We start from the raw sequence: 57,671 nt of genomic DNA on the forward strand, positions 1-57,671 counted from the left end.
TTCAGGAGATAATCTTTCGCCTCTAGATTTAAAGCCTTACGCAGCATAGGATAATCACCGTAGGCTGAGATAAATGTGAACTTGACCTCCGGATCATGCAACTTGATCTGTTCCGCCACTTCCAATCCGTTTTTGCCCGGCATCCGCACATCTAAAAACGCTGCCGAAATATCCTGCTGGCTAAATATCTCCATGGCTTCATTGCCGTCTTGTGCCTGGTAAACCTGGATCCGGTAATTCTCGTCGCATCTTGCGTCACAGGTAATCGTTTCAAAAATCACGGCCCGCTCCAATGCTTCATCATCTGCAACTAATAGTTGGATTGTCTCTGTCATAGTAGACCCTCCTTTTATAAAACCGGGTATTCCCTGCTTAAAGGCGATTTATCCCAACTTGCTCAGATTGATGGGAAAAGTTCCGTATTTATTTAAAGCGTCAATAAAGGCCCGGACATTTTCCACCGGTGAACCTTGGGGAATCGCACAAGGGGCAACCATGCACCCTCCATTGCATGGATACAGCCTTTTGATATATTCCTTAATCCTATTTTCAATTATTTCCGGTGTCCCTTCTTTAAACAGCTCTGTGTGGACTCCTACGATATAAGCCTTATGAAAAGTATTGGCCAGTTCGCGGAAAGTCTTCAGATCCTGGCTTTGACCTTGCTGGGGATCAGGGTCAAGATTTGTCATGACAAATGTTCCTGTGGAAACCTGGCGGGCCAAAAACCGGGTCCAGTCATCACCAAGAAGGCGCAAGCCCCAATAATAGTGAATAAAAGGCAAAGGACTGGCACTTTGAATCATTCTGGCCAGATAGGGCGTGTCGAATTCCCAAAGCTGCTCCGGTCTAAAGTAAGGTACGCTGTTCCAAGCCGCAATAGATGTAATCCCATGGATCCCGGTTTCTTTAAAAGCCTGGACAAACTTTAAACTTGCCTTGGTACAGGCCTCCACCACCCGGTGCATTAAAAGAGGCTTTGTGGTCATCCATTTCACGGCCCGGGGGTACCCCAGGATTTGTACGGCCACCGGAAGAGGCTGCATGGGCGTGGCAATAACGGCATACTTACCTTGGGTCTTTTTCACTAACTGCCTGAACAGTTCCACTCTGACCGGCATACGCCCTTCCGTACGGCCGTCCAATGCCGCTACTTTTTCTTCCAGTTCTTCAACATCTCGTTCACAGGTTATTGCTTCCTTGATAATTTGGGGATTTGAATCTTGGGGTCTCTTTAAAGTACACCCTAAAACTTCAGCCTCAACGACGGTCGTTTCAATCCCGGGAAATACTACGTCATAGTCGAATTCATCAAAAAACTTCACGATCGCATCCGAATGCTTCTCGGGATCTGCGGCCGCTTCACTGCAGGAATAACCATATCGGTTGACGATCCATTCCGTGAACAAAAAACCCGTCGGAATCCTGTCGGCATGCTCCTGGCACACCGTCAGAACGATCCTCTCAATAGGCAGCAGTCTTTCACCTCTATCTCTTTTGGCAATGATGTTTTTAACCAATTCCATTTGCTCTTTACCGGACATTTTAATTATTCACCTCCGAGCAATCTTCTGGCTTCCTGTACGGCTCCATCTGCATCCTCGGCATATCCGTCGCCGCCGATCCGTTTCACATATTGAGGGAATACAGCTACTCCTCCCATCAGCACTTTCACCTTGTCCCGCAGAGATTCTTTGACCAGCAGGTCCATGGTGTCTTCAATCCCTCTTAGGGTGGTGGACATGTATGAACCAAGGCCTAAAATCTCCGGTTGTTCCTTTTTTACCGTTTCAATAAAGGCATCAGGTGTAACATCTACGCCCAGGTCTATTACTTCAAAACCATCTGCCCTTAATAAGGCAGCAACGATGTTTTTACCGATGTCATGGACATCTCCTTCCACACTGCCAATAACTATTTTGCCGATAGATTTAGGTGAAGCATCCCCCGTCATATAAGGAATGAGTAACTGTACGCCGGCATTCATTGCCTCTCCGGCCATCATCAGCTCAGGGAGAAAATATTCTCCTGTCCCAAATTTCCGGCCTGCTTCTCTGGCTCCCGGTGACATCCCGTTGATAATTTCTGTGGGCGTTAATCCTGCTTCAATCCCTTGACTCACCAATTCTTTGGTTAGATCATCATTACCGTTCATCACTGCATCAGTCAGCTGTTCTAAAATCTTTTTGCTCACCACATCCAACTCCTCTCTTTTTTTACTTTCATTGGGTCCTTTTGAAGTGGCCACCTTCAAAAACTTTTCACCGTCCCCAAGGAGTGTTTTGCTCCAGGAAATTAGGTATTGAGATAATAAATTCTAATTTATTTGTCCCGTCCCTCTGGATTAATTTTTGTTGGTCTGGAAAATCGTTTTGAATTTTCCCTTTATTAATCAGTTGATATCTTTTAAAGAGCTTCCTCATTACCGGTAAACAGCGGCATAATTAATGTTGCCTGAGTCCCTTTGATATCCGGCGGCCCCTGTAACTGCAATCCATATGCGTCGCCGAACAACCGTCTCAGCCTTTGGTGAATATTTTCCAGGCTGGAGCCAGGGCAATGGCACCAATGATCCCTTTCGGTAAAACGCTGCGTTTCAATACCGATGCCGTCATCAATAATGTGGACTAACAAACGATTTCCCTGGACGTCCTCATCAACCTTGATCAATAGGCGGCGTTTGCCTGGGGCCGATTCGAACCCATGTTTGAATGCATTGTCCACCAGTGGTTGTAAAGTATAGGGAAGAATCTTTACGTTTAGATGTTCCTTTTTGACGATGATTCTTACGTTAATCCGGTTTCCAAACCTTAACTGCTGGATGCTCAAGTAAGAACTTATATGATCCAATTCCGTTTTCAAAAAGACCATTTCGATATTTCCTTCGATACCATAACGGGCCACATCCGCTAAAGCAAAAACAGCTCTCTCCGTCTCAACCGCTCCTTCCGCAAAGGCCAACCGGGCAATGACATTTAAGGCATTAAAAAGAAAATGGGGGTTCATTTTGGCCTGGAGTTCCCTTAACTCTGCCTGTTTTAGCATCAGCTGGTACTCAGTAATTTCTTTTTCCAGACTGACTGTTTTTTGGATTTCCTGAAGCAGGCGCTCTTGATAGGACATCAATTCTTGTTGATAACGGGAAAGGCTCTCGGAAACTGTAAGATAATTAGCCAAGGTGGAAATTAGTATGGCCACGGCGGTAAACTGATCACCGGAAATTTTAGGGATCGTGCTCAAATTTTTTCGATCATTCTCGTCCGGTCCATCTGTCCCTCCGGGCAAAGACGCCGCTTCCATGAGCTGAACCGGCCCGGTAATCAGACATCCTAAAAGAACATTATCCCGGGCATAGAGAGGAGCCGAAATCAGGGTGAGGCCGCAATGTCCCTGATAGACCTTGGAACGGTCATTGTGATAACTGTTTTTTAAACCTGCCTCAAAGCAGTGCAAACATTGAAAAAAGTACTTTCTATCGGCAAAATGGCTCTGACACCAATTAGGGAAAGACCCTAATGGGGGAGATATGGGTACTGCTCTGTTGTCAACGAAGACAATATTAATCCCCACGACATTAAAAAACATTTTGCTGATCTCTTGCATTGTTTCCGGAGAAATAATCTCAGCCAAGTGGTATGTCCTGTCAATAATGGTACTTATTCTATTCATCGCGATCTTATTGCTTTGCACCGCTACCATGCCCCCTTCTCAATCCTAGTTATATTCTAGCGCATCTTTTAATAAGCTTCTGTACGATACTTTACCAACTATCGTTAATTTGGTGTCACGATAAAAAACCTTCTTTCTGTTATTCAACAAAAAAGCTGTCAGAAAGAGTTCTCACAGCTTAAAAGTCATTCTCTATTTTACTGATCACCGTCAGTTTCCTTCGGTCCGGTCTCTTTGCTTCCCTTTATCGCCCTTAAAGATCACGGGGGTGCTCACACAGAGTACTTTCACCAGTTTATTGGTAAAATTGGCCCATTCATGGGGTACAGATGAAAACATATGAATGCTGTCGCCCGGATTTAACCGGTACTCCTCCTCGCCCATAAAAACCGTTAACACCCCTTCCAACACATAGACAAATTCTTCTCCTTTGTGGGAGTATGGGCTGATTTCTTCCCGGCTCTGGTTGGGTAAGAGATTAATCAGCATCGGCTCCAATACCTTTCCCTCGACATCGCTGGCCAGCCGGTAATAAAACCGGGATTCTTCCACGGAGAATACCTCCTGTTCATAGCTGCGCATGATGTTGGTCTCATGCTTTTGAGGAAGGGTAAAGAAAAAGGCCAGATCCACATCTAAAACCTGGGCAATCTTTTCCAGGGAGGTCACGGCAATGGAGGCCATCCCCCTTTCCACCTGAGAGAGAAAACCGATGGATAAATCGGCCTTTTCACTCAAATCCTTTAAGGTCAATTCCTTGGCCAGGCGCAATTCTTTTATTTTTTGCCCCACTTCTTTTTTCACATTCTCGCCCCATTTCTTTTCATCGCATTTCATGCCTTCTTAGCTTATCCGTTACCATTCCTCACCCTGAGTCCGAAACGGGCCTGCTCTTTCTCTCTATTCCTGTTGTATGCATGCATCACCAGGGCTACGGTCACAGCAGCATAGGAAATAAACACCCGGAAGTACTCTCCCATGGCGGCTACCCCGAACACATTGTTTCCGGCCATCGGCATCACGACGAAAAGGAGATGGAATAATGCGGTGCCGATGAACACGCTGGGAATGCCTGCCTTATTTACCGTTGCGCCTCCGACCAGAAGGGAAGCCGCGGCAAAAAGGGCGATGGTGTCTGCTCCGCTGTATACACTCATTGTACCTATATTTTGCAGGAAGATCAATTGCCCATAGCCGGCCAGTACGGTAGAAATGATCATGGAAACAATCCGGGCCTTTTCCACATTGATTCCGGCCGTACTCGACACGCCCATATCCTGGCCTACCGCACGCATCTCCTGGCCGTACTTGGTTTTACGGAACCAGACCGTGAGCAGACACAATAAACCAATCACCAGCAAGGAAAACACCGGAATGGAGATGCCGCCGATTTCAATGGGCACACCAATCAGCCGGTCCAGCAAGTGATCAAAGCTTCCCTTAATCGTAGGCACCTCAACCGCGCTCCGGATGCCAAATCCCCGGGACAAAACCAGGATGGGACTCTTGATGGGAATCACCGTCCCCATGCCGAACAATACCACGGCCTGATACACCCCCAGCATAAAGAAACCGAGGATATAGGAGGTGATCATCTCCCGGCCCTTCGCCCTGTTTAGCATCGCTCCCCCCATATAGCCTAAAAGAATGGAAATGGGTGTAGAAATAACCATGGCCATAAACATCCCGGGGGCGCCGGAAAGACCCCAGTCCGTGATTAAAATTAAGGCAATCTGGCCCGCATAGGCCCCTAAAGCCAAACCAAAGTTGATCCCCATTCCTGCCATTACAGGGAGAAGGAGGGCCAGAACCAGGAAAGAATCCCTGCCCAGGCGCGTAACAATCTCCTGCACCAGATAACCTCCCGAATACCCGGAAAGAGGGATGCCGATGGCGCTCATCAGAATGAAAAGGATCGGTACCGCATTCTGGGCCAGAATATTCTTCACCGTCAGTCCTTTGCTCATATCTTCCTCTCCTTCCTTGTCAGGGCATACAGGATCATCCCATTGGAAATAATCAGCCTGACCACATCCGCCATGTCACTGATGGCGCTGCCGATCACCATGGGCGCCATGGTAACGATCCCCTGGAATAGAAATGTACCGATGATCACATTTTTGATGGAAGCCTTATTAATGGTGGCCCCCCCGATCAGAACGGCAGCCACCGTGGGAAAGGTAAAATTAAAGGGGGCCTGATATAATTGGATAAAGGTAAAACTTTGCTGATAGACAATAATACCCACCGCGGCCAGGGCCGTGGAAAGAACGACGGAAAGGGTGCGCATTTTGTCCACATTAATCCCGGCGGCCCTGGCATAATCCGGATTTGACCCTACCGCAATCATCGCGGTGCCCGTCTTGGTGCGGAAAAAAGCCCACACAAGCAAACAGCACAAAGCCAGGAAGATGAGCATGCCGGTGGGAAAATAAAAATAAGGTCCAATCTTAAAGGATAAAATATTGCTGATATAACTGGCCCAATAGCCATCCACGCCGATGGTCTGGCGCATGCCGCTGCCCCCATATCCCCAGAGCAGGACGGGATTCGTCACCGGGAGCAGTTTGATCCAGAACAAGCTCATAAAGGCGATCACGGAAAGGCCGGTATAGGTGGCGATGATCATCTCATCGCCTTTCACCATGTTGATCAGCTTTCCATACCCATAGCCAAAAATGATGGCCAATGCAACACCGATGACCATGGCGGCGGAAATGCCCAGGAAACCCTTTAATTCAAACTGCAGGCTGCATACCGCTCCAAAGACGCCGGCCACAATCCCTACCGGAATGCCGAAATTTAAGCCGCAGCCCGACTGGATCATCGGTACCAAAGAGAGGACCAGGATGGCGTTCATGCCAAACCGGCCGATGGTATTGCTTAAGGAAAAGTCCTCCCGGACGCCCACAGCAGGAGCAATAGCAAATAAGAGCAGGAGAAACATGGCAATGATCAGCCTGGGCCACCCGGCCGCCTTAATCATCCTTCCCACACTATGCATGATTGTTCACCTTCTTTCCCTCCGCCTTGACCCCTGCCATTAATAGTCCGAATTCCATCGCATCGACGCTGGGATGTAAAATTCCGGCGATCTTTCCCTCGCAGACAATGGCAATGCGGTCGCAAATCGCGCGCAGCTCTTCCAGCTCCGAGGAAATCATCACAATGGTGGTGTTATTTTCTCTGTTATACCGTTTCAGCGCCTCCAGGACCAGGGATTTGGCTCCGATATCGATACCCCGGGTAGGCTCGGAGACAAAAAGAATGCGGGGATTCAAGTCGAATGCCTTGGCCAGGCAAATTTTCTGCTGATTTCCCCCCGATAACTCCCGTACTTTCTGTTTCTCGCCGGTACACCGGATCTCCAGGGCCCGGATGTATTCCTGGGCGGCCTTTTTCATCTCTTTTTCATCCCGCCATAGGATCAGCCCGCCCAGCACCTTGCGCAGATACTTTTGCTGCACCTGCATGGAAGAAAAGGAGATATTCCAGTAAATCGGCTCATCCAGGAGCAGGCCTACCCCCCGCCGGTCCTCCGAAACAAAAGCCAGGCCCGTATCCAGGGCAAACTTGGCAGAATTCAGAGGCAAATCCGCCCCGTCATAGCGCACCTTTCCTCCGGCCGGGAACAATCCCATGATGCCGTTGGGAATGCCCAGCTTTCCCTGTCCGGCCAGTCCGCCGATCCCTAAGATTTCCCCTCTGCGGATTTTTAAGCTTACATCGTGGACCAGTTCCCCCGGCATATCGACCCACAAATTCTCCACTTCCATGATCAGATCCTGATTATGGTCGATGGCGCTTTCCCTTTTTTCTTTCCGTCCGGAGACTTCCCGGCCCACCATCCATTCCGCGATTTCTTTGATGGAAACTGTCCCCCCGGAAATGTCTTTGATAATCTCCCCGTCCCGCAGCACAATAATCTGGTCGCTGACTTCGATCACTTCCTGCAAGCGGTGGGAGATGAAGATGATAGAGATCCCTTTCGCGGCCAGCCTTTTCATCGCTTTTAAAAGAATTTCCGCTTCCGACTCTGTTAGAACTGCCGTAGGTTCGTCAAGAACCAGCAATTGAACCTGACTCCGATCTATTTCACGGGCGATTTCCACAAATTGCTTATGACCCACAGGCATCTCCGCAATCAGCATATCCGGGGAGATTTTGACGTCCAGAGAGTTGATGGCATTTTCCGCCTCTTTCTGCATCTGGGGCCTGTCTAGAGTACTAAGCTTTTGGCCCAATATTTTCGATAGCACACTGGTTTTGGTGATTTCTCGATTCAGCATGATGTTTTCTGTCGCCGTAAAGCCGGGAATCAGGGAAAACTCCTGATGCACCATGCCGATTCCGGCATTCAGGGCATCCATGGGATTCTGAAAATTGATCTCTTTGCCGTTGAAATAAATTTTCCCCTCATAGCCTCCGGTCTCACTGATTTCCCGCATGCCGAAAAGAATCTTCATCATGGTCGATTTCCCTGCCCCGTTTTCTCCTACCAGACCAAGGATCTTTCCTTTTCCCAGTTTAAAGGTGACATTTTTCAAAACCCGGTTTCCAAAGAATTCTTTGCCTACCCCGTCATAAGACAGCACATGATCTTCGCCTGCCAATCCCTTCACTTCCCTTCCCAGGAAACTCTACCTGCACAATTTGATTATCCCCTCTGAACATCAGAGGGGATAATCCATGTTTTGTTTGTGCTTCAGATACGATCTGTCACCTTATTTAATCGTTAAATACTTTTCAGGCACCGGCTCCTTGATCACGCCGGAATAGCCCTTGCCAAAAATATAGGTATCCTCTAAAACGAGCAAGTGATTTTTTTTCACTTCCTGGGTATTGGCATCCGCATAAAAAGAAGTGGCCCATTCCGCTCCCGGAGTAATTTTCTTAAAGGCTTCGATAATGGCGTTGACGTCATCCTTCTGGGCTTTCCCCTCAATCACGCTCTTGGCAAATTCCCCTAGTCCTACGGAATTGCAGTAACTGAAGGAATAGGCCGGCGTGCCCATTCTGCCGGATTGGTTCTTGGCCAATACGGCTTCTTCAATCTTTTTCACAATGGCCGGCCAGTCTCCCGCCTCTGCCTTCAGATCTACACCCAGGGCGGTAGGATAGCCCATTAAGGGAGAGGGGGTGTCCGGCTCCACAAAGATGGCGCCTAAATTTGCCACTTGCTTGATCAAAGGCTCCGTCTGGGCATCATTGGTACAGAAAAAAGCCGTGTCCTTGCCATACTTCGCTACCAGCTGGGGCATCATTTCATAGACCATCTGCTGGGCCCCGGCCACGCCTACATCTCCTGCCGGATCCGGGGCGGTTTCAAAAGCAAACTTCAGTCCCAGATCCTTGCACGCCTCTTCCATGATCGCCCGTCTCCTGGACAGGAGCTCGATGCTCATGTGGCGCGGGAAGGAGATGTGGACAAAAGTTTTCGCCCCCATGTCCTTGGCGTTTTTGACGATGTAGTATCCCCGGGAAATATTATCCGGGTCGGTAATCACATCTGCCACGCTTTCAATTAAATTAGGGTCTTCCTGAGGCATGGCGGCAATGAGTAAAATATCCGGCCTGGTTTCCTTGATCTTTTTGAATGCGGCAGCAACGCCCCCCACGGCCTGGTTAACGATGATCGCTTTCATTTTAGGGTCGTCGGCCAGTCCGGCAATGATCGATATCACCGTCTCTTGCTCCTGGGCAAAGTTGTCCGGATAGGTTACGTGTTTGATCATGCCGCCGTCTTTCACATCACCGTATTGCTTAATCAGTTGCTCCGCCCCTCTGCTTTCATCTTCACTCTGGGCAAAGGTACTTGTGCAAATGCCGATATGGAACTCAGCTTCATTGGGATTGGTTTCCGATGTGTCCGATGGAGTTTGGTTGCCGCAGGCTGCACCGAAGACGGCAAATACAGCCATAAATGCCAGCAATAAAACTTTTTTCACCATTAATTCCCCCCATTGTTTAATGATTTCCTTCACTTGGACCAGACTTTCCGGTAAAGCCAACTTGCATTTTCTGCCAGTTCTCATCAGAAACAATCAGACAATTGCTCACCAGTTTGGTATTCCGGCACCCCTCCCCCTTGTTTTGATCGCCGCCTTTCATCATATGCTTGATATGTTTTTACCCAAGTGTCACATCCGCCAATGCCTTGGCATAGTCCGTCAGAACCACCGCGCCTTCTTTATTGACCGTCACATCATCCTCAATGCGCACCCCGCCTAATCCGGGGATATAAATACCGGGCTCGATGGTGAAAACCATACCCTCTTCCAGAGCCTGTTCATTTTCCTGGTGCATGGAAGGAGGCTCATGGATCTCCAATCCTAAACCATGGCCCACCCGGGTGGTAAAGTATGCCCCGTACCCTTCTTTTTCAATATGCCGGCGCGCGGCCAGATCCACTTCTTTGATGGCCACGCCCGGTCTTACCGTGTCAATGGCCTTCTGCTGGGCTTCCCAGACCACCCGGTACATTTTTTCAAATTCCGCTTGCGGCTTGCCCACAAAAAAGGTTCTCGTAATGTCCGACCGGTAGTGTTCAAAGGTGACGCCGAAATCAATAATCACCGGATCTCCGGCCTCAATTTTTTTGGGACCGGCGATGCCGTGGGCCAGAGAAGCATGAATGCCGCTGGAAACCTGAATCGGGGAAGCCGGCCCCATCAGGGCTCCCTCCAGAGAAATTTGGCGTAACAGTTCAAATTTAATTTCCTGTTCCATGGCGCCGGGAACCAGTTTCCTTTTCACCTTGTCCAGGATGTCCACCGTGTACCCGGCCGCCTTTGCCATTTTCTCCAATTCCCCGCTGTCTTTATGAAATCTCATTTCCTCCAGGAAATAATCTGCTTCCACCAGGTCGCAAAGAACCCCCGGGCCCGGCTGTTTCTGTTTCAGCAAAGCAGCCAGTTGTTCCAAAATGAATAAGGGCAGTGTTTTTTTCTCCACACCCAGCTTTTCACAGCCTTGTACCAGGTCGGCCGCGATGGCCAGGGCATCTTCATGGTCTTGATAGCCAATTTCCAAAGTGCCCTCTTCCTCACAGTGTCCTTTTTCAAATCCCGGGATAATCAAATGGGATTTCCCCGTTTCCCCGTCCAGCACCAAACCCATAAATCGTTCATAAGGCACGATACTCGCCCCGGTAAGATAAAAAATATTAATGGGATTTGTGACCAGAACCTTGGTGATCCCCTTCTCAGCCATCTTTTCCCCTACTATTTCCTGTCTGACTCGATAAGCATTTTTCAATCCCCTGACACGTCCTTCCTAAAAAATCTTGTTTTCCATTCTAACGTTCAAATTCTCTAATTGGTTAATCATATTCGATATAAGTAAAATTTCTCCTCTTTTTTTACTTAAATTTTCGTCATATTTTTTATACCATCATTTTTCGATCCATAAAAGCCTCATCCATGCACAAAAACATGGGCCCGGCGCGGAGCCTTTTCCGCGCCGGATTTTGTCCGCTTCCGTCAATCGATATTTTGGGGGAGGCCCGGGTTATGGGGATGTTTTCGATAAAGTTAAATCTTTGTCTGTGATGTTGTAGGATACCACATTAAAAGGGGTTGTTGCTCTTATGGTGTATCCTGCCATAGTGGCTTCTATGGTATAGCCCTCTCCCGGGGGAACGTTGGCAATGGTATAGGTGCCGCCTGTTGACCCGTCTGCCGCTAAAGTTTGTACAGGTTCGCCCACAGCTTTGCCGTCCTTATCTTTCAGCTGCACGGTTGCTGCCAATGCGGCAGTTGCCGGCGTAATCCTGCCGCTGATGGTAAAATGGGACGTCAAATTCAAATCGATAGCAGTGTCGGCAAAGATATCGGTCAGACCCGTCCGGTTGTTGCCGTATCCCGGCTTGTATGCGGCGATGGTATACATCCTTCCGGGGGGCACGCCGGTAATGGTATAGGTGCCGTCAGCTTCCGTGGTCACCGGCGCTCCCACATTGGCCGAACCGAAATCTTTTAACTGCACTCTTGCTCCCGGCAAAGGAACAGCATCTCCCGTGATCCTTCCGGTGACCGTGTAGCCTGTTCTCTGCAGCTCGTAGTCTCGGTTCGTTAAGTTATCTGCCACATCAAACTCTGGTGTGGTAAAGTCATCGTAACCATGTCTGCTGATCTTTATTTGATAATCATTTCCGGCCGGAACGCTGGTAATGGTATAGGTACCGTCCCCAGAGGACCGGACCGGTGCACCTAGGCTTTGCCCGCTGCTGTCGGAAAGCTCCAGGGTGGCGTCTATGCCCGCCGACTTCATGCTTCCGGTGATCTTTCCGCTGATGGAGTATGTGGCGTAAGAATTGATGGCAACATCTCCGCCGGTAACGACCACCTTGGTCCCGTCAGCGATCGCTTCTGCGCCTCTAAAGTCCAGAAGACCGGCATCTTGAAATTCGGCATTAATTTTCGTCAAACCGGTATCGTTTAAAGATTTAAATTGCAGGCTGAGGATATTTCCCCCCCTCATTTCATTGTCGTCGGCGCTAACAGCTATCTCCCCGGCGCCGTCATCAGCAATCGTACAGTCTCTGAAAGGGGAAACCCCGTCAACATATGTCACTTTAGCAGGATCATAAGTAACAACCAGGGTATAGCCGGCCACCCCCATCGGTACCGCCAAAGGAGAGCCTTCTCCGACCACCGCAGGGTTCGGCCTGCCGTCGGTAGCATCGACCCCGCGTGTCTTCAGGTGAAAATTCACCGTAAAGTCTTCGTTTTCCGCCACGTCATTGTTGTCAAGCTGCAAATTCCCCTGATAAGGCCGCTTCACATCTCCATTTGACCCGTCTTTACCTTGGCCGGTATAAGTAATCTTGACATCGTCATAGAAGGGGGTAGAATCGACGACTTCAATCCTAATCCCTCTCGCTTTATCTTCCCAGGAATTCTGACTGCTGTAGCCGGAACCGCTGGCAGCGATACAAGAGGTATTGGGGTTCGCGGCAGTGGGAGGAACGCGCATCACCTTAAAGCCGGCGCCCCCATGACCTGTTTCCCAGGTAAGGTTGCTTAACTGGGTGATCAAGACCCCTTTGTTGCCGGGCGTATTCGCGGTATTATTCTCGTCGACGCCGACGGCCCGGCGGCATTCCAGAACATACCCGGTGGGAAAGGTCTTTTCCGCATTCTCCTCACCCCCCAGCCAAACAGGAATGAAATAATCGAGAAAATCAAAGTTGGTCCCGTTTCGGTTTCGGGAAGTATGGAAAGTATCAATGGTTCTCAATTCCGTGGGCAAGAGCACCATTTTAACCCCTGCATAATCCCCTTCATTGCTGCCCAGGGCAGAAAGCCTGACGGTTTTTTCCGTACCCGGCAGCACCGTTTCCACCTGATCATCATCAAACCAGCCGGCCTTAAATTTGTCCCAGGCAAACCAGTCACCGGTCGCGCTTGTCATCGATGAACCCATAATCCCCCAGGGACCGGTAACTCTGCTGCTTTGGGTCCAGCCCTCCGCATGATGGTCTTTGCCGTCATACAGGTAATTGTCGATCAGACCCAGACCATGGGATGTCTCATGGGCAATCACCCGGTACATATAAGAATCGCCCCCATAGCCCCGGGTGTTTTTTGAAACGCTTACGGCGGAACCGATGATGACCCCCTCATGGGTTTTGACACTGGGCTCATGCTCATACTCCGTGCCTTCCAACAGCAGCCATTGATCCTGGAATGAAAAAGCGGTATCAATGCCGTCGCCGCCGGCTAATCCGGACCGGGAGCCTTTGGTATTGATGGGCGGAATGGTGTAAAGAAAATCGATATCGGACAGATTCAAACCCGGCACGTTTTCATAGGCAATATCGATTGCCGCCTGATGCAGGCGGCCTAAGGCACGATAATCCTCCACGCCGGAAGCAAATTGGATGGCATACTCTTTCTGCGCTTTGGGCAGACGGAACCAGGGAATGGATCCGTCCCCATTCGGCACCATGGCATTGACGATAATGGGCCTGATCCCCATTTTCCCATAGGAAATACGCTTGAAATAGTCGACCAAGCCTTCATAGGGGGTGCCGTGATAATCGGGCAAATTTTGGGACCCGTAAAAAAGATTATTCACGAACGTTTCCGGCTTAGAATAATCGTAGACATAGCCTCCTGTCCGGTCGGCGGATGAGGAAAACACGTTCTGCAAATCTCCGTAAGTAGCCGGTTCCGCGCCCACGCAATCCGGAAAGTCAACAAAAATGACATAAGCATTAAGGACCGTTTTTTTAGTATCCCCAAACATATAGCCTTTCCCCCGGCTATCGTCAAAGGATCTTAAAGTGTCTGCGGTAAGGGAGCAATACTCGGCACCCGTAGGATATGTGAACTGATTGGCAATACTCACAGCACTTACAGGCGCTTTGATGGTCACGGTAAAGGTGGCGGTCCTGCCCCAGTAAGTGATGGTCAAAACCTGGTTCTCGGCCGGCGCCCCGCTGTCGAAGCCGGTGACCTGTTCCGGTGCGATGGCCAATACCTGCTCGCTCCCGTCGCTGTAAGTCCCTGTGACCACCAATCCCCTCAGGTCCTGTTCCTCTCCTACAAAATAGGTGGTCTTGGCGGGCAAAGCGGTGACCCTGATCGAAGCCGGCAGGTCGCCAATCGTCTTGATTCCCGCCCAGTGCAAAAGAATCTCCGTGGCATCAGCAGGATACACCTGTCCGTCCCGGTTTGCATCGGCGGCATACTGCTGTTTGATCGTTAATTCCTTGTTTAACCCTGTGTAATATAACAAGCCGTAGGTAGCGTCAACCGGTGTGATTTCCTTATCCCCGTCCACGTCACCCAGAGTGACCTTCCACACGGTGACTGAACCGTCTACGACGGTACAGGGCAGCGCCACCGTATCCGATGCGTCGTTGAGCGCCGTCAGCTCATCCACAGACACCTTCAAGTCGGTGACCAGGTTGTCCGGGGCATCCGCACTAACCTGATATTTGACGGTAAATAGCACATCGTCCCCGGTGAAGTTTTCCGAGCCGGCGTAGCCCACTTTGATCACACCGGGGGCATAGGCCAGGTTGCTGCTGAATAATCCTTCCTCGTCCTCCATCATTTCACTGTTTTTAGTCACAGATACCGGGGTTAAATAGGTTTGGTCATAGAGCAAGTCCATGCCAAAGCTGACGATGCCCGGGTTATTTCTGATGCTGTAGGTGACATCGATTTTATCCCCGGGTCCGGGAATTCTGTCCCCCAGTCCCGGATTGGGCTTAACGCCGAATACCTCGATAGAGTAAACATTTTCCGACACGGATTCTTCCTGCATCAGGGCCGGCACAGGCTCATCTTCCTCAAGCTCATCTTTTTCCGGCAGAGCGGCTTCAGGTTCATCTGCTTCAGAATCACCGGCCGGACCCTGATAAACAGTTTCCGATACCGTGTTTTCAGCGTCTCCTGCCTGTCCCGGGTCGTCACCGGCGGCTGCTAATGAAAAAGTGACCAAAGTTACTGCGGAAAACAACATCAATACCATTACCAAAAGGGTCAGTTTTTTTCTCATGCATCTCCCCTCCTTTTAAACCAATTAAACCAACTATTTCCCGAGAACTTTTCGCATCATATTGTAGAGGAATTGAGCAGCTTCCGCCCTGGTGGCGTTGGAGTCCGGGAAGAGCCTGCCGTCGGCGCCCATCACATATCCCTCCGCAACCAGGCTGTTGATCAGCTCTTTGGCATATTCCGGCACACGAGCGGAATCCGTGAATTTCACCAGGGCATCCCCTGCCCCGTCGGCCTGCAGCATACCGAACTCCACCATCAGCCTTGCCATGATCACAAACATCTCATCCCGGCTGATCAGACCGTCGCCGGCACCGATATTTTCCAAGAGGCCCATTTCGGCGGCAAGGGCCCAAGCCTTGGCATAGTACTCAGGATCCCCGGTGTCCACATCGAAGCCGAATAGCCTCATGGTCATCAGAACATAATCACTCCGGGTAATATTAGCCTTGGGGCTGAAGAGACTATTTCCCGTACCTTTAATCACATCCCTGCTGGCCATGAATTTCACCGCTTCGTCCATCCAGGCCTGGGCGGTATCGGTGAAGGAAACCTCATGATAGATTATCCCGAAGCTGCCCCCCCTGGTGATGCGTGCTTCAATTTTGCCGGTGGCGGGAGAAAAGCTGCTGAAAGGGAGGATGGCGCCGGTTGTCTGATCGCCGATGACATAATAGTCGCTATTTTTGTCCGCTTCACCGCTATGGTCAAAAATCAGCATCATGGGAGATTGGGGATTAGACCATTCATAGCTTGCACCGTTTAGTTTAAAGGAGACTTCCACACCGCCGTCAACAGCGGTGAGGATCACCTCGAAGTTATCGGCATTGCTGATTCCCTCCATACCTGCCGCAAAATTATCGAAAAATTTCACCGATATGCCGGTGCCGGGCAGGGTCACCGTCTTGCTCTCACCCAGGTTCTGTGTGCCCCATAAAGCGTTAATTTTTACAGAAGCCGTAGTTGCCTGGCTGCTGCCTCCACTGCTGCCTCCGTTTCCGCCTCCGCTATCCCCGCTCTTAGGATTAATTGACACCATGCCCTTAGATGCCTCATAGCCAAGGGGGACCGGTTCATGAGGATAGGAATCGCTTAATGTGCAAAGCTGTGCTACGTTCAAAGTGATGTCGGTAGTTGTTTTTTCCGTAATACCTTCTTTGGTTTTAAATGTGACGGTGATGATGTCTCCTGCCTGAGTAATCTTGCCAGAAGAAGAATAACCCAGTCTTATTTCTCCCCTTGTACCGATCCCCACCTGGCACAGGCCATCAAGTATTTTTCCTTTTTCGTGGGATACATAGCTTAACAAGGAATCATCATATTCCAGAATCAGGGCGGCTGTGTTTAATCCTGAGTTTGCGCCGATGCTGACTTTGATTTCGACATCATCGCCCGATTTAGCCGTGGCGTTGCTCACAGTCAAATCTACCCCGCCGTCGCCCGCCGCCCGGGCCATTCCTCCATGGAACAGCACCAGGGCCAGGATCAACATCAGCCGGACCAGTCGTTTTTTTAATCGTGTCATAAGGACCTCATCCCTCCCTTTTAGATCAGATAAAACTTGAATAACTTCCGGTTTGAACCGTCCATCCCTCCTTTTTATTGTTTGAGTCCCCGTCTAGCTGAGAAAAGTCTGGATTAGATATAAATCATAACCATATATGGTATATATTGGTTATTCTGTATATACCAGAATACTCCTCTATTTTTTACTATAATTTATATAATTTTTATTTGTATATGAAATTAAAGCCCTATCCTGGGACATTGACTCTTTTCTCCTATAAAAAAGAAAAAACGGTAAGATAAATTCTTACAGTTAAAAATTCCTTTACGGCATGATCATTTAGTGGGCTTTAACATTATTACCAAAGATCAAAAATTATCTTTAGTCTATTAAATTTGCCTTGCCGCTCTAAATACCTTTGGTAGTACCATCTTCCAAAAAGCATCACGCCATCTGTAAATATATTACTTGTATCATTTTCTGCTCACCTCAAATACTATTATGCGAAGGGAGGTGAGATAGATGAAAAAAGCCTTCAGTCTTATTTTAGCTCTGATCCTGTTTGTCGCCTTCACGTCCGTTGCATTTGCCGGTACTATTTCCGCCAATGCTGATCACGGAAAAAACAGACCGGAGTTAACAATGACTTCTGATCAAAAGGCAAAAATGATTTCTTTGAAGATCCAAATGCTTGAGCTGAAAAAAGAGATCATCAAACAAAACGTGACCAATGGCACCTTAACCCAAGATCAAGCAAAATTAATGGATGAAAGAATCAACGCTAAAATTGCCGCTTTAAAATCAGGCCGGCTAGGCCCTATTCATCCCCATCGCTCTCCCGGAAGTAAAAAGACCCAGGAATAAAAACAGGAGCGGGTTTTAAACCTGCTCCTGTTTTTTTTGCTATATCAGCATTTCTAAGCTATGGGCATCGGCAAGTAAGGTGATATTGATTGTTTTACCCGGAGCCCGGTAACCGGATCCCGAAGTTTTTTTTGCTTATTTAGGAACCACTTGAAGGGGTGAAACATATGATACTAAAGAAGGACAGACCATTGGGGAGGTGAATTTAAAAGATGTGCGGTTGTGGCTGCAACGATTTTGGAACCAGTCTACATAGGATGATGAACGATGGAAACGCCAGGAATCGTTTTTTACGGAGCATGGCTCCTTATTCCAATATGTCCCACCGGGATCTCTTAAGACATATTCGATCCCTTTCCTGTGAAGTTCCCGTCGAGGAGAGGCAGAGGCATCTTGCCTGTCTGGACTCCCTGTGCCGAGACGGAAGATTTCAATCGCAAGAAATGCGGAAAAGGGTTGGCCTGTTAAGGGATACGCTCAATGCCGATCCTCCAGACCCGCCCCGGCGGATACGCAGGCGGAGATTTGGCGGGCTGCTGGGTTCATTAATTCTGTTAGCTTTATTAATTTAACCTGCCCAACGTTTCCGAACCCCTCGTCTGGGGCAAGGAAACGTTTTTTGCAAGGGGACGTTTGGGCATCAAAACGTCCCCTTGTCATTCCGTCGATGGAGCAGCCGGTATCTGGTCGGCGCACATCCTTTCCATTGTTTAAAAATTTGACTGAAATAGCGGGCATCCTGGTAGCCAACCTGTCTGGCAATTTCAGATATTGACATATCTGAATGGGTGAGCAATCTACATGCCTGTGCCAATCGTATTTCGGTAAGGTATTTTCGAAAACCGTATCCTCTTAGTTCTTTAAAAACACGGCTGAAATAACAGGGGCTGTAATAGACCGCCTGTGCTACATCTGTAAGCTTGATGTCTTTCGGGTAGTTTCGTTCCATAAACCGCATGGCCTGTTCCACGACAAATGCATCGGGTACTTTCAGCGCATCCCTGTTCATTAAGCAATGGTATACATTTCACGGCAGTGCTGCCCGACCCATTCCGGATCCACTTGTTTCCCCGCCACGCCGCTCTCAATGGCCGCCTGTGCTACCGCAGCGGCTACCGCCGGCCCTACATCGGGATTGAAGGCCTTGGGAATGACAAATTCGGGGGACAGTTCTTCTGCTTTGACCGCACTAGCGATGGCATAGGCTGCCGCCACTTTCATGGCTTCGTTGATATCACGGGCCTCTACGTCGAGGGCGCCCCGGAATACGCCGGGAAAGGCGAGCACGTTGTTGACCTGGTTGGGGTAATCGGACCGGCCCGTGCACACGACTGCCGCCCCGGCTTTTTTGGCTTCATCGGGCATGATTTCGGGGGTGGGGTTGGACATGGCCATGACGATGGCTTTTGCGTTCATGCTCGCTATCATTTCCGGGGTGACTAGTCCGGGCCCGGAGACGCCGATGAAGACGTCGGCCCCTTGGAAGGCGTCGCCGATGCCTCCTTTTCGTAATTCCCGGTTGGTGATTTGGGCGATTTCTTCTTTGACGGGGTTCATTCCTTTTTGACGCCCTTGATGGATGATGCCGGTGCGGTCGCACATGATGACGTCTTTTACCCCCATGCTCATGAGGAGCTTGATGACGGCAATGCCGGCCGCCCCTGCCCCGACGGTGACGACTTTGATTTGGTCGATTTTTTTGCCGACGATTTTGAGGGCGTTGATTAGTCCGGCCATGCAGACGATGGCGGTGCCGTGCTGGTCGTCATGGAAGATGGCCATGTTGGTTTCTTTTTTGAGCCGTTCTTCGATTTGAAAGCAGCGGGGCGCGGAGATGTCTTCGAGGTTGATGCCGGCGAAGGTGGGCTCTAGGAGCTTGACGAATTGAACGATTTGATCGGGGTCTTTGGTGCCGACGCAGAGGGGAAAGGCGTCTACGCCGCCGAAGGCTTTGAAGAGGACGCATTTCCCTTCCATGACGGGCAGGCCGGCCTGGGGGCCGATGTCACCCAGCCCTAGGACGGCGGTGCCGTCGGAGACGACCGCTACCATGTTCCAGCGCCGGGTGTAGGTGTTGACGGCGCTGATATCGGTGCTGATGACCCGGCAGGGTTCGGCTACGCCGGGGGTGTAGGCCAGGCTGAGTTCTTTTTGATTGGTGACCGGGGCCAGGGGGGCGATCTCTATTTTCCCTTTTTTTTCTTGATGGAGCTGTAGTGATTCTTGGTAGATGTCCATGGTATGTTCCCTCTCTTTTTCTGGTTTTTTCCGGAGGTTTAGTCCAGGCGATATTGTTTGACCCCTTCCTGGTAGAGGTCGCCCCCGTGGATGTCGTTGATGACGGTGAGGGGCAGGTTTTCTACGGTGAGCTTTCTTACGGCTTCGGGGCCGAGTTCGGCATAGAGGATGATTTCCGCGGCTTTGATGCTTTGGGCGATGAGGGCGGCGGCTCCTCCGGTGGCTCCGAAGTATACGGCTTTGTGTTTTTGCATGGCTTGTTTGACTTCTGTGTTGCGCATGCCTTTGCCGATCATGCCTTTGAGTCCTGCTTTTTCCATGAGCAGGGGGGCATAGGCATCCATGCGGTAGCTGGTGGTGGGCCCGGCGGAGCCGATGGGCCGGCCGGGTTTGGCCGGGGAGGGCCCGACGTAGTAGATGACCTGGCCGTTGAGGTCGAGGGGCAGGTTTTGCCCCTGGCGCATGAGGTCGGCCAGTCTTTTGTGGGCCGCATCCCGGCCGGTATAGATGATGCCGTTTAGATAGACCTGGTCCCCGATCCTGAGCTGTTGTAGGTCGGCCTCGGTGAGGGGGGTGGTTAAGTGTATGACGGCCATTTTTTTCTACACCTCCTATAGGATGACTGTTTGGTGCCGGGCGGCATGGCAGTTGATGTTGAGCGCTACGGGGAAGCTGGCGATATGACAGGGATGGTATTCGACGGCAACGTTGAGGGCGGTGATCCGCCCCCCCAGCCCGGCCGGTCCGATGCCTAGTTTGTTGATGTCACTGAGCAGGTCTTTTTCTAGTTCTGCGATCTGGGGTAAGGGGCTGGGCGCGCCGATTTTTCGTAGGAGGGCTTTTTTGGCCAGGAGGGCGCAGTATTCGAAGTTGCCCCCGATCCCTACCCCGACCAGGATGGGGGGACAGGGATTGGACCCGGCCTGGTCGATGCGGTCGATGATGAATTTTTTGAGTCCTTCTACTCCGGCGGAGGGGGGGAGCATGGCGATGGCGCTCATGTTTTCGCTGCCTCCCCCTTTGGGTGCGACGGTGATTTTTAAGTGATCCCCGGGGACGATTTCGGTGTGGATGATGGCCGGCGCATTGGTTCCGGTGTTTTGCCGGGTGAAGGGATCACACATGGATTTTCTGAGGTAGCCGTCGGCATAGCCTTGGATGACCCCTTGGGTGACGGCGTCGGTGAGGCCGCCTCCGGTGACGCTGAGGTCCTGGCCGATTTCTAGGAAGACGACGGCGACCCCGCAGTCCTGGCACATGGGCATTTGTTCGTCCGCGGCGATGCGGGCGTTTTCGATGAGCTGTTGGAAGATGTCTTTGCCTGTGGGGGAGTTTTCGTTTTCCCATCCTTTTTGGAAGGCGTCTTGGACGTCTTTTCCTAAGTAGTAGTTGGCTTCGATGCACAGGCGGGCGACCTGGTCGACGATGGTTTGATAGGCGATGGTTTTCAAGAGGATGACCTCCTTTCGGCAAACGGTTTGTTTTTTCCTACCCTTAGGTGGTGAACCAGCGTTTGAGGGTGTATTTGAGGCTTTGCCGGTTCATGGCCGCGATATGGGTGGTGAGGGGGATTTCTTTGGGACAGACTTGGCGGCAGTTCTGGGCATTGCCGCATTCTTGGATCCCTCCCGCCCCCACCAGGGCCTCGAGCCGTTCTTCTTGGTGCATGGCGCCGATGGGATGGACGTTGAAGAGCCGTACCTGGGCGATGGCCGCGGGGCCGATGAATTGGGATTTGGCGCTGACGTTGGGACAGGCTTCCATGCAGCACCCGCAGGTCATGCACCGGGAGATGATGTAGGCCCAGCGGTGTGCCCGGTCGGTAAATCTGGGCCCCCGGCCGATGGCGAAGCTGCCGTCTACGGGCACCCAGGCTTTGACTTTTTTGAGGTTGTCAAACATGATTTTTCGGTCGACCATGAGGTCCCGGATCACGGGGAATTTGCTTAAGGGCGCTAAGGTGATGGGCGTCCCGAAGCCGGTTTTCTCATAGATTTTGTCGATGAGGGCGGAGCAGGATTGCCTGGGCACGCCGTTGATGAGCATGGTGCACGCGCCGCATACTTCTTCTAGGCAGTTGCATTCCCACACGACGGGGTTGGTGCTTTCTCCCCGGGCATTGACGGGGTTTTTCCGGATTTCCATGAGCACGGAGACGATGTTCATGTTGGGTTTGTAGGGTACCCGGAATTCTTCCCAGTAGGGGCCGGCGCCGGGCTGGTCCTGCCGTTTGATTTTGAGCTGGATCTGTTTATCCATTTTTGGCCGCCTCCTTGTCGACGTTGTAGACCCGTTTCCGGGGCGGTATGTGGGAGGTGTCTACTTCTTCCCATTCGATGACGGGCCCTTTTTCAGTCCACCGGGATTTGGACGTTTTGAGGAATTCTTCGTCGTTTCTTTGGGGATAGGCGGGTTTGTAATGGGAGCCCCGGCTTTCGTTCCGGATTAGGGCGCCCAGGGTGATGGCCCGGGCCATGGCCATCATGTTTTTCAGCTGTTTGGTGAACAGGATGGTCTGGTTGTTGTATTCGTTGTGGTCGACGATGTTGATGTTTTGCCACCGTTGGTTTAGTTCCTGGAGCACCTGGTCGGTTTTTTCGAGAGCCGGGTTGTGCCGGACGATGGCTACGTTCTGGGACATGATTTCCCCCATTTCCTGGTGCAGTTGATAGGGGTTTTCTGGGCCGTGCATTTTTTTGACGCTGTCGTCTATTTCTACCTGGCGCCGGTGTTCTTGGTCCAGGGCTTTTTGATCTTCTGCCCCCAGTTTGTTTAAGCCGGTGACGTATTTGACCGCGGCGGGGCCGGAGACGGTGCCGCTGTAGAGGGCGGATAAGAGGGAGTTGGCTCCTAAACGGTTGGCGCCGTGATACATGTAGTCGCATTCTCCGGAGGCGAAGAGGCCGGGGATGCAGGTCATGTGGTTCCAGGCGACATGGAGGCCGCCCATGAAGTAGTGCACCCCGGGGAAGATTTTCATGGGTACTTTTTTGGGGTCGTCCCCATGGAATTTTTCGTAGATTTCTAGGATGCCTCCTAAGCGCCGGGTGAGGAAGTCGGCGGGCAGGTGGGTGAGGTCGAGATAGACCTGGTTTTGCCCTTCGATGCCTAAGCCCATTTCGACGCAGACCTGGTAGATGGCCCGGGCGGCAATGTCTCTTGGTACCAGGTTGCCGTAAGCGGGATACATTTCTTCCAGGAAGTACCAGGGTTGGCCGTCTTTGTAGGTCCAGATCCTGCCCCCGTCGCCCCGGGCGGATTCGGACATGAGCCGGGTTTTGTCGTCCCCCAGCATGGCGGTGGGATGGATTTGGATGAATTCCATGTTGGCCAGGCAGACCCCTTGCCGGTAGACGGCTCCCGCGGCGCTGCCGGTGCAGATGACGGAGTTGGTGCTTTTGCCGAAGATCAGGCCGCCCCCTCCCGTGGCCAGGATGACGGCGTCGCCGCTAAAGGAGCGGATGTCCAGGGTGGCCAGGTTCTGGGCGATGCACCCCCGGCAGATGCCCTGGTCGTCGATGACGGCGGAGAGGAATTCCCATCCTTCGTATTTGGTGACCAGGCCGGCGGCTTCGTGTTTGCGTACTTGTTCGTCACAGCAGTAGAGCAGCTGCTGTCCGGTGGTGGCCCCGGCAAAGGCGGTGCGTCTTTTTTTGACCCCGCCGAAGAGGCGCAGGTCGAGGAGTCCTTCCGGCGTCCGGCTGAACATGACGCCCATGCGGTCCATGGTGTAGATGAGGCCGGGGGCGGCTTCTACCATGTTTTTGACCGGGGTTTGGTTGGCCAGGAAGTCTCCTCCGTAGATGGTGTCGTCAAAGTGTTCCCAGACGGAATCTCCTTCTCCTTTGGTATCGAGGGCAGCGTTGATGCCGCCCTGGGCACAGACGGAGTGGGACCGTTTGACGGGCACCAGGGAGATGAGATCGACGGGTATCCCTTTTTCGGCGATTTTCATGGTGGCCATGAGGCCGGCCAGGCCGCCCCCCACGACGATGATTTTTGGTTTCTTCAAGGGTTTTCCCTCCCTTACTGGTTTTTCTCTGCATGTCGCTTGGTTCTTTTCTGGCGCAAGGGTTTTTACGCCAGTTTGAGCACTGCCGATGCAGGATTTCTCTAAGACCTTAGAAACGGGCGATCACGCTGAGGATGCTGATGCCGAGGATGCCCAGGGCGGCAAAGACCGCCCCGGAGCACCAGGTGAAGATTCTCTGGGCTTTGTCTCCTTCCGCTATCCCCCAGGAGATGAGAAAGGTGAACAGCCCGTTGGCAAAATGAAAGAGGGCGGATAAGACCCCTACCGCATACAGGATGAAGAAGAGGGGATGATGCAGGCTCCCCGCCAGGCTCTGGATTACGGCGGCCGGCTCATGCTCCAGGAATCTTAAGCTCACTACGTGGGCCAGGAGAAAGACCAGGGTGATCACGGCCGTGATCCTTTGCAGGTAGAAGGCCCAATTCCTCAGGTAAGGGAATTTCAGCACATTGTTTTTCGCTACGTAGACGATCCACAGCCCATATAGGGCATGAAACAAGATGGGGATGCCGATGATCACTACCTCCGCTACCATGATCAGGGGAAGCCCTTTCATCCATTCTACCGTCACCAGGTAGTTGGCGTATCCCCCAAAGAATACCGTGCTGTTTAAACTTAAGTGCACCATGAGAAAGATCCCTACCGGGATGATTCCCAGTAAGGAGTGTACTTTCCGGATCAGATAATTGCTCTTCTCTCCCAATCTTTTTTCCCCTTTCTCTCTGATTTTACCTTCTTTACCACTTCTTTACCTATTTTACCTCTTCTAATGTAATGCCGTTCCCGCACTTAACCCGGCCTGCAAAGCTTTGAGATTGATCTCTTCCGTTCCGGCGGGAATACGATCCAGGACAGCTTCTTTCAGGGCCTCTTCCGAAACCACCTGGGTTACGCCCACAATAGCGCCCAGGGCTACAATATTCGCCGTCATCTCCCGTCCGGTCTCTTTTTTGGCAAGTTCCGTGATAGGAATCCGGTAGATGTTCTGCCCGTTACTTTCCCCCGTATTGCTGACCAGGGTGCTGTCCACAATCAGGATGGCCCCCTCTTTCACAGAAGGAGAATACTTGTCGTAAGCCTGCTGGGACATGGCCAGCAGGATGTCCGCCTCCCCGATTTTGGGGTAATTAATTTCCTGTCGGCTGATAATCACTTCCGCTTTGCTCGCCCCGCCCCGGGCCTCCGGCCCGTAGCTTTGGGACTGTACCGCATTATATCCGTCGATGATGCCGGCCTCGGCCAGGATGATGCCGCCCAGGATCAATCCCTGTCCCCCGGTACCGCTTAACCTGATTTCCCATTTTTCCGTCATGTTATCTCCCTCCTCCTTGCACTCTGGCGATTAGTTTGTCATACTCTTCCGTATACTCGGGAGCTTCCGAATGATGGAGTTCTCCAATCAAGAATTTTCCGTCCAGATCTTCTGCTTTCATTTTTTCCGCTGCCTTCACATTGACGGCATGCTCCTTGAACCAGTTCACCATTTCTAAAGCATTTTTCATTTTGTTTCTTCTCCCGTAGCTTACCGGGCACTGGGATACCGCTTCAATCACGGAGAATCCTTTGTTCTTCGCTCCGGTTACAATCAGGTCGGCCAGCTGTTTGGCATGGTAGGTGGTGCTTCTGGCCACAAAGGTGGCCCCTGCTCCTTTGACCAGGGCACAGAGGTCGAAATTCCTTTCAATCATGCCGTAAGGAGCCGTGGTGGCTTTCTTCCCTGTAGGAGTGAGGGGGGAATATTGGCCTCCCGTCATCCCGTAGATGTTGTTGTTGATAATGATCGCAGTGATGTCAATATTTCGCCGGCAGGCATGAATCAGATGGTTTCCCCCGATCGCCGAAGCGTCTCCGTCTCCCATAAAAACAAACACTTTTAATCTTGGTTCGGCTAATTTAACGCCCGTAGCAAAGGCCAAGGCTCTGCCATGGGTGGTGTGCAGGGTGTTAAAGTCCACATAGGTAGTGGCCCGGGAGGAGCAGCCGATCCCTGATACCACCACCGTTTCATTTTTGTCGATATTCAGTTCTTCCATGGCCCGGGCAAAGGCACCGAGCACGATGCCGTTTCCGCATCCCGGACACCAGATGTGGGGCAGCCGATCACTTCTGAAGTATTTTTCATATGTTGGGTTCATGCTATTTGACCTCCTTGACCGCTTTGACGATTTCTTCGGGAGTGACCAGTTCACCGTCAACTTTGTTTACGCCTATCACTTTGGTTTGTCCTCCCGCCGCCCGTTCCACTTCCAGTTTCAGCTGTCCCAGATTCATTTCCGGTACGACGATCGCTTCCACTTTGGGGGCAATTTTTTTGATTTCTTTTTCCGGAAAAGGCCAGATGCTAATAGGCCGGAAGAGGCCCACTTTGTACCCCAGGGCATTCAGACGGTTCATGGCTTCTTTGGCGGACCTGGCGCTGCCTCCGTAGGCCAGCAGCACAATTTCCGCCTCTTCCATATTTTCCTCTTCCCAGTCCAATATCTCATCCAGGTGGTTCGTTACCTTATTTACGAGCCGGAGATTCATGCGTTCCACGGCTTTCGGCGCCATGGTGGAAAATCCGCTTTCGTCATGGGTCAGTCCCGTGACATGATAGCGATAGCCGGTGCCAAAGGGAGCCAAAGCAGGCACGCCGTCTTCTCCGGCGCCAAAGGGAATATATTCCTCCGGGGCTACCTGCGGTTTTTTCCGGTCCATCACGTCCAGGTCTGCTACTTCGGAAAAATTGAGGGGTTCTCTGAGATGTCCCACTACTTCGTCCATGAGCAGGATCACCGGCATCATATATTTTTCCGCCAGATTGACGGCACGAACCGCTAAGGTATAGCTTTCCTTGATGGATGCGGGGCACAGGGCAATCACGGGATGATCTCCATGGGTCCCCCATTTGGCCTGCATCACATCACCCTGGGCCGGGCTGGTGGGAAGTCCTGTGGAGGGGCCTCCCCTTTGCACATTGACGATGACGCAGGGGATTTCCGTGATACAGGCATAGCCCAGGTTTTCCTGCTTCAGGGAAAAGCCCGGTCCGCTGGTAGCGGTCAACACCTTTTTCCCGGTAAGACTGGCGCCGATGATCGCGGCCATACTGGCAATTTCATCTTCCATTTGGATAAACTTGCCCCCTAATTTGGGCAGTTCTTTCGCCATCACTTCGGCGATTTCCGTGGAGGGAGTAATGGGATATCCGGCAAAAAATCTTACGCCGGCTTTTAATGCCCCTAAGGCACAGGCCTCATTCCCTTGCATCAGCTGAATACTTCTTTTTTTGGCCATTATTTTTCACCTACCTGGAGACAAAAATCGGGACAGTGAAGTTCGCAAATTCTACATCCGGTACATTTGTCTGCATCTTCGACCAGGGCTTTCCCCAAATAATTTTCCTGATACACGCCTTTGGGGCATAATCCGATGCAGATGCCGCAAGCTTTACAATACTTTTCATTGACACTGACGCTGTATTTTTTCATGTCTTGCCTCCTGAATGTTTTGTATGGAAAATAAAATCGTCCTATCGCAGGATTTGATAATTTAAAAAGGTGATGCGATAAATGACTAAATTATTTCCATTCGCTGAAATACCATTAGCAAGAGTCATGCCAGTATTAAGGGAAAAAAATAAAAGCACTGTTGAGGTAAATTAATTACTCAACCAGTGCATATGTAGAGTCAAGTTTTTACCGGTGATCCGAAAAGGGTCAATTAAATGGGTTAATATGGCTGTTATGCCACCCATTACAACCCATTCAACCAATTAGGAATGGGTTTTGATCAGATCTTCCCCTGCGGCGGATATTTTCGTTCCTGCCCGCCCTTTATTTACTTCGATATAGCCCTGGGCCTGCAACTTTTTGAGTCTGCCCCTAATCTCCTGTTCCGTCAAATAAAAGCCATACTTTTTCAGCCTGTCCCCAATGGTCCGGCGTCCGATTTTTTTCTGAAGTTCCTGGGCTTCTTTTAATACGCGCAGGATGAAGACCGACTCTTTCGGAACATCCAATTGGCGGAATTCTTCCGGATATTCTCCCCTATCTGCCAAACCGGGTTTGATTGCTTCCGATATGTACGGGGGCAGGTCGTCCCTGGTAATGTTGTGACTGTGGATATTGATCAAATAATCGATGCAGTTTTCCAGTTCCCGGACATTCCCCGGCCAATTATACTGCTGCAATATTTCCATTAACTCTTGGGAAATATCCTCTTTGATTCCTTTTTTGCGAAAGAAAAATTCCACCAAATAGGGGATATCCACCTTGCGCTCCCGTAAAGGCGGTATTTTGATGGGCAGAATATTAAGCCGGTAAAACAGGTCTCTTCTGAATTTACCTTTGCCCACAAGTTCATGGAGATTTTGATTGGTGGCAGCGATAATTCTGATATCGACCGGGATCACATCCGTGCCGCCTACACGGATCACTTCCTTTTCCTGGATCACGCGCAAGAGCCTGGCCTGGGTGTTAAAGGAGATATCTCCTATTTCATCAAGGAAGATGGTTCCCTTATGGGCCAATTCAAACAGCCCGGGTTTCCCCCCTTTTTTTGCCCCTGTAAAGGCCCCGTCACTATAGCCGAACAGCTCGCTTTCAATCAGGGAATCTGTCAATGAGGCGCAGTTAAAAGCGACAAAAGGCTTATCCTTTCTTAAGGAGGCATTGTGGATGGCATGGGCAAAGAGCTCCTTCCCCGTGCCGCTTTCCCCTTCAATCAGGATCACGGAATCGCTCTTGGCAAATCTTTTCGCCATGGTCACGGTATTGGACAGGCCCTTGCTTTTGCCAATGATATCATTAAATACATATTTGGAAATATGCCCCTTCACCTTGATATCCTGGCGGAATTTAAGTTCCAGCCTTTCTATCTCATTGCATTCTTTGAAAGTAATGACACCGCCGCTATAGACGCCCTTATTGATGAGAGAATACTTGTTTACCACCAGCGAATTGCCGTTAATGGGATAGACCTCATCTTTGATTTCCTTAGCGGTACTGATATGTTTTAAACTTTTATGAGAGAGCAGCTCATCCAGGGGAGTCCCCATCACCCGCCAGGCGCTTTCCTGAAAAATTTGTTCTGCCAGCCTGTTATATAAGGTAATTTTATCCTCTTCATTAAAGGCGATTACTCCTTCATGTACCACATCCAGAAGAAACCCCAGGTGCTGCTTGGTCTCTGCAATCAAGCTCAGGCTTTCCGACAGTCCCGGGCTGCGCGGAATAATTCTGGCGATATGGCTCAGGACAATTTCGCTCGTCTTTTTGTTCAGAAGGTCAAACTTATTTAAAATATCAAAAATCGTCGTAGAATCAACGACCCGGTCGCCGATATTGATCACTCTTTCAATATTCGGCGGCACACATCTTTCTTCATTGGGCGTGACGGCAATATTCACATCCCTGATCGGGTCCAGGCCCGGATAATAGGGGATTAATTCCAGATGTTTGATGCCCAGTTCATACAGGAGGGCCACGGTTTCGATAGTTACTTCCTGATCCCCGTTCACCAGCAAGGCTTTCGTCCTGAGGGGCAGGGTCATCAGTTTATCCCAGCTCTCTCTTTTGATCGTTCTCCTAATCACCAAAATGTCTGTGCCAGGCATCAGGTACTTGGCAATTTGTCCGGCGATGACCAGAGAAGAGACCAGCACCAGGTCGGCACAAACAATAGAATCAATTCCTTCTTCATAGGACAGGGAGTCAAAGCAGATAAACCCGCCCAGAAGATCATTGAGCTGCTCCCTGATCACCCTGGCATTTCTTTTACTTTGTACGATAATGACGACTCTGGGTTTGTCCATGTGAAACGTCCTTTCCATCATGAGTCAAAGGTCGAAAGTTCAAAGCCGAAGGCAGTCCAAAAGTCTTGAAACCTGAAAATATTTTCTGATTTTGCAGTCCAGACAGAATGGCTGCGGAGTAATAAATGACTTTTGACCTTTGACTTTCGACTGAACCGTTACAAGTATTCTCTTTCTCGCATAGATTTCCTTCAAAAGACCGCTAACAAAATAAAAAGAGCCTTCAGGCCCATCCGCATGCGTACCAATCCGCACAGAATCCGCTACTTTGTGCATGTATACCTTTTATAAAGTATGGAAAAATATTAAAATCTAAATAATTCCGCAGAAAGGGACAAAGCAAAGAAAAATACCTTCAAAGGATGATCGCCATGTCTTTATTCAATGACCGGTTGACGAGAGGCTTTGTGGCCGGGCTCATCGGCTGCATCCCCCTCTTCATCTTTAACAACGCTGCATATTATCTCAAAATCTCCCAGCTTCGCTATTTAGACTTTGCTGCCGTGATCATTTATGGTCACAGGGTTACCAATACCATGGAAGTGCTCTTTGCTTTTTTTGCCACTCTCTTTTTCGCTTCCGCATTAGGAGTGGTATTTGCCTGTCTCATCCCTGCCGTCACGCACCGGAATATTTTATTTAAAGGCTTCCTGTTTTCCGGAGGAGTATGGTTTTTCTGTTATGCCCTTACCGTGCTCTTCAAAATCCCGGAAGTATCACACGTGAACGTTTTTACCGCATTCTGCAACTTTATCGGCGCGGTGATCTGGGGGCTGTCTTTAGCCTACGCTCTTCAGTGGATCGACAGAAAAGGCAAACAAATAAGCAGTTAAATGAACCTTTTATTCTTGCCTCTTGATACATAGGAAAACTTTTCGACAACAATACCTTAATTCCTATCGATCTAAAAAAATAAAGAGGCCCTTATCTCCTAAGAGACAATACCTCTTCACATTTCTTATGGGGTATTTGTATTTGCATCCGTATTTGTATTTGTATCTGCACCCTGTTCACCAGGGGCTGGTTGTCTTTTAGGCATTATTTCTCTCATTTGATTAGCCTGGTCTTCCGTAATCAGACCGGCCGTAAGCCACTCCGTCAAAGGGTCGTTTCTTTCTCTTTTCTCAAAATATGCCTTTTCTTCTTCATCCGTCATGCTCTCAACTTTTTCCCTGTCGGCATTTAGATCCTTTCTATGCTCCTCTTGATAGGCGGTAATTTTGTCCGCAGTTTCTTGGGTGATAATACCGGCTGTCACAGAAGCCGTGATTACATTTTCCAAACCGCCGGGCCGATTTCCCGCCCCAGCCTCCGGAGCAGTTTGGGACGGCTTGTCTTCCTGGCCGCCGCACCCTGCTATACTTAGCGCTACTATTAGTACCAACAGTACGCCGGCCATTTTACTAACTTTTTTCATTTCTGCTGTCTCCTTCACCATATCTTTCATGTTGATCATAAAAGAAAAATATCACAATTTCGTTACAGCTTCGTTGAATTTTTGTTAAATTGGTTTGGAGATGGAATGGTTCTGATCCGCTTGCCCGGCCTTATTTCACTGTACAAAAAAAACCATTGATTACAAATGGTTTTTTCTTTACAGCATTTTTTATATTCAATTTTCGTATTACAGCACGCATACCGGTTCTAAAAATCCCCGGAGCCCGATATCATTTATGGGGTGATTGATATGAGTGATAAAATCACATTAAAGGAAGATTTGATTTTCTGGAACCAGATTCTGGGTGACCACTCCCGGTTTATTTTTCATAGCTTGGCTCCCGTCGAGATTACGGTTATTCAGGAGGCCAAAAACTTTATTACCGTTTTCGACAGCTTATGGCAGGAATCCAAAAGCCTTCAGAACCAGAGCCAAATGGACAGAGTACTGGACCATACCATGGCAGCTATGTTGAGGCTGAGAACATTTAAGCTTAGTCTGCTCAGCCTGCACTTGGAGAAAAAGCTGCGTTCTTCCTTGAATCCTACCTTTTATAACCACATGTTAAATGAGCTGGAAAACGCCTATATGTTAATGGCCTGTTATGCAAACAACCGCACACCGGCGGAAGATCCCGTCAGTTTACATCTGCTCTGGATGCTGGATGCCATCGGCCACGCAGATACCCTTTCTTGCGGCGTGGATGCCTCACAGCCGGACATTCAGCGCATCATGCATGACTTTGAGAAAAAGTTTCAAAAATATTATCTTGCCTCCGTGGAGTATGAAGGCTTCAAGAGAGCAATGACCGGTCTTTATCCTGCCCTGGAGCGTTTTGACAAAAAAGCCGCGGAAGATATGCGCGACTTTATGCAGCTTCTGGAAAGCATCACAGAAGAAACATTAACCGCAGGCGTAATCGGCAGTATCCTGCCCCTGATACCGGACCACATGGCCCGGGAAGAGTGTTATTATTTACTGCGCCTCCACCTGGCAGACCCTGCGGTACCGGAAGTCAAATGTGTGCCCTGGCGCGATCGGGTCCGATCATAAAACCGCTTCCATCAATCGCAAGGCTAAATTCTAAAAGAAGGCGGTTCATGAAGATATCCTTTTAAATAATCCCCTTTAAAGAGTTTTTTAACTGCAAAAATTTCATAAATTCTTCCCCGTTTTGGGTTAGGACGCCACGCTTGTTCAGTGCGGTGAAAATTTCCCTTCTAATATTTAGATCTTTTACCCGCACTACTTTCAAGGTACCATTGGTCAATTGATCCATGACAGGCCAGGAAGCAATAAAAGAAAGGCCCAACCCGCATTCAATAGCCACTTTAATGGCCTCCGTACTGTTTAGCTCCATCACTACCTTGAAATCTCTTAAAGTCAATCCTTTCTGCCGTAAGGCATCTTCCAACGCTTTGCGCGTCAGAGAACCTTTCTCTCTGATGATTAAGGGATAGGGTAAAAGGTCTTCTAATGTAATCACATCAAATTCCGCCAGCGGGTGATCTCCCGGCACAATCAAATGCACCTCATATTCTAAAAGCTTAAATGCTTCCAGATCCGGGTGTCTGATCTTTGTGCCTAAAATGGCAATATCCACAGAATTGGTGATTAATTTCCGCAAAGCCTCATCCGAGTTGCAGATCTGCAGTTCGATGCGGCCGTGGTGAGGGTGCTTTTTATTAAATTTGGACACAAGCTGGGGCATGATAAAAACACCGATAGTACTCCCTGTCGCTATCACAATCTGATTAGCATCCCCTTTCCTTTGGCTTTCAATAAATCTGCTAATCTGATTTTCCAGGGCCAACATTTCTTTACCGACCTGATAAGTAAAACGCCCTATCTCCGTCAGTTCCGCTTTATTTTTATTTCTCAGCAGTACTTTTGCGCCCAGTTCCCTTTCCAAAGCCTGGATGCGGAGACTGATGGTAGGCTGGGCCACATGCAAACTTTCCCCCGCTTTATAAAAGTTGCCTTCTTCTACGATAGCGACCAGAGTTTTCAGGTATTCAAGATCCAGCTTTTCCACCTTCTTTAAAACCAATGTTAATCTTACTTTATTTGATCCTTTCCTTAGCGTCAAGAAAAAATAACGCCGGTTTCCCCTATTATTTTAAGATTAACAAAATAAAAGGTGTTAAAATAACCACCAAAATAATTCTGGTTGTATGCACAATCACTACTTTTGTGCCGTCCGCTTTAAGATCATGAGCGAAAATCACCATATCCTGCATGCGCCCGGGTGAACAGGACAACCAGGCCGTGACAAGATCCCAGCCAAATAATTTGTTGATGCCGAAAGCAGCACACAACCCCGTGCATACCAGGGTCAAGGCAATGAATAAAGAAGGACCCAGGATATCGCGAAACAGGGCAAGTTCCGTAATATTTAGATTTGCGCCCAACAAGATTCCGGCAAAAACCTGAAGATAAAAGGAAAAAGATTTTGGCAAAGCAACCGAGGAAGGGGAAATCATATTGAATATTCCCACCGCCGCCATGGATCCCAGGATGATTCCCCCGGGCATATGCGTCAGATGCCCGAGGATCCCGCCGGCAAAAGCCACTGAAAAAGTCTTGATGGTATTTTCGTACCGTCGCCAATCCGGTTTCTTATTTTTCAAAGTCAATCACCTGCTAAATTAAGAATGTTTTCTTTCCCCCCATTTCTCGTGTCTCTTTTCACTTGTTCAGCGCTTTAGCTTGCTTGGCTCCTGCTTTTTTACTAATCAATAGAATCAGCGGGGTAAGAAATACCACGGATAAATGCCTCAATAAATGTACCGTTGCCACTTTGGCCCCGTCCGCCTTCAGACTGCCCGCCAGGACAATCATGTCCTGCATGCGTCCCGGGGAAGAACTTAGCCAGGCTGTAATATAGTCCCACCCAAAAACCCTGTACAAAATCATCATCACGATCAATACGGAAGCCATCACCACTGTCAAGAGGAAAAATACGGGCAGCATCATCTCTTTCATGTCTTTTAAGATGCGCCCGGTTACTTTTTCTCCTACCAAAGCGCCTGCGAGCACCTGCAAGCTTAAGACATAGGCAAAGGGAAGATCGCTTAAGTGGACTCCCTTGGCATTCGCCCATGAAGTAACAACCATTGACCCTAAAAGGACTCCGCCGGGAATTCGGCTATACCTTCCCAGATATCCCCCCAGGAAGCCTGCCGCTATGAGCCAAAGCAATTTTGTTTCCATTCTTCCACACCTGATATCGGCACAAAAATTTTTAAATCGGCTTCTGTCGCTGCGAATAACGCCTGATTACCGGTGGTGCAACCATCGTCAGAACCAACAATACCCATAAAACGATCGCTAAGGGACGGTTAAAAAATACGGCCGGAGAACCCAATCCCATCTTTAGTCCCCGGAAGAGATTGGCTTCAAATAAGGGTCCCAGGATGATCCCTAACAGCATCGCGATGGGCGGATAGTGGTATTTTTTCATGAAATAACCCAGTACACCGAAAATAACCACCAGCCCCATATCAAAGACAAACTGTCTGGGCGCAAAACCGCCAATGAGAGCAAAAATGGCCACTACGGGTACAATCACGCTCATTTTAATAAAGGAGACCCGATAGGCAAAATAGGCTAAAATGGTGCCGATGACGATCATCATAAATGCCGCGACAAACTGGCTCCACAATACCGTGTAAGCAATATCCCCATTCAGGGAAAACAGGCGCGGCCCCAAATAAAGGCCGTGATAACCCATAACAACCATTAATACCGCCATACTGCCGCTCCCGGGAAGGCCCAAGGTTAAAAGAGGAATCAAGCTGCCCCCGACCACCGCGTTATTGGATGCCTCCGCGGCAATTAACCCTTCCGGCCGGCCTTTACCGAACAGTTCCTTAATCTTGGGCGGAGCAAATGAGGCCGATTGCTGGTAGGCCACGAAACTGGCCACGCTTCCCCCCGCTCCGGGGATGGCGCCGATAATTAGCCCGATGAAAGAGGCCCGGATCCATTCCACCGGACGCTTGAGCACATCCCGGAAGCCTTCCGCGATTCCTTTGATGCCGACCACATTTTTATCCGTATTCACTTGTTGTTCATTTTCCCCATGATGCTCAATGATCACAAACAACTCCGATAAAGCCAGCAGTCCCACCAGGGCAGGAACTACAGGCAGTTCATCCACCAGGAATAAGGAGCCGAAAGTGCCCCGGGCCTGGCCGTAGATGGGATCTGTTCCTGTCGTTGCCAGGAGCAATCCGAAAAAGCCGGCGAAAAGGGCCTTCCAAATACCGCCGGAGGACATTTGGGCAATCACCATAATGCCGAATAAAACCACAATACAGATTTCTACCGAGCTGAATTTAAGGGCCACCTTTGCCAGCAGCGGAGCCGAAGTAATGGAAAAGATGGCGCCAAAGACGGCGCCCAAAGTAGACGCCATAATACTGATTCCTAAGGCTCTGCTGGCTTGCCCCTGTTTCGCCAGGGGATAGCCCTCAATGGTAGTAACTGCCGCCCCGGGAGTCCCCGGAATATTTAACAAGATGGCCGGATAAGAATTGCCCACTTCGGCGCCCCCATAAATACTTACCATAAATATTAATCCGGATTCCGGCGGCATGGCAAAAAGAATGGGCAGCATGATGGCCAGTGAATTGCTCGAAGTAAGTCCGGGGATCGCGCCGATCACCATTCCCAAAGCTACGCCCAGGGGAACGATCCAAATATATGAGCTTAAAATTTTTAAACCTTCCAGTATGTCCCCGCTCACAGAAACCACTCCTTCATTTCATAATAAACCCTTTAACAATCCTGCCGGTAAAGGCAATTCCAGCCACAGGCCAAAGACCAGGATCACAAAGACCACCACGCCGGCACTGATCGTCAGGATCTTGGGCACCGAACGAGTGCCCATCAGCCATAAACAGCTGATTAAATAAAGGAAAAAATCAAGAATATAGCCGAAAAAATTAATCAAAAGAACCATGGCTATGGTCAGCACTAAAAATAAGCCTACTGTTAGATAATCCCCGTCAAGGGACTTCTCCTTCTGAACAGGTTGGGCCGAAAAGATCCTGATCAAAATAACACATACGGAAATGGCAATGGGTAAACATAAGTAGATCGTATAATTAATCGTCGCCGTTCTGAAATGATGCATCATCTGATAGCCGACGGTATAAATCATATAACAGACTGCTGCCAAGGGAACGACCAGTTCACCCCAGGGAATTTTCCGAAAGCTAAGCACAGTCAACCACCGCTCCTTTTGTCCCTATTGTCCGGTACAGCGGGGAAGCAATCTTTCCCTTGCTTCCCCACCGGATAGGATTATTTTTGTTGGAAGAACTCTTGATACTTTTCAAAAAGCGTCCAGTGATCTTTAATCATATCGTCAATTTCTTTTTCATCCATATCGATGATTAATTCCGGGATGAGATCAAGTTTGGGCGCCTGCTCGATGAATCGGGGATCCTTTTTGGCCTCTCTCAGGCTCTCTTTTAATTTTTCAAATTCCTCCGGATACTTTTCTTTAAATTCCTTATGGACCATGATCCCCCGGTATGAGGCCACCGGCATGGTTGCCGTCCCCAGGCAGGCGTCGACGGTGGGCGCATCATTCGTTAACTCGGGCACCGGATTATCGGGCATGGAAATCGCCAAATATCTTTTCATATCGCCGATCTTTTCGATTCCGGAAATTTTGCCGAAGCCGCAGTCAACATGCCCGCCAAGAACCTGGGTAATCAGATCGGTGCCGCTGCCAAAAGGAATCATTTCAAATTGGGCGCCGGTCAGCTCCATGATCTGGCACAAAAGCAGCGTTTCCGCACTGGCCCATTGGGAGATAGCAATGGTAAGTTTCTTCTCTTTTGCCGCGTTAATCAAATCATTAAAGGTCTGGTATTTGGAATCTGCTTGGACGAAGATTGCTCCCGGGTCAACAGAAAAGACATCCAAGGGCGCCAAAGTATCCTCCCAGACCCAGTCCGGCTTTTGTTCCGCATACATAATCGCTGCCGTGACCAGATTGGAAGACATAATTACCGATCCGTCTTTCGGCTGCTGCTGAAAAAAATCATACCCGATCCGGTTCCCTGCGCCGTCTTTATTGTTATAGACAAAGTTGGTGTCCAGCTTTTCCTGCCATATTTTTCCCAAAGCCCGGGTCACAACATCATGGTTGCTGCCCACCTCATGGGGAAGCACAATTTCCATCTGGGCCGGCGGCCAGGCGGCGGCTGCTTCTCCTGCATCCGGCTGTTCAGACTGGCTTTCCTTGCACCCTGCCGCCAAGGTTACCAAAAACACCAGCATCACAAAGCCTAAAAGCCTTTGGGAAAATATTTTTTTGAACATTCTCTATCCCTCCCGATCAGCAATTTTATATTACCCTTTGTAAGAAGCAATTAATCCGAATAAGCCTCTCTTGCGGATGCCGCGCCGGCACAATTCTACCATCACTACCTGGTTGCTTTCAATATCCATATTCACTTCTAAGCCGAAATTTTTAATTAACCAGGTATGGGCCCTGTTGTCCTTTGCCTGGAAGACGATCTGATTCAAATCCACTTTTGCCGCCAGCTCATAAAGGGGTTTTTCCTGAATCTCGCTTACCGCTTCCAGCACTCCCTCCCCCTGAACAAGCACTTTATATGCCCCTGCTTGAAATAAAGCGTCTACTTCCTTCAGGATAAAGTTGGGCGCTACCGCCCAACCGTCCACGCCTTTTTTGCCCACTTCGGCAAAAACCTGAAATCCAAAGTCCTTTGCTTTTGTCACCAATAAACATTTTTCTTCCAGGGGCAGATAAACCTGCGCGGTAGCGATTTCAATACCGTCTGCCCCCAAATCTTTTACTTCCTGCAAATACTCGTCCGTCACACCCTGCATAATCGCCATTTCCGTTACGTCTCCGGCGATAAATGCTTTGATGTCATACTGATGGCACAGCTTCACCTTATCGATTAATTGTTGTTTGGTAAAAATTCTCGGTGCGGAAATACCGATTTTTACCCAGTCAATATAAGCCCCCACAAGATTGAACAGATCTTCCATTTGATTGAGTCCCAGCCCTTTGTCGGCCACAATGGTAATCCCGCGTTCCCGGGGCTTTGCCGTCCTTGGCGGGATCTTGATAAAATTAAAGGCCATTTCCTCCAAACCATTCCAACATTCATTTTGTTTCATTGCAGAACATCTCCTTTTAATTTTTTGCTTTTTCCCTCTGCCGCCTGCCCTAAAAAATCTCTAGAAAAATATCACCACCTAAAACTTTAAATTTTGTGCTTGACATAATTCATCAGCCCGCCCTGCAGAAGCAATTCTATCTGCCGCCGGCTAAAGTCGCACCGTGTGTCAAAGAAAAAATCTTGGGTCTTATCGTAAATTCTCACCCGATTGCTCTGAATTTGTTGGGGAAATTCCCCAATATGGAACTCGTCGTGGGGGGATATTTTTTCGTAGTCATCAAAATCCGCAAATGTCAAAGGCACGACCCCGTAATTGATCAGGTTTTGCCGATAGATTCTGGCAAAGGACTTGGCAATCACCAGCTTCATGCCGATGGACATGGGTACCATCACGGCATGTTCCCTGCTGGAGCCCTGACCGAAGTTTTCCCCGGCAATGAGGGCCCATACTTCCGGTAGGCGGTCAATCTTGTCTTTGAATTGAGCATCCAACCTGGAAAAGACATAGGGTACAGAATCCGGAATGTTTGAGCGCAAAGCCAGCATCTTAGCCCCGCCTGGCAAAATATCATCCGTACTGACGTGGTCTTTTACCTTAAGGGCCGCAGAGAAATCCATATGGGGGGGCAAGGGGCTGCCCAAAGGCACCGGTTTAATATTGGGCCCCTTCCATATTTCCCCCTCCCCGGCTCCCCCCCGGGGAGACAAAATCATGTTGCTGCTTTCGGCAAACCTTTCCGGCAAGTCCACTTTCGGGCACTCGCCAAATTTACGGGGATCGGTAATCCGGCCGTATAAAGCAGAAACTGCCGCCGTTTCGGGGCTGGCCAGAAAAACCTGGGCATCGGCGGTGCCGCTTCTGCCCCGGTAATTTCTATTGTAGGTCCTTAAGGAATTGGTTCCGGAGGCGGGAGCCTGTCCGATTCCGTTACAGGGACCGCAGGTAACTTCCAAAATTCTGGCGCCCGCCTCAACCAGGTCCTGTAAGACGCCGGTTTGTGACATCATGGACAAAATCCGCCGTGAACCCGGAGTAATCACCAGGCTGATGTTTTCGGCAATGGTCTTATCTTTTAAAATAGCGGCCACAATCGCCATATCCTTATAGGATGAGTTCGTACAACTGCCGATAGCGATCTGGCCAAGAGGAGTCCCCTCCGCTTCCGTAACCGTCTTGACATGATCCGGGCTATGGGGAAAAGCAATCAAAGGTTCCAGCGTCGTTAAATCGATCGTGATCCGCTCATCATAAGCGGCATCTGCATCGGCCTTTAATTCTGCCCAATCCTGTTCGCGCCGCAAACTTTTCAAATATGCGAACGTATTTTCATCACTGGGAAAAAGGGAACTTGTGGCCCCCATCTCCGCACCCATATTGCAAATGGTAGCCCTTTCATATACCGAAAGGGTTTTTACGCCCTCGCCAAAATACTCGATAACCTTTCCCACACCCCCTTTGACGGTTAATTTTTTCAATAAGTAAAGGATGATGTCCTTAGCGGTAACCCAGGGTTTTAAACAGCCGGTCAATTCCACCCCCAGGACCTGAGGCTTGGCAATATAGTAGGGTTCCCCCGCAATGGCCACGGCTACATCCAAACCGCCGGCCCCCATGCCCAGCATCCCTGCTCCCCCGGCGGTAGGCGTATGGCTATCGGAGCCCAGAAGAATCCCTCCCGGTTTAACAAAGTTCTCTAAATGGACTTGATGGCAAATGCCGTTCCCGGTCCTCGATAATTTTATCCCCAGTTTTGCCGCCATGCTTTGCAGATAGCGATGATCGTCGTGATTTCTAAAATCCACCTGCAGTGTGTTATGATCAATATAACTCACCACATCCGGTTTCGCTTTTTTGATTCCCATCGCTTCCACCTGTAAAAAAACCACTGTCCCGGTAGCATCCTGCGTCAACACCTGGTCCGGAAATACTGCCAGTTCATCTCCTTCACAGCTTACCTCATGGGAGGCAAGGATTTTTTGAAAAACGTTCATTCCCACATCTCACACCCCCGGCATCATTTCATTTCTTTTGCCTGCTCCTTTCGGATAAATCAGAGCGGCATTATGGATCAGATAAGTTTCTGTTTATAGATAAGTCATTCTCTTCCCCTCCGCGTTTACCTCTCCTGCTTCATTTGAATCCTTAATCACCGAAGCCTTCTATTAAAAATATTAATCTTGAGGGGTCTTTTTACCCCTGAGCATGCGGCATAACTCCTTTTACTTAGCAAACAATAAAAAACCAACCTCCTGATAGAGGTTGGTTTCTTGCCTTTACTTGATCCGGGCAAGCGCCATAAATTTGGTAACGCTATTGATTCTTATGTCCAGCAAGCGGGCAATATTAAATTTTGCCTCTATGCCGATCGCCGCCCCGTCAGGGGGCTGCACCCTTCCAATATCCAGGTCTGCTCTCAGCTCTCCCATGACGATGGGATCAGCAAGCTCTGCTCGGGAAATAGCCAATTTTTCTGCCACATATTGTTTGGCCGCATCGATTTTCATGGCTTTTGACAGTTGGACCCGGGCTACCAGATCTCCGGCAGTGCGGATTCCTCCCATCCCTGCAGCCATCTCATGGGTGATTTCCATCCCAAAGGGGTCTCCCACCCCAACCTACAATCCGTCCGCCTTGCCGATTTCTATAATGGCTTTATCCGCTCTCGATACGGCGTCGACCGGCGGCGTCAGGGTGAGCGGCACGCTGCCCACCCCCATCCCTACATTCACGTGCACCGGGATATGCGCCGCCTCCGTACAAGCCTTAACCAGGGTGCACACCCGGGCCACATTCCAGGGAAAGGATTGGCTGCTGTTGGTATTGACCACCGCCCCAAAAATGGTCGCCCCGGCCTGTTCCGCTATTTTTACCTGCTTGTGGGGATATAATCCGGCCAACCGCACACCGTCGAAATAAAGCTGGCCATGCATGCCTAAGATAAATTCTCCCGCCATGCCCAAATTAATAGGCAAATCCGGATGCTTTTCTTTTAAAATCCGGACCGCGTTCAAGGTGGCCAGAACATCTGCGTCACCCGATGCCCCTACCGTATCAAAATTAATGCCGTCCGCTCCGGCTTCATATAGACCGTCGGCACAATAGACCAAATCCTTCACGGCATGTTCCACGGCTTCTTCCTGTGCCGCCCTGGCCTCGGCAATCTTTCCTGCGGGCAGTAACTCAGACCAGTTGTCTACCGGACCATCCGGTTTGGTATAAAGGCCTAAATTGGGCATCGCCCCGTAGAGCAAGGGTACCACTGTATGCATTTGGGCGGTTTCCAGGGCAGATTTTTCTTCATGAAGGATCGCTTTCACCTGTTTATAACTGTAATCTATGTTTCCCATTTCCATGGTGTCGACACAAAATGCCCGTTCATGCACCAGAACAGCCGTACTTCGGTCCATGGGGATACTGCCGTCATAGGGTAATTTGGTAGCTCCGGAGTCCCCGGTGGTGACGATTTCTTTGCCTCTGTCCACACAAACCATTTGCTGAGGCATCGTGCACAGCTCAAAGAGATATTTTTGTTCATCGCCGGTTAACGGCGGTACCTTCGCCCGGTCAGCCGCGTCTAAAGTACCCGCCTCAATATCGGCGCGAATGTCGGCTTCGCTTAACCATACCGCAGCGCCGTCACCCATGCGGGAAAAAAACTTGCCCATTGATCATTACCTCCCTTTTCTATCCCACAGAGCATCTCTACACCAACCCTGCCGGCATCTGTTCAGCGCAGATGCCGGGGAACCTTTGTTTAGTCCTGCAGAGGAACCTGTACTCCCGCTTCCTGGGCAACAGCCGCGAGAGACGCATCAAGAGCCCGGGACCGCTCCGGGTCCAGGGGGCTGCCCGGATGCTGCTTCACCCGTTCCAATTGGGCCTGGGCACGTTTGAAAATACTCTCTTTGCCGGCCGTTTCCCAGGAAGCCCGGTCCTTCCGGTCTATCACCGGTCCCGGCATATAAAGCTCTTTCCTGAACCACTGCCTGGTATGCTTGGTCTGAAGGAAATCCCCTCCCGGGCCTACCTGGCGGAACAGGTCCTGGCAGAGGGTGTCCGGACTGACCTCAATGCCCCGGAGCAGCCTTTTCACCATGCCAATGACCTCCGCATCCATGATTAACTTTTCCAAACTGAATTCTGCCACGAAGTCCAGCCCTCCGGCTCCCGACACCATATTGATGCCGGCTAGAGCAGCGATCATCGCGCTCATGCCGCTTTCATAACCGGCCTGGTAATCGGGAATTTTGGCATCGGACAAAGCGGCATAGGTGTGGGTGGGCAGCCCGTAATATTTGCCCAGTAACGAATAACCGGCTGTCACCATATTGGCCTCCAAGGCGGACATGGGCGTGGTTGTGGTCTTCATGTCAAACAGCACAGGGGCGCCGCCGTATACATAAGGATTCCCCGGCCGGACCACCTGGGTCAGCACCAAGCCGCCCAGTGACTCCGCCGTGTGCTGCACAATCGATCCGGCCAAAGTAACGGGAGAGCACGCCCCCAGCATGGGCACGGAGATCGTCTCCACCGGAAACCCAAAACGGGCGCAGTCAATGATATTCTGGGAGCTAATGTGAGAGTATTTTAAAGGGGCGGAAGCGCAAACGTCAAAAATGGTGTACGGTTTTTCCCGGACAGCCTGCTCCGAGCCAAAAAGGGCCTTTACCATCTCAAAGGTTCTGCGCACGCCGGGGATATCAATGGCGCCGCCGATAATCGGTTTTTTTGTGCCCTTCATCACGGTATAGTAAATATAGGTATCGCCCATTTCCACCGGGATATCGGCGCAGACCACCGAAGTGGAGGCCAGATCTAATTGGGGCAGAAAGTCCACTGCTTTTACCAGCATTTTCAGGTCCTCGCTGGTAGACGCCCGCACAGATTCCCCGTCACTGATCAAGACGTGGGCCGGCGTAGAGACAGGATCAAAATGAACCTTATCTCCCCCGATTTCCGAATAGAAGTTCCCTTCCCGGTCATAAATGTCAAATTTCTCCGGTGCGTCCGCTATCGCTTGAAGCACCAGTTCAGGAGGAAATTTCACAATCTTGGTGCTTTGATCAACCTTACACCCTGATCCGTCCAGAATCTCCAGGGCTTCATGGGAATCAAAATAAATACCCACCTTTTCTAAAAGATCCAGGGCATTTTCATGGACCTGCCTGATTTGGTCATTGGATAAAAGCCTTAATTGCTGCTTAATATTGTCAAAAGAGAATTTTGCCATTTCCGCTCCCCCTTATACGTTTAATAATCTTTTCGCCAGTTCCACGGCTTCACCTGCATTCCGGGCATAGCCGTCAGCACCGATATCTTCTGCCCATTGGGGGGAAATGGGAGCGCCGCCCACCATCACTTTGAATTGTTCCCGGCAGCCGGATTCCCTTAAATTTTCCATGAGCAGCTTTTGTTCCATCATCGTGGTGGTCAGGAGGGCGCTGAGGCCGATAATTTGGGCCTTGTGTTTTTTTGCTTCTGCAATAAAGGTATCTCCGGGCACATTCACCCCCAGGTCGATCACATTAAACCCTGCGGTGCGCAGCATCACGGCCACCAGGTTTTTGCCCAGATTATGCAGGTCCCCGAAAACCGTCCCCAGCACAATCGTGCCCAGCTTTTCCTGATTACCGCCGGCAATTAAGTAGGGTTCCAGATAGCTTGCCGCTTTTTGAAAGATTTGGGCGGCGCCCATGACCTCAGGGAGAAAGATCTCCCCTTGGTTCCAAAGGGTGCCAATTTCGTTCATGGACTGAATGAGGGCGTTTTGCAGAATCGCTTGGGCCGACGCGCCGGTATCCAGCGCTTCTTTTACTAAATCAACTGCCAAATCTTCCTCCCCTTCAATAATCGCCCTTTTAATTTCGTCAATTTTGCTCATCATATGCCTCCTAATTTGATTGGTAATTTGGGGGATTTAAGCCTTTTCCTTTCTTTCCGGCACCAAACGGGGCCGGCCCCTTCTCGGCCAGATTCGATAGATCAGGGCCGGCACAATAAATGCCGGTAAGCCAAAATAGAGGGAAGTACGCATTTCCTGATTAAAAATCACCACCATTAAACAAATGATCTGAATCCCTATGGCAAAATAAGAGAGATAGGGGAAGAAAGGCACGGCGAATTTCAAATCTTCCGCCTGATAACCCGCTTCCCTCAGTTTTTTGCGGAATTTAATCTGGGACCAGCAGATGGAGATCCAGCACACTTCCCCCATGAACCCTGCAATGGCCAGCAGGTAAGTATATAGAATGCTGTCGGCAAACAGAAAATAATAAATAATCACCACCCAGCAGCAGGCAATAGAAAAATAGGTAGCATTGCCTGGAACATGGTACCGGTTTACTTGGGAAAACACGGCCGGGGCCATTCCCTCCCGGGAAAGGGCATAAAGGGTACGCACCGTAGCGTACATACCGCTGTTGGCGCAAGAAACGGCAGCTGTGAGGACCACAAAACTAAAGACTGCGCCGGCCCAGCCTAAACCATAATTCTTCAGGGCCAGGGAAAAAACACTTTCTTCCAGCCCCGCATTCTGCCAGGGAAGAATCAAGACCAGGAGGCAAACCGGGATCACATAAAGCAAGATAATCCGCACGGTAACATTTCTAATCACCAGAGGAATGGCCTTGTCCGGGTTCTTGGTTTCTCCGGCGCTCAGTCCAATGATTTCCGAACCTTGAAAATTAACCAGGGTCATTACCATGGTGAGAAATATCACGCCGGTCCCTTTAGGAAATACTCCCCCATTTTCTCTGATCAGTTTGATCCCGGTAAGCCTGTTTCCCGGTTCAATGATCCCGGCTAAAATCAGCACGGCCAGGACGCAGAATCCGATGATCGCCGATATTTTTATGATCGTCAGCCAGAATTCCATTTCCCCGAAAGCCCGCACGCTGGAAATATTGATCAAAGTAATCATTACCCCAAACAATAAGGCCCACCAAACCGCATCAACTCCGGGAACAAAGTTGTTCATGATAATTCCCCCGGCAATGATTTCCGAAGGAACATAGGCTACCCAGCTGATCCAGTATGACCAGCCTAAGCCGCAGGCCCAAGCAGGGGAAATAAAATCGACGGCATAGGTGACAAAAGAGCCGGAAATAGGGATGGCGGCCGCCAATTCGCCCAGACAGAGCATCACCAGGTAAACAATGAGGCCGCCCAGCATATAGGCAAAGATTACGCCCGGCCCGATTTCCGCTACGGTATATCCAGTCCCCAAAAAGTAACAGGAGCCGATAATTCCGCCCAGGGCAATTAACTGGACATGTCTCATCTGCAAACCTCTGTGCAGCCCTTCCTCCTCCATGCTGCCCCTGACTCCGTCACCGGTCCGCTCTCCGGTATTATTCATCATACGGTCATCCCTCGATACCTGATATAATTCTCACCGGCTGCCGCTTACCGTGTTCTCCGCCGGAAGGCTGCTGCGTTTTTTACCCCTCAGATACATCCCGACACCCACGGCGGCAGTAATCAATATTAGCACCACCAAACTTAGCTCGTATCTGAGAACATCTGTGGTGTCTTCCGGAGGTACAAAAAACATGATACAGGTCAGGAGCATAAATACTTCTCCCAGGAAAACGGTCAGGTATAAGCCAAATTTCCCTCCCGGGATCAGATAGGGACGCTCCAGATCCGGATACTTTTTCCGTAAAATGATCACCCCCGGGAACACCAATAAATAAGGAATGAGAAAGATTAAAGCACTTAAGGCAAAGAGGGTCCAAAAGATTTGGGCGATATTTTCGATGCCGATGTAATTACCCGCAAGCAACAGGGTAGAAACAGCGCCCATGATGTAATAACAGTAATCCGGCGTACCGTATTTTTTGTGCCGGTGACCAAATACTGCCGGAGCAGTTTTGTTGATCCCGGTTTGCCCCATCACACTATTGGCGGCAATCGCCCAGGTAATCACGTTTGCCACAAAAGTAAAAAGTACGGCGGCACTCAGCACTTTAAAGATCCATAAGTACTGCACGCCCAGCATCTGGACAAACATAGTCTGGAAAGCGTCTGTGATCCCTGTGACGATATTGATTTCCCCCTGGGGGATGGCGCAAAGCAGGCCAAAGGTGGCAGACCTGCTACCAGGATCCCGGCCAGAATGATCATGCGGGGAATATCTTTTTTCGGATTACGGAGCTGGCTTCCCACCGTACTGACCAGATCAAATCCCATGAAATTAAAAACGACGATTCCCGCATAAGCCAGAGTTGCTCCCCAGTCCACCCTTAGACCCTGCCAGGTAAAGGCATTGGCAAAACCGTGGCTGATCCCGTAAATCAGGCCGAATCCGCCCAAAATCACCAGAATCAGCATCTTCAGAATGGCTCCCATGTTAGGAATCCATTTGCTGATGTGGAGGTCAAAGATGCCCAGGAACATGGAAACCCAAATTAATACAATGCCCAGGATCATTTGGTGGAATGGAGACATTTCCGGCCAGAAAATACTGGACATGATCCCGCTAAAAAGGACAAAAACCGAGGGAATCCAAAAACAGTTATTGATCCAGAAAAACCAGGAGGTCATATGGGCCAAAAAGTCGCCGTAAGCGTTTTTTACCCAGACGTAAATACCCCCCTCCTGGGGAAAGGAAGACCCCAGTTCGGCACAGATCAGACCGTACGGCAAAAAGAAACAAACGATGCCCAGGGCCCATAAAGTAAAAGAATTAACGCCCATGGCCGCAGAAGCACCAACCGTATCTAATACCACCATCCCGCACACGCTGAAGAGCACCATGTCAAAAATATCCATCTTTTTCGGATCCATTGTTGCCCTCCTCCAATTAAAAATAAATTGTGGGGCTAGCCCTGACTAAATCCATCCTATATCAACCTGCGGCCGCAAGGGTGATATCTCATCAAATCACTTAATTTTGTGCGCTTTTTCCGCATCCTCTACCAAAGATCTTAATGTTCTGGCCACGGAGTCGGCCAGGGGTTGGGGTTTATAGGTTTCCAAAATACCCCGGGCCACTTCGTTTGCCCGGGCAATCATGTCGGTAGACCCTTTTGCTTCCCAAAATTCGCGCATATTGCGGTCCATCAATTTGGGCTGGGATTGATACCCTCTCATATGTTTCAAGGTGTGCTCTTCGGTAAGGAAATTGCCCCGGGCTCCTACCCGGGCAATCACATCTACCGCTAAGTCCTCATCATGAACAGGGATCCCTTCCAGCACCCGCCGGATCATGGCGGCAAACTCATTGTCGGCCACGATCTGGCCGTAACTCAAAGTCATGCCCATTTCCAGCATGCCCAGGCCGTAAATCATATTCGCACCGGCTAAGGCCGGCAACAGGGCGGTGAGGGTTTTTTCATGGCCGGCCTGCAAATCGGAAACTTTGCTGTCCCCCTACCCGCCGGCTACATAACTGGGCAGCTGGTAGAACTGGGCCATCTTGGCCACAGCGGCACTAATCATGGCCAGTTCCGGGCAGCCCACGGTGGCGCTGGCCAGCCGGAGATCCAGAATGGTGGTGGAGCTTCCATAGATCACCGGCGCCCCTTTGGCCGTGAGCTGGGCTAAAACCAAACCGCCCAGTACCTCGGCATTGTGCGTCACCAGCGTTCCGGCCAGGCTTACGGGAGAAGATCCTCCCGCCATGGCCATGGATAAAACATTCATGGGCAATCTGGCCCTGGCATATTCCATAATCCCTTCGCAGCACCCTTCGGATAGAGACAAGGGGCTCTGGGGGCAGGCCGCTCCGGATACGATGGGCCTGTCCCGAAGTTTTTCTTTTCCCCCCGCAACAGCGGCGGCCATTTCGATCAAAACCTGAGCGGATTCTTTATCCTCAGGAGACTGAGGAATATGCTTGGTGGTATTGCTTACGGTAGCTTCATAGGTGTGATAGACGGCCACTTTCGGGTGGACATCCCGGGGCGAAACGGTATATTCCAGCATGTCGTACTGATCCAAAGCGTCCACCAGCAAAGCGACATCCCCAATGTCCTTTTTCGTTGATTTTCGATGCTCCCCGGTATAAGGATCAATGACATGGATGCCTTCGCCAAAGGGGCAAAAATTCACCCGGCCGCTTTCCAAAACTAGATCATTTTGGGGGTCTCTCCCGGCCAGCACGATTTTTTGGGGGGCAGAACGGATGGCTTCGTCAACCAGATAGGCCGGGATTTTCACATTTCTATTTTCCCGGTCCACCAGAGCCCCGTTTTTTTCAAAAATGCTTAAAGCCTCTTGGCTTTGGACAAATATCCCCGTCCTTTCCAATACTTCCAATGTGGCTAAATGGATCATTTCCAGTTCGCTGTCGGTAAAGACCTGTAGACCAAATCCTTGCCAAAGATTTCGGCCCGAAAGCAGATTTCTTCTCATACCCTTCCCTCCTCCAACCTATTGTCAGAAAATGTTTTCACCTGTCCCCTTTTGATGATCGTTCATCCTCCTTTATTAATTCTGCTCATAGGTTTAGACGAAAGTGAGCAAATTACCTGTGAAATTTTCTTTTCTCATGGGTACTTTTGTGGAACAGTTATTGTGTAATTTTGTTAGAAAACCAGAGGGATCCCATCGCCGGGCAACGGTAAAATATTCCTAAAAACAAAAGCGTCACAAATACCGTTCCTAATTGGTACCTGTGACACAGAAAAAAACAGATCGATTCACTTTGTTCTAGCTCTGTACATTGCGCCGGTAATCCTGCGGGCTTACTCCAACTATCTTTTTAAATATCTTGCAGAAATAACTGCGATCCACATAGCCGATGCGCTGCGCAATTTCTCCATTATCCATTTCCGACTGGCGTAAAAGAATTTTGGCCTGATCGATGCGAATTTTGTTGATATATTCAGATAAACTGATCCCCTTGTCTTTCTTAAAGAGATGACTTAAATAGGAAGGCGTAACAAAAACTGCCCCGGCAATCTCTTTGACCGTTAATGCTTCATTGGGGTAGTTTTTTTGGATATACGTAATCGTTTTGCTGATGATCACGGCACTTTCTTTTTGATCTTTTCTGGATAACAAATCAAGGTAGTATTTCCCCACCGTCAAAAGCCAAAGCATGACCTTTTCCACCGTATCCGATTCATTCAGCTCATTAAATTTCAACATACTGAATCGATAAGATTCTTCAAAGTCCACCCCTTTTTCTGTGGAAAGGCGGACTAAAAAACTAATAAACTCGATGCCCAGGGCCTTAATAATCTCAATTTGGCCTTTACTTTGAATAAAAAACTGCAGGGCAATTTTATTTAAAAGCTTTTCCGCCTCCGCCATATTGTCTTTCCTGATTTCACATTTCATCTGATCTTGCAAAAGCATCAGATAATGCCGGCTGTTTTCTTCCTGTTTTTTCTCCAGATTTCCCTGGGCATTGTTTTCTTTCCACAGCCAGGAACTGACCGTTCTTAGTTTCTGCTGGTACCCCAAAGGTTCGATGCCGCCCTGGGCAAAGTAATGGGCGGTAATAAAGAGCATGTCTGACGCCGCCTGTACCTGGGCCGGCGATACCACCTCCAGTTGTTTCACCGCCTCCGTCAGCTTTTCCGGCGCATGTCCCAAATCCCGGGTCAGCTCCCTGATTTCCATACAAAAGTATTGTTTCGGTTCCCACATCAGGATCTGTCCGCAAATAAAGTTACCGATGTGGCTGCTGCCCACCATAATCGGGCAAACCCAGGCCATCAACCCGGCATGGCAGCGAAAAATATAGGGTTCCTTCCATTTCGTCGCCTGTTTGCCCGCCCGGGCATAAACCCCTTTACATCGTTCCAAACCAGTGGAGGTACTTTTCACTAAAGAACAAAAAACACTGTCCCCTTTTTGGGAGCAAAATAAAACATGGCCCAAAGTATCTGTAATCGCTACATGCAGCTTTGTCGCAGTAGAAAATGAATTTAGCAAACGTTCGAGGAGCTGCTTGTCAAAAAGGTGTTCATGAAAGGCTAACGTAGCATCTATCTCTTTAGAAATGGAACCTGACAATATTCATCCCCCCAAACTTAAAATATCAGATTGTGTGCCGGCAATCTGCCCCCGTTTGAAAACAATATTACTGTTTAACCAGCCGGAGCATCCTACCTGTGGTTTTTTATTTAACTTTGTGTAATTTTCTGCACCATCATGTGTACTTTTATGGGCAGATCCATTTAGGCCTTTATTTTTAAGTTGTTTTGGGGTTTAATAATGTTGATCCCTTTTATTGAATCATGATCACTAAATTTCGCGAAGTTCTACCAAAAAAAGAAAGGAAAGTGGCCTTTCGTGCAGAGACAGCTGGAAAATATCTTTCATAAAATTGCTTTATCCGTTTTCTCCGAGGATGAAAATGAAGTCACCGGTTTAATTGAACAAGCATTGCAATTAAATATTAATGCCTTAGACATTTTAAATACCGCCCTGTTACCGTCTACGAAAAAGATTTTTGATAAGTTCCGGGAAGCCGATTTTTTCGTCCCCGATGTTATTTTGGCCTCCCGGGCGATTCAGGCCGGCCTTTTTGTGTTGAAACCCTATATCAAAAAAAGCGCAAAGAAAACAAAGACCATCGTCATGGGTACTGTGGAAGGCGATATTCACGACATCGGCAAAAACGTGGTCATTCTTTTTTTACAATGCCACGGTTTTGAAGTCATAGATCTGGGGGTCGATGTGACTGCGGAAAAATTTGTGGCATCGATAAAAGAATACCGGCCGGACGTCGTTGCCATGTCGTCTTTGCTTACCACCACTATGCAGGAAATGCCCAACGTCATCGAGGCTCTGCGCAAGCATAATCTAAGAAATAGCGTAAAAGTCCTCATTGGCGGGGGGCCGGTCAACCAGGAATTTGCCCTATCCATCGGCGCCGACCTGTATGCCCCTAACGCGCAAGCAACACTACTCGCCCTGAAAAAAATCAGGTAAGGAATCACAGTAACCCAGATCATTTCTATATTCGTCAGCAGGAAGGTATTTCCTTCTATTAACCTGCTCTGATCAATATGCTTCTTTTATATTTCCAGGAACTCCAATAGCTTATATACCAGAACCGCCGGCCAGACCAGCGCTTTTAAAAACCCCAGAACCCCGGCCCAGAAGGTTGCTGCATGCTGGATATAATAGACCAGCGCACCGATAAAAGCCAAACCATAAACACCACCTGAAACACTGTTATTCATTCGTTTTCCTCCTTGATGTTCATACATCCGTAGCACCTTCCTTTTCTTTCGGTTCTTTTTCTTGCTCTTAATTTATACCAATTATTTCCATAAAAAACTCAAAATTCCTCTCTTTAAACAGCTAAAACCGAAAAAATTACCGTTATATTTCTTGAAAAAGACAGCCTGCCGGCTCAAACTTTAACAGCGGTTTCCCGGTTAAAATTTCATATTCGAATACCGTATGGGTAATAATAAATCTACCAAAACACAGGGGGAAGACAAAGTGTTCGGAAAAAGTATTTTCTTCTTTTACAAAGCGCTGTTATTTGGGTTATCGGCTTACTTAGTAATCCCGAGAGCAGAATTTAAAAAATTCTTTATCTTTGGTTTCTTTTTCGGAGGCATTGGTGACATCATCGTGATTGTCATTTTGTCTAATCTGAACTTAATTGCCTATAAAAATATGGGGCCGTTTAGCATCTGGGGGCTATTTTCATTTTGGACGCCCATCGCATGGCTGTTTGCCTTTATGCTCTTCTTTTATTTCTTACCGGTACGGAAAAAGTTTTTCTATCCATATATCTTAGGATTTGCACTTTTTGCGCATATGGTGGGATTGGTGCTGGAGAAATTAGGTCTTTATCAGTATATGGGCACTTATATTTACTATGCTCCTATTGTTTTTATCATTTGGTTTTCTTTAGCGGCTTACGTTTATCTGAAATCCGGACGTATTTCTTTAAATTCTAATTGACATGCTGCAGCCAACCCGGACTGCCTTCAAAATAAAAAAGAGCCCCTTCGTTCCAGGGCCCTTTATCCGTGCGTATAAGTTTCTTTCCTTGGGAGAAACTAATTTTGGTATCTTTTGGCATGGAAAGAGGTACAATTATGAAAGACAGGCTCATTGCCGGTGGACTCGCCGGCATCGCAGGAGCAATTATTCAAATTACTTACGGAATCATCACTGAGGCGCTGGGGATTACCGACAGATCCTTCGACGAGTTCGCGAAAGTACTCATCATGTTTAAGCCATACAAAGGTCTTTTGGCAAGTGTAGTAGGAGCCATCTCGCATATTTGCATAGGCCTTGTCTTCGGGGTCATTTTTGCATACCTAATTTTAATAACCTCCAGCCGGTTTCTCATGATCAAAGGAATTGGGTACGGCGCCGTGCTATGGATGCTGTTATTAGGATTTGGCACAATATTTGAACTTCCGGATTTTAAAGATATTCCCCCTCAACCGGCCTTAAGCATCTTTTTCGGTGCCATAATTTATGGCAGTATCACAGCCTTAACCCTGAAATATCTGGAAAGCCGCACCAAATTATGATTATTCCGCTTGTGGACTGGACCTCTCCTCAGAGGGCAAATTTTTATAAGCTCCGGCTAAAACCGATTGCTTTTTCTACCGACTCCGCCGGGTAAAATTTGTGAAAGATCCGGTAATACATTAATTCTTCCTTATTCCTCAGCTTGCGTCTCCCGGGAATCACCGCCGACCGAACAAATTCGGCATCCGAGATGGTTTCTTCCGCTATCTGGGCTAAAGAACGGAATGAACCGGCACCTTCACTGAATTTACTTTTCCTTCTAAAGACGATTTCGTCCGGAAGCATCCGGGAGAACGCTTCGCGTAAGATCCATTTTTCCTGGCGATCCGGATCCGTTTTCATGGATATGGGGATGCTGAAAGCATAGCGCACCAAATTTACATCTAAAAAAGGAACGCGGGCTTCCAGGCCGTGAGCCATGGACATCCGGTCACAGCGCTGCAGATTGGTATTATGCAAGGCGCCGGTAATTTGTACTAATTCTTTAAAAAGCTCCTCTTGCGAGAACTTCTTTAAATAATGATAGCCGCTGAAAATTTCATCGGCCCCTTCTCCGGAAAGAACCACTTTTACATGCTCACTGGCCAGGCGGGAAAGAAAATAGTTGGGAATGGCACTGCGCACCAATGCCGCGTCGTAGGACTCCAGATAATAAATTACATCCGGCAAGGCCTCCAGCATATCATCCAGGGTATAGGAATATTCATGATGCTTTGTGCCCAGGTACTCCGCACAGATCCGGGCGTATTTAAGATCTTCGCTGCCCTTCATTCCTACCGCAAAGGTATTTAGATCAGGGATCTCCTCGGCGGCCAAAGCAGCAATAATACTGCTGTCCAGCCCTCCGCTCAAAAATACCCCCAGCGGCACATCCGACATTAATCTTTTCTTTACCGCCTCTTTGAGATAATGGCGGATGCCTTCCACAGTTTGTTCCACGGTATTCTCAAAACCGGTTTCCCCAGGCAAGGAAAAAAATTTGCAGTACCCGATGCCTGATTGATAATACGTGCCGGCAGGAAATTCTTTAAAATGGGGTACAATGCCTAAAAATGCTTTCATCTCAGAGGCAAAAAAAACATTTCCCTGCCATTCACTGATGTATAACGGCTTGATACCCAAGGGATCCCGGGCCAAGAGAAGCCCCTTTTCCACATCGTAAATAGCAAAGGCAAACATGCCGTCTAAAAGAGAAACACAATTTTCCCCGATTTCTTCATAGAGATGAAGGATGGCCTCCGTATCGGTATTCGTGGAAAAATTGTGCTCCTCCTTTAACATTTGGCGCAGTTTCTCATGATTGTAAATCTCGCCGTTAAAAATGATACAGACCGTACCGCTTTCATTGAAAATAGGCTGCTTCCCCCCGTCCACATCAATGATGGAAAGACGGGCATGAATAAAGGAAGCTTCCTGGCAGGCAAAAGTGCCAAAATCATCCGGTCCCCTGTGCCTGATCTTATTCAGCATCACATCCATTTTTTCCTTTTTACACCTGCTTCCAAATACTCCAGCGATTCCACACATTCTTTGGTACCTCCTTTTTCCAAAAATAAAAGCTTGCTGACGATCATTCGGATTCTCCTTCCCATAAGTGGTTCAGATTCTCCCGGTTCAGTTCATAAAACTCTTCTGCCAGTTGAAGAATTTGGACAATTCTCGGCCCGCGCAGACTGTAGTAATGCTGTTGGCCCTCCCGCCGGCATACCGTAATTCCGGCATGTTGCAGCACCGCCAAATGCTGCGAGGTAATTGATTGTTTGATGCCTACACCTTCCGCAATTTCTCTTACTGAGGCAGGCCCCCTGGATAAGAACTCCACGACGTGAAGTCTGGTCTGGTTTCCCAATGAGGCAAACATTCTGGCGCTATATTCCCGTTGCTTCGTGTTCACTCTATCATCCTCAATGTATTACAATATCTTAATATGTTAATATAAGGGTAATACAATTTCTCTCTTTTGTCAAATTACCTAACTTTCTGCCCCAAAGTAAAGCCTTCTCCCAAACTATGTGGACTGAATCAATGACGTAGCATGTTTCAGGTTATCTTTATACCAAAGCAGGTGAAATTCTTCGTCAATCATGTTATGCCACAGCCTTTGGCAGATATCCGGATACTCCCAGGCCTCCATGATCAGGGCCCGATACATTTCAATTGCTTTCGTTTCCACCGCTATCCCTAACTTGTACCGATTTTCCGCCGTCGTAAAGTCCAAGGCAACACCCCCTAAAAGATGACCGGCCAGTGAGGTTAATCCTCCTGATAATTTAGGTGCCTCGTGCCCGAATTCTTCCAGTTTTAACTTAAAGAAATCGGTATGCTGTCTTTCCAGTTCTATCATTCGTTCATAAGCATGCTCAATATATTCGTTCTGAAGGGCCCCCTTTTGTGATGCATATAAGTTGAGCTGGAACATCTCCAATTGATAAAATTCTTTCAGTCTGAGGACTAAATTCAATCTATCCACCTGCTTATCTCTTAATTTTTAAGGGCTTCTTGGGGTGCTTCGCCGAAGGCTTTAGGGAACTCTCTTCACGTTGCACGGGATAATAGTATCGAGATTTACTTCTTACAAAATTCTTTTTCCTAACCACGTACCGGACAAATCTTTTTCCCTGCTTCAGATAGCTCCAGGTAACAAAGAAAAACCAGGTCAGATAGAGTCCGAAGGGAAGAATGACCTTACTAAAAGTCCACTCAAAGATGCCCAAATTTGAAAGCACATTTGAAAAAAAGACCCCATATCCCGCAGATACAACCGCAAATAAATAGTTCCAAGGCTTTCGGTCCGGTAAAAAATAAAGAAACATAATGAAAAAAACGGTCCAGGCAATAGGCGGCATAAAGGGGATGCCTAAAAATCCTAGCGGGCCATAATTTAAATAACCGCCGGCATGGATCAATCCAATCACTAATATCCAAAACACATCAATGATGGCACCATAAAAAATTCCTAAGAGGGCAAGCTCATAAATTCTTTTCCTGGGAACAATCACCAGCATGATGAAGGCCAGCGCCAATGTATAAAACAAGTAAATAAAATAGAGAGGAATTTTCATAAAAATATTTCACCATTTTGCAAAGAATTCTTTTACCTTTCTGTAAATATATGGTCTTGAAAAATCAATAGTAAATAATAAATATCATGGTCATTTTTTTTATTTTCATTCATGAAACAGGGCCTAATTTATGGGAGCAAAAAATGTTTTTATTGACAGTACCATCCAATTTACTTAATCTAAAATAAGTGTAACAATTTTACATGAATGGTTTTAGTCACTGATATTGGCTAAATCTTGCAATCAGCTCTTTGGAGCAGTGCCCTTTAATAAATATTTAGACAGCCACTATCAGTCAGTAATAGGAGGGAAAGTTATTGCAGGCATTACAAGTCTTTCATAATTTAAGAAAAACCGGTCTCGAGTTTATCAAGGACATCCCTTGGGGGACTCATATTTGCGGCTTCTATCAGACAAAAAAAGATTTAATTAATATGGCGGTACCCTACTTCAGGAAAGGGCTGGAGAATAATGAATACTGTATGTGGGTTGTTTCAGATCCTTTAAGTGTTGTGGAGGCCGAGCAATCTTTAAAAGAAGCCATTCCAAATTTCCTCTTGCGTAATAAGTATATTGAAGTTCTTTCCCACACCGAATGGTACTTGAAATACGGCGATTTTGACAGCGATCAAGTGATGAAAGGATGGATTGATAAAATAAAGCTTTCCCGATCCAAAGGATATGAAGGCATAAGAATATGCGGAAACACGACATGGCTGGACAAAAGGTATTGGAAAGCGTTCATGGATTATGAGGCAATAGTCGAAAGAGAAATTGGGGCTCTTAACATGATTGCCCTTTGTACATACCAGCTTAGCAACTGCGGGATTCATGAAGTCATTGATATTGTAAATAACCACCAATTCTCATTTATTCAAAGCGAATACGACTGGAGCAATACCGGTGAAATTGTAAAATTTGATAAAATCAATATGGTGGGAAAGTTAGCGGCGAGTATCGCTCATGAAATCAGGAACCCCATGACATCCATCAGAGGGTTCCTCCAATTGCTCCAAGAGAAAAATGAATTTAAATCCTACAACGATTATTTTCATCTCATGATTGACGAATTAGATCGGGTTAACAAAATTATCACAGAATATCTTGCTTTAGCAAAAAATAAAAATACCCGTTTTCAAAAAGAAAATCTCAACCATATCATTAGGGCACTATTCCCTTTAATGCAAGCTGATGCAGTAAAAGAAGACAAAGCCGTCGTACTTGACATGGAAGATATTGTTGATTTACTTATCGATCCTAATGATATTCGCCAAGTAATCCTGAATATCACGCGAAATGGCCTGGAAGCAATGTCTGACGGCGGCATCCTAAATATCCGAACATATATGGAAAATAATGCTGTTGTCCTTGAGATCAGAGATACGGGAACCGGCATCCCCGATCACGTCATTCATAGTTTAGGGACTCCTTTTCTTACGACAAAGGAAAATGGCACAGGGCTGGGACTTTCCGTTTGTTACAGTATCCTGGACAGACATCATGCCACCTTGCATATTGAATCCTCTAAATCAGGGACGGCATTTTTTATCCGCTTTCCCACTTTGCAAGAAGAATAAATCCCGCTCACCCATATGCGCCTCATGGAACCAGCTGGATTGTTTGAATACGTTTCCCCTGAGTATAGAGATGCGTAGCGCAGGAAACGCAGGGATCAAAGGATGGCCTGGTATGGTATAAAGTTTCCTCCTAAATTAATGACAGAATCACTATGTCCAAGTTTCTTATTCCCTTCCTGCAACATAAAGTAAATTAAAACTTAGACAGGAGGTATAAGAAATTATGGACACACGCCAACTGGTATCTTGTCCGGGTGGTACCGTTTATACCATTAGGAGAGGTGATACCTTTTTTAGCTTGGCCGAACGCTTTAATACGACTGTGGAAAATATTATTGACGCTAAC

50 protein-coding genes and 3 pseudogenes (2 of these 53 running past the window's edge) are annotated in these 57,671 nt (G+C 48.8%); 8 read left to right on the forward strand and 45 right to left on the reverse strand.

Annotated elements, in window-relative coordinates:
- The 12 genes from DCMF_RS06030 to DCMF_RS06085 all read right to left on the reverse strand — a co-directional run.
- On the reverse strand, positions 1-335 hold the start of the coding sequence (locus DCMF_RS06030; protein WP_148133589.1) for a response regulator transcription factor. 484 nt of this gene lie to the left of the window's left edge; only the first 335 of its 819 coding nucleotides appear in the window; the start codon lies at positions 333-335; the stop codon falls past the left edge of the window.
- A 48-nt stretch (positions 336-383) separates the two neighbouring features.
- The gene (locus DCMF_RS06035; RefSeq protein WP_148133590.1) at positions 384-1,544 is read right to left on the reverse strand and encodes a uroporphyrinogen decarboxylase family protein; all 1,161 of its coding nucleotides are present in this window, start codon (positions 1,542-1,544) and stop codon (positions 384-386) included.
- A gap of 5 nt (positions 1,545-1,549) precedes the next feature.
- On the reverse strand, positions 1,550-2,194 hold the full coding sequence (locus DCMF_RS06040) for a cobalamin B12-binding domain-containing protein (protein WP_148137759.1): 645 nt from the start codon (positions 2,192-2,194) through the stop codon (positions 1,550-1,552).
- Positions 2,195-2,406: 212 nt separating this feature from the next.
- A complete protein-coding gene (locus tag DCMF_RS06045) occupies positions 2,407-3,690 on the reverse strand; it encodes a sensor histidine kinase (RefSeq protein WP_236860203.1) in 1,284 nt (427 codons plus the stop codon).
- 189 nt (positions 3,691-3,879) lie between these two features.
- Positions 3,880-4,506: a helix-turn-helix domain-containing protein gene (locus DCMF_RS06050; protein ID WP_335582389.1), complete on the reverse strand. Its 627-nt coding sequence runs from the start codon at positions 4,504-4,506 to the stop codon at positions 3,880-3,882.
- An 11-nt stretch (positions 4,507-4,517) separates the two neighbouring features.
- Positions 4,518-5,636 (reverse strand): ABC transporter permease subunit, encoded by a 1,119-nt coding sequence (locus tag DCMF_RS06055; protein WP_148133592.1) that lies wholly within the window; start codon positions 5,634-5,636, stop codon positions 4,518-4,520.
- The gene (locus DCMF_RS06060; RefSeq protein WP_148133593.1) at positions 5,633-6,673 is read right to left on the reverse strand and encodes an ABC transporter permease subunit; all 1,041 of its coding nucleotides are present in this window, start codon (positions 6,671-6,673) and stop codon (positions 5,633-5,635) included. The genes DCMF_RS06055 and DCMF_RS06060 overlap by 4 nt, the downstream gene beginning before the upstream one ends.
- Positions 6,666-8,282 (reverse strand): sugar ABC transporter ATP-binding protein, encoded by a 1,617-nt coding sequence (locus DCMF_RS06065; protein ID WP_148133594.1) that lies wholly within the window; start codon positions 8,280-8,282, stop codon positions 6,666-6,668. Before DCMF_RS06065 ends, DCMF_RS06060 begins: the two co-directional genes overlap by 8 nt.
- Before the next feature lie 111 nt (positions 8,283-8,393).
- The gene (locus tag DCMF_RS06070) at positions 8,394-9,680 is read right to left on the reverse strand and encodes a DUF3798 domain-containing protein (RefSeq protein ID WP_335582390.1); all 1,287 of its coding nucleotides are present in this window, start codon (positions 9,678-9,680) and stop codon (positions 8,394-8,396) included.
- A 118-nt stretch (positions 9,681-9,798) separates the two neighbouring features.
- Positions 9,799-10,881 (reverse strand): M24 family metallopeptidase, encoded by a 1,083-nt coding sequence (locus DCMF_RS06075; protein ID WP_148133595.1) that lies wholly within the window; start codon positions 10,879-10,881, stop codon positions 9,799-9,801.
- Positions 10,882-11,178: 297 nt separating this feature from the next.
- Positions 11,179-15,180: a carboxypeptidase regulatory-like domain-containing protein gene (locus tag DCMF_RS06080; protein ID WP_148133596.1), complete on the reverse strand. Its 4,002-nt coding sequence runs from the start codon at positions 15,178-15,180 to the stop codon at positions 11,179-11,181.
- Between the two features lie 33 nt (positions 15,181-15,213).
- The gene (locus DCMF_RS06085; protein WP_148133597.1) at positions 15,214-16,704 is read right to left on the reverse strand and encodes an S-layer homology domain-containing protein; all 1,491 of its coding nucleotides are present in this window, start codon (positions 16,702-16,704) and stop codon (positions 15,214-15,216) included.
- Positions 16,705-17,208: 504 nt separating this feature from the next.
- Between DCMF_RS06085 and DCMF_RS06090 the strand changes: the two genes are divergently transcribed.
- Positions 17,209-17,550, forward strand: coding sequence for a DUF2680 domain-containing protein (locus tag DCMF_RS06090; protein WP_148133598.1), 342 nt, complete (start codon positions 17,209-17,211; stop codon positions 17,548-17,550).
- A gap of 640 nt (positions 17,551-18,190) precedes the next feature.
- On the opposite strand, the gene DCMF_RS06095 is transcribed toward DCMF_RS06090, so the two are convergent.
- The 12 genes from DCMF_RS06095 to DCMF_RS06150 form a co-directional block, all read right to left on the reverse strand.
- Positions 18,191-18,559, reverse strand: a complete 369-nt coding sequence (locus tag DCMF_RS06095; protein WP_148133599.1) for a helix-turn-helix transcriptional regulator — start codon at positions 18,557-18,559, stop codon at positions 18,191-18,193.
- A complete protein-coding gene (locus DCMF_RS06100; RefSeq protein WP_148133600.1) occupies positions 18,559-19,788 on the reverse strand; it encodes an NAD(P)-dependent malic enzyme in 1,230 nt (409 codons plus the stop codon). Before DCMF_RS06100 ends, DCMF_RS06095 begins: the two co-directional genes overlap by 1 nt.
- A 38-nt stretch (positions 19,789-19,826) precedes the next feature.
- Positions 19,827-20,384 carry a Fe-S-containing hydro-lyase gene (locus DCMF_RS06105; protein ID WP_148133601.1) on the reverse strand — a complete coding sequence of 186 codons (558 nt, stop codon included), beginning with the start codon at positions 20,382-20,384 and terminating at the stop codon, positions 19,827-19,829.
- A 15-nt stretch (positions 20,385-20,399) separates the two neighbouring features.
- A complete protein-coding gene (locus DCMF_RS06110) occupies positions 20,400-21,239 on the reverse strand; it encodes a fumarate hydratase (RefSeq protein ID WP_148133602.1) in 840 nt (279 codons plus the stop codon).
- 43 nt (positions 21,240-21,282) lie between these two features.
- On the reverse strand, positions 21,283-22,047 hold the full coding sequence (sdhB, locus tag DCMF_RS06115) for a succinate dehydrogenase iron-sulfur subunit (protein ID WP_148133603.1): 765 nt from the start codon (positions 22,045-22,047) through the stop codon (positions 21,283-21,285).
- Positions 22,040-23,800 carry a succinate dehydrogenase flavoprotein subunit gene (sdhA, locus tag DCMF_RS06120; protein ID WP_148133604.1) on the reverse strand — a complete coding sequence of 587 codons (1,761 nt, stop codon included), beginning with the start codon at positions 23,798-23,800 and terminating at the stop codon, positions 22,040-22,042. Before sdhA ends, sdhB begins: the two co-directional genes overlap by 8 nt.
- Positions 23,801-23,909: 109 nt before the next feature.
- Positions 23,910-24,524: a succinate dehydrogenase/fumarate reductase transmembrane subunit gene (locus tag DCMF_RS06125; RefSeq protein ID WP_148133605.1), complete on the reverse strand. Its 615-nt coding sequence runs from the start codon at positions 24,522-24,524 to the stop codon at positions 23,910-23,912.
- A 63-nt stretch (positions 24,525-24,587) separates the two neighbouring features.
- Positions 24,588-25,133, reverse strand: a complete 546-nt coding sequence (locus DCMF_RS06130; RefSeq protein WP_148133606.1) for a 2-oxoacid:acceptor oxidoreductase family protein — start codon at positions 25,131-25,133, stop codon at positions 24,588-24,590.
- A 1-nt stretch (position 25,134) separates the two neighbouring features.
- Positions 25,135-25,956: a thiamine pyrophosphate-dependent enzyme gene (locus DCMF_RS06135; protein WP_148133607.1), complete on the reverse strand. Its 822-nt coding sequence runs from the start codon at positions 25,954-25,956 to the stop codon at positions 25,135-25,137.
- A gap of 1 nt (position 25,957) precedes the next feature.
- Positions 25,958-27,097 (reverse strand): 2-oxoacid:acceptor oxidoreductase subunit alpha, encoded by a 1,140-nt coding sequence (locus DCMF_RS06140; RefSeq protein WP_148133608.1) that lies wholly within the window; start codon positions 27,095-27,097, stop codon positions 25,958-25,960.
- Complete coding sequence (locus DCMF_RS06145) at positions 27,097-27,291, reverse strand: 4Fe-4S binding protein (RefSeq protein ID WP_148133609.1); 195 nt, start codon at positions 27,289-27,291, stop codon at positions 27,097-27,099. The genes DCMF_RS06140 and DCMF_RS06145 overlap by 1 nt, the downstream gene beginning before the upstream one ends.
- 284 nt (positions 27,292-27,575) lie before the next feature.
- Positions 27,576-29,615 carry a sigma 54-interacting transcriptional regulator gene (locus tag DCMF_RS06150; RefSeq protein WP_214659136.1) on the reverse strand — a complete coding sequence of 680 codons (2,040 nt, stop codon included), beginning with the start codon at positions 29,613-29,615 and terminating at the stop codon, positions 27,576-27,578.
- 371 nt (positions 29,616-29,986) lie between these two features.
- Here DCMF_RS06150 and DCMF_RS06155 point away from each other — a divergent pair, with 371 nt between their 5' ends.
- Positions 29,987-30,448, forward strand: coding sequence for a hypothetical protein (locus DCMF_RS06155; RefSeq protein ID WP_148133611.1), 462 nt, complete (start codon positions 29,987-29,989; stop codon positions 30,446-30,448).
- A gap of 125 nt (positions 30,449-30,573) precedes the next feature.
- Here DCMF_RS06155 and DCMF_RS06160 read toward each other — a convergent pair whose 3' ends face one another.
- Entirely contained in the window at positions 30,574-31,032 is a 459-nt protein-coding gene (locus DCMF_RS06160; RefSeq protein WP_148133612.1) for a hypothetical protein, read from the reverse strand.
- A gap of 270 nt (positions 31,033-31,302) precedes the next feature.
- On the opposite strand from DCMF_RS06160, the gene DCMF_RS06165 reads away from it, so the two are divergent.
- Positions 31,303-32,106 carry a DUF2935 domain-containing protein gene (locus tag DCMF_RS06165; RefSeq protein WP_148133613.1) on the forward strand — a complete coding sequence of 268 codons (804 nt, stop codon included), beginning with the start codon at positions 31,303-31,305 and terminating at the stop codon, positions 32,104-32,106.
- Between the two features lie 61 nt (positions 32,107-32,167).
- Here the strand turns inward: DCMF_RS06165 and DCMF_RS06170 are convergent, their stop codons facing one another.
- From DCMF_RS06170 to DCMF_RS06250, 15 genes and pseudogenes are all read right to left on the reverse strand, one after another.
- Positions 32,168-33,088, reverse strand: a complete 921-nt coding sequence (locus tag DCMF_RS06170) for a LysR family transcriptional regulator (protein WP_214659137.1) — start codon at positions 33,086-33,088, stop codon at positions 32,168-32,170.
- A 79-nt stretch (positions 33,089-33,167) separates the two neighbouring features.
- Positions 33,168-33,683 (reverse strand): AbrB family transcriptional regulator, encoded by a 516-nt coding sequence (locus DCMF_RS06175; protein ID WP_214659138.1) that lies wholly within the window; start codon positions 33,681-33,683, stop codon positions 33,168-33,170.
- 58 nt (positions 33,684-33,741) lie between these two features.
- A complete protein-coding gene (locus DCMF_RS06180) occupies positions 33,742-34,266 on the reverse strand; it encodes an AbrB family transcriptional regulator (RefSeq protein ID WP_148133616.1) in 525 nt (174 codons plus the stop codon).
- A gap of 31 nt (positions 34,267-34,297) precedes the next feature.
- Positions 34,298-35,803 carry a tripartite tricarboxylate transporter permease gene (locus DCMF_RS06185; protein ID WP_148133617.1) on the reverse strand — a complete coding sequence of 502 codons (1,506 nt, stop codon included), beginning with the start codon at positions 35,801-35,803 and terminating at the stop codon, positions 34,298-34,300.
- An 18-nt stretch (positions 35,804-35,821) separates the two neighbouring features.
- Positions 35,822-36,283 carry a tripartite tricarboxylate transporter TctB family protein gene (locus DCMF_RS06190; RefSeq protein WP_148133618.1) on the reverse strand — a complete coding sequence of 154 codons (462 nt, stop codon included), beginning with the start codon at positions 36,281-36,283 and terminating at the stop codon, positions 35,822-35,824.
- Positions 36,284-36,363: 80 nt separating this feature from the next.
- Positions 36,364-37,392: a Bug family tripartite tricarboxylate transporter substrate binding protein gene (locus DCMF_RS06195; RefSeq protein ID WP_148133619.1), complete on the reverse strand. Its 1,029-nt coding sequence runs from the start codon at positions 37,390-37,392 to the stop codon at positions 36,364-36,366.
- Between the two features lie 30 nt (positions 37,393-37,422).
- A complete protein-coding gene (locus DCMF_RS06200) occupies positions 37,423-38,223 on the reverse strand; it encodes a phosphosulfolactate synthase (protein ID WP_148133620.1) in 801 nt (266 codons plus the stop codon).
- Between the two features lie 86 nt (positions 38,224-38,309).
- A complete protein-coding gene (locus DCMF_RS06205) occupies positions 38,310-40,223 on the reverse strand; it encodes an aconitate hydratase (RefSeq protein ID WP_214659139.1) in 1,914 nt (637 codons plus the stop codon).
- Positions 40,224-40,499: 276 nt separating this feature from the next.
- Positions 40,500-41,891 (reverse strand): annotated as a pseudogene (mtbB, locus tag DCMF_RS06210) ([dimethylamine--corrinoid protein] Co-methyltransferase).
- Positions 41,892-41,980: 89 nt separating this feature from the next.
- Positions 41,981-43,456 carry a trimethylamine methyltransferase family protein gene (locus tag DCMF_RS06215; protein WP_148133621.1) on the reverse strand — a complete coding sequence of 492 codons (1,476 nt, stop codon included), beginning with the start codon at positions 43,454-43,456 and terminating at the stop codon, positions 41,981-41,983.
- A gap of 12 nt (positions 43,457-43,468) precedes the next feature.
- Positions 43,469-44,110 (reverse strand): cobalamin B12-binding domain-containing protein, encoded by a 642-nt coding sequence (locus DCMF_RS06220; RefSeq protein ID WP_148133622.1) that lies wholly within the window; start codon positions 44,108-44,110, stop codon positions 43,469-43,471.
- Positions 44,111-44,143: 33 nt separating this feature from the next.
- Entirely contained in the window at positions 44,144-45,586 is a 1,443-nt protein-coding gene (locus DCMF_RS06225) for an amino acid permease (RefSeq protein ID WP_236860204.1), read from the reverse strand.
- Positions 45,587-45,616: 30 nt separating this feature from the next.
- A pseudogene (locus tag DCMF_RS29550) lies at positions 45,617-47,013 on the reverse strand (APC family permease).
- A 96-nt stretch (positions 47,014-47,109) separates the two neighbouring features.
- A pseudogene (gene mttB, locus DCMF_RS29555) lies at positions 47,110-48,582 on the reverse strand ([trimethylamine--corrinoid protein] Co-methyltransferase).
- Positions 48,583-48,879: 297 nt separating this feature from the next.
- Entirely contained in the window at positions 48,880-50,193 is a 1,314-nt protein-coding gene (locus tag DCMF_RS06250) for a PocR ligand-binding domain-containing protein (protein ID WP_214659143.1), read from the reverse strand.
- A gap of 279 nt (positions 50,194-50,472) precedes the next feature.
- On the opposite strand from DCMF_RS06250, the gene DCMF_RS06255 reads away from it, so the two are divergent.
- A complete protein-coding gene (locus tag DCMF_RS06255; protein ID WP_148133627.1) occupies positions 50,473-51,114 on the forward strand; it encodes a corrinoid protein in 642 nt (213 codons plus the stop codon).
- 86 nt (positions 51,115-51,200) lie between these two features.
- On the opposite strand, the gene DCMF_RS06260 is transcribed toward DCMF_RS06255, so the two are convergent.
- Positions 51,201-51,368 carry a hypothetical protein gene (locus tag DCMF_RS06260; protein ID WP_214659144.1) on the reverse strand — a complete coding sequence of 56 codons (168 nt, stop codon included), beginning with the start codon at positions 51,366-51,368 and terminating at the stop codon, positions 51,201-51,203.
- Positions 51,369-51,633: 265 nt separating this feature from the next.
- Here DCMF_RS06260 and DCMF_RS06265 point away from each other — a divergent pair, with 265 nt between their 5' ends.
- Both DCMF_RS06265 and DCMF_RS06270 read left to right on the forward strand, forming a co-directional pair.
- Positions 51,634-52,104, forward strand: a complete 471-nt coding sequence (locus DCMF_RS06265) for a hypothetical protein (RefSeq protein WP_148133629.1) — start codon at positions 51,634-51,636, stop codon at positions 52,102-52,104.
- Positions 52,105-52,241: 137 nt separating this feature from the next.
- Entirely contained in the window at positions 52,242-52,685 is a 444-nt protein-coding gene (locus tag DCMF_RS06270; protein WP_214659145.1) for a DUF1440 domain-containing protein, read from the forward strand.
- Between the two features lie 43 nt (positions 52,686-52,728).
- Here DCMF_RS06270 and asnB read toward each other — a convergent pair whose 3' ends face one another.
- The 4 genes from asnB to DCMF_RS06290 form a co-directional block, all read right to left on the reverse strand.
- Positions 52,729-54,213: an asparagine synthase B gene (gene asnB, locus DCMF_RS06275; RefSeq protein ID WP_148133631.1), complete on the reverse strand. Its 1,485-nt coding sequence runs from the start codon at positions 54,211-54,213 to the stop codon at positions 52,729-52,731.
- 43 nt (positions 54,214-54,256) lie between these two features.
- A complete protein-coding gene (locus tag DCMF_RS06280; protein WP_148133632.1) occupies positions 54,257-54,580 on the reverse strand; it encodes an ArsR/SmtB family transcription factor in 324 nt (107 codons plus the stop codon).
- A 114-nt stretch (positions 54,581-54,694) separates the two neighbouring features.
- Complete coding sequence (locus DCMF_RS06285) at positions 54,695-55,156, reverse strand: ferritin-like domain-containing protein (protein ID WP_148133633.1); 462 nt, start codon at positions 55,154-55,156, stop codon at positions 54,695-54,697.
- Between the two features lie 4 nt (positions 55,157-55,160).
- A complete protein-coding gene (locus DCMF_RS06290; protein WP_214659146.1) occupies positions 55,161-55,748 on the reverse strand; it encodes a hypothetical protein in 588 nt (195 codons plus the stop codon).
- Between the two features lie 317 nt (positions 55,749-56,065).
- On the opposite strand from DCMF_RS06290, the gene DCMF_RS06295 reads away from it, so the two are divergent.
- The gene (locus DCMF_RS06295; protein WP_148133634.1) at positions 56,066-57,325 is read left to right on the forward strand and encodes an MEDS domain-containing protein; all 1,260 of its coding nucleotides are present in this window, start codon (positions 56,066-56,068) and stop codon (positions 57,323-57,325) included.
- Between the two features lie 223 nt (positions 57,326-57,548).
- On the forward strand, positions 57,549-57,671 hold the 5' portion of the coding sequence (locus tag DCMF_RS29105) for a LysM peptidoglycan-binding domain-containing protein (protein ID WP_214659147.1). Its footprint extends 1,209 nt past the window's final position; only the first 123 of its 1,332 coding nucleotides appear in the window; it begins with the start codon at positions 57,549-57,551; its stop codon lies off the right edge, out of view.

Origin of the sequence: Candidatus Formimonas warabiya, assembly GCF_002777255.1 — a bacterium.
GTDB lineage: Bacteria > Bacillota > Dehalobacteriia > Dehalobacteriales > Dehalobacteriaceae > Formimonas > Formimonas warabiya.

What these genes read in the sequence shown, in the direction of transcription:
- DCMF_RS06035 (WP_148133590.1), bottom strand. Translation starts at nt 1,544, where the DNA reads ATGTCCGGTAAAGAGCAAATGGAATTGGTTAAAAACATCATTGCCAAA.
- DCMF_RS06050 (WP_335582389.1), bottom strand. Translation starts at nt 4,506, where the DNA reads ATGAAATGCGATGAAAAGAAATGGGGCGAGAATGTGAAAAAAGAAGTG.
- DCMF_RS06055 (WP_148133592.1), bottom strand. Translation starts at nt 5,636, where the DNA reads ATGAGCAAAGGACTGACGGTGAAGAATATTCTGGCCCAGAATGCGGTA.
- DCMF_RS06060 (WP_148133593.1), bottom strand. Translation starts at nt 6,673, where the DNA reads ATGCATAGTGTGGGAAGGATGATTAAGGCGGCCGGGTGGCCCAGGCTG.
- DCMF_RS06075 (WP_148133595.1), bottom strand. Translation starts at nt 10,881, where the DNA reads ATGGCTGAGAAGGGGATCACCAAGGTTCTGGTCACAAATCCCATTAAT.
- DCMF_RS06080 (WP_148133596.1), bottom strand. Translation starts at nt 15,180, where the DNA reads ATGAGAAAAAAACTGACCCTTTTGGTAATGGTATTGATGTTGTTTTCC.
- DCMF_RS06085 (WP_148133597.1), bottom strand. Translation starts at nt 16,704, where the DNA reads ATGACACGATTAAAAAAACGACTGGTCCGGCTGATGTTGATCCTGGCC.
- DCMF_RS06090 (WP_148133598.1), top strand. Translation starts at nt 17,209, where the DNA reads ATGAAAAAAGCCTTCAGTCTTATTTTAGCTCTGATCCTGTTTGTCGCC.
- DCMF_RS06095 (WP_148133599.1), bottom strand. Translation starts at nt 18,559, where the DNA reads ATGAACAGGGATGCGCTGAAAGTACCCGATGCATTTGTCGTGGAACAG.
- DCMF_RS06100 (WP_148133600.1), bottom strand. Translation starts at nt 19,788, where the DNA reads ATGGACATCTACCAAGAATCACTACAGCTCCATCAAGAAAAAAAAGGG.
- DCMF_RS06105 (WP_148133601.1), bottom strand. Translation starts at nt 20,384, where the DNA reads ATGGCCGTCATACACTTAACCACCCCCCTCACCGAGGCCGACCTACAA.
- sdhB (WP_148133603.1), bottom strand. Translation starts at nt 22,047, where the DNA reads ATGGATAAACAGATCCAGCTCAAAATCAAACGGCAGGACCAGCCCGGC.
- DCMF_RS06130 (WP_148133606.1), bottom strand. Translation starts at nt 25,133, where the DNA reads ATGACGGAAAAATGGGAAATCAGGTTAAGCGGTACCGGGGGACAGGGA.
- DCMF_RS06135 (WP_148133607.1), bottom strand. Translation starts at nt 25,956, where the DNA reads ATGAACCCAACATATGAAAAATACTTCAGAAGTGATCGGCTGCCCCAC.
- DCMF_RS06140 (WP_148133608.1), bottom strand. Translation starts at nt 27,097, where the DNA reads ATGGCCAAAAAAAGAAGTATTCAGCTGATGCAAGGGAATGAGGCCTGT.
- DCMF_RS06145 (WP_148133609.1), bottom strand. Translation starts at nt 27,291, where the DNA reads ATGAAAAAATACAGCGTCAGTGTCAATGAAAAGTATTGTAAAGCTTGC.
- DCMF_RS06150 (WP_214659136.1), bottom strand. Translation starts at nt 29,615, where the DNA reads ATGGACAAACCCAGAGTCGTCATTATCGTACAAAGTAAAAGAAATGCC.
- DCMF_RS06155 (WP_148133611.1), top strand. Translation starts at nt 29,987, where the DNA reads ATGTCTTTATTCAATGACCGGTTGACGAGAGGCTTTGTGGCCGGGCTC.
- DCMF_RS06160 (WP_148133612.1), bottom strand. Translation starts at nt 31,032, where the DNA reads ATGAAAAAAGTTAGTAAAATGGCCGGCGTACTGTTGGTACTAATAGTA.
- DCMF_RS06165 (WP_148133613.1), top strand. Translation starts at nt 31,303, where the DNA reads ATGAGTGATAAAATCACATTAAAGGAAGATTTGATTTTCTGGAACCAG.
- DCMF_RS06180 (WP_148133616.1), bottom strand. Translation starts at nt 34,266, where the DNA reads ATGGAAACAAAATTGCTTTGGCTCATAGCGGCAGGCTTCCTGGGGGGA.
- DCMF_RS06195 (WP_148133619.1), bottom strand. Translation starts at nt 37,392, where the DNA reads ATGTTCAAAAAAATATTTTCCCAAAGGCTTTTAGGCTTTGTGATGCTG.
- DCMF_RS06200 (WP_148133620.1), bottom strand. Translation starts at nt 38,223, where the DNA reads ATGAAACAAAATGAATGTTGGAATGGTTTGGAGGAAATGGCCTTTAAT.
- DCMF_RS06215 (WP_148133621.1), bottom strand. Translation starts at nt 43,456, where the DNA reads ATGGCAAAATTCTCTTTTGACAATATTAAGCAGCAATTAAGGCTTTTA.
- DCMF_RS06220 (WP_148133622.1), bottom strand. Translation starts at nt 44,110, where the DNA reads ATGATGAGCAAAATTGACGAAATTAAAAGGGCGATTATTGAAGGGGAG.
- DCMF_RS06225 (WP_236860204.1), bottom strand. Translation starts at nt 45,586, where the DNA reads ATGATGAATAATACCGGAGAGCGGACCGGTGACGGAGTCAGGGGCAGC.
- DCMF_RS06260 (WP_214659144.1), bottom strand. Translation starts at nt 51,368, where the DNA reads ATGAATAACAGTGTTTCAGGTGGTGTTTATGGTTTGGCTTTTATCGGT.
- DCMF_RS06270 (WP_214659145.1), top strand. Translation starts at nt 52,242, where the DNA reads ATGAAAGACAGGCTCATTGCCGGTGGACTCGCCGGCATCGCAGGAGCA.
- asnB (WP_148133631.1), bottom strand. Translation starts at nt 54,213, where the DNA reads ATGTGTGGAATCGCTGGAGTATTTGGAAGCAGGTGTAAAAAGGAAAAA.
- DCMF_RS06290 (WP_214659146.1), bottom strand. Translation starts at nt 55,748, where the DNA reads ATGAAAATTCCTCTCTATTTTATTTACTTGTTTTATACATTGGCGCTG.